We start from the raw sequence: 57,671 nt of genomic DNA, 5'->3' as shown, positions 1-57,671 counted from the left end.
CCACTCAATCACCCGTTCCCTTGACCAGGGTTGATGGACTGTCGCAGAGGTGGCAAACGCTTTCTCTGGAGTGTCAGAAAGAGCATGGTTGCGATGGGCTTCAAGTTCGGCTTCAATATCCTGGACAAAATCTGCCCACGATTCTGGAGAGGGGGAGGGGAGGGTTTCGAGCATGGAAGTGGAGGTGAGGGGTGAGGGATGAGGGGTGAGGGGTGAGGGGTTGTTAGTTGTTGGTTGTTAGTTGTTAGTTGTTAGTAAGGGGGCAGGAAGGGATTTGGGTTTTGATGGTCAGGAGTTAGGAGTTAATAGGCAGTATCACACTTTTCTTCTACACAAAAGCCGGTTCAGCTTCAAAAGGAGCATGGGCGATCCAGGAAAACTCACCTGCTCGGCAGATGCCACGGACTTTGATGATTTGGGAAACCGGCAGGGAGCCACCATTGCCGTCTTCAAGAATTGCCGCTTCATCCACCAGTTCTGCCAGGGTAAAGTCGGCGACCATTCCAGGTTTGAGGCTACCAAGCTCGGATTCTTTTTTAAGTGCTCTGGCAGGATTGATTGTGACTCGCTCAATGACCTGGTTGAGCGATAATCCCAGTTCCATAAACTTGCTCATTGTCAGTGCCAGACTGCCAACGGTGGCGATGTTGAACACATTCAGGTCGGTGGAAATGGTGTGAGGCAGAATTCCCTGTGCCAGACCCATTTGAGCCGTTTTGAAGGAGAAGTCGTGTCCGCTGTGTCCCACATCCAGCAGAACGCCACGGGCGATCGCCGCTTTTGCCGCTGGAATCAAGTTGCCTTCAGCATCATAAAGCCCATAGCGTGGTTGGTAAGCATGAGTAATAATGTCTCCCGGACGCAACATCTCTAACAAAACCTCGGTTGGTAGCACTTCATCGGCGGGAAAACGTCCCAGATGCACCATGAGCGGCAGGTCATATTTTTCAGCCAGCGGCAGGGCGGTATCCATCACGGGGGAACTGGTGGCTCCACTTTTCAGCGTGGGGCGAACTTTGAAGCCCACGATAATATCCCGATTTGCCTCAATGACCGCGATCGCCCGCTCCCTGTCCTGATTTTTGGGACTGGTGGCAAAGCCGAGCCGGTGGGCAATAAAGTCAGAGGTGGCAATGTAAAGCAGGGAAGGGTCAAGCAGCGCATAGACTCTGGTTTTAGAGGGCTTAACCACAGTTTCTCGAAAGGCACTGAAGGTCAACAACCCGGAGGTGCCCGCATCCACCACGGTGGTCACACCAGATTCGACTCCCACCCCATCGGCGGGCAGACAGAAATCTCCTACAGTATCAAAAACGTGGGAGTGGATATCAATCCAGCCTGGAGTAAGCAAATAGCCTTTCAAGTCAATGGTTTCCCCAGTGGAATCAGGGGAACTAAGCGTCTGACCCAGAGTGACAACCTTGCCATCCTCAACCAGGAGATCCCTGACTCCATCAACGTTTTGGGCAGGGTCAATAATGTGAGCGTTTCTGTAGAGTGTTTGCATAGCAACCCTTTTACCTGGCATTACTCAAAGTAGCTCGTCAGGGATGTCTTTGATGTGTAAGCTGTTACGGGGGTGAGGAGTTGGGAGTTGAGAGTTGAAAGTTAAATCGGATAACGGGTAATGGGTCGTCCTTTGTCATTCGTCCTTTAGCGCCTGTAAATATCAATGACCAATAACCAATGACCAATAACCAATGATCAATGACCAATGACCAAATCACCAATGACCCTCACTTCTATCTAAAAAGGTGAATGAATCGCAATGACAGCCGTTTTGCAGAATTTTATTGATGGGGAATGGTGTGCTTCTGAGGCTACCGAGTTTCTGGATGTGGTGAATCCGGCAACGGTGGAGGTGCTGGCAAAAGTGCCCCTATCAACGACCGCGGAGGTGGATCGGGCAGCTCAGGCAGCAGCCCAGGCGTTTGTGACCTGGCGGCGAATTCCAGCCAGCGATCGCATTCAATACCTGTTTAAGCTCAAAGCTTTGCTGGAGGAAAATCTGGATGAACTGGCACGCACCATTACCCAGGAGTGCGGCAAAACCCTGGCAGAGTCCAGGGGTGAACTGCGGCGGGCGATTGAAAATGTAGAGGTTGCCTGTGGTATTCCAATCCTGATGCAGGGTTATAACTCTGAGGACATCGCCAGGGGCATAGATGAATTTATGATCCGTCAACCGGTGGGGGTGGCGGCGGCAATCTGTCCCTTTAACTTTCCGGGGATGATTCCTTTCTGGTTTATGCCCTACGCGATCGCCTGTGGCAACACTTACATCATCAAGCCGTCGGAGAAGGTGCCGTTGACGATGCAGAAAATCATACATCTGCTAGAGCAGACGGGGCTACCGAAAGGGGTGGTCAATCTGGTTAATGGTGCCAGGGAAGCCGTCGATGCAATTCTGGAACATCCCCTCATCCGGGCAATTAGCTTTGTTGGGTCTACTCCCGTTGCCCGTTATATTTATAGTCAGGCGGCGGCGCATGGCAAACGTGCCCAGTGCCAGGGTGGGGCGAAAAACCCGGTCATTGTGTTACCCGATGCGGATATCGCCATGACAACCCGGATCATGGCAGACAGTGCCTTTGGTTGTGCTGGACAACGCTGCCTTGCCGCGTCGGTTGCCATCACCGTCGGGTCAGCCCGCACAACTTTTACGGAAGCGATCGCCGACACTGCCCAGTCTCGCCTGGTGGGCTATGGTCTGGAGGCAGGGGTGCAGATGGGTCCAGTGATTACAGCCCAGAGCCGCAGCCGGATTGAGGAGTTGATCCAGCAGGGCGCTGCCGAGGGGGCAACCGTGCTGGTGGATGGTCGTCAGCCCCAGATTGCTGGCTATGAACAGGGCTATTTTGTCCGTCCCACAATTTTGCAAAATGTGGACCCTACAGGCGAAATTGCCCGCACTGAAATCTTTGGTCCTGTGCTCAGCCTGATTCATTTAGAAACAATCGAGGAGGCGATCGCCCTGATTAATCGGGGGCAGTATGGCAATATGGCGTGTCTGTTCACCAGCAGCGGAGCCGCCGCCCGCCAGTTCCGCTACGAAGCTGAAGCTGGAAACATTGGAATTAACATCGGCGTTGCTGCCCCAATGGCATTCTTCCCCTTCAGTGGTTGGAAAGATAGCTTCTTCGGCGACCTGCATGGACAGGGACGGCAGGCAGTCGAGTTTTTCACCCAGACAAAGGTGGTGGTTGAGCGCTGGCAGGAATGGACAAGGAAATTTTAGAAACTCTCACCGCTCACCTCACCCCACTTCCCTGGATACAATAGGGCTTGTCCTCCCTCGCTCATCAGTCCCTTGGTTTCCCAATCCTCCCATTCTTCAAAGCCCCTGCTCGTCCTGGTTGACGGGCACTCCCTGGCGTTTCGCTCCTACTTTGCCTTTGCCAAAGGGCGCGATGGCGGGCTACGCACCAAAACCGGCATTCCCACCAGTGTTTCCTATGGCTTCTTAAAGGCGCTGCTGGAGACGATGGAAACCGAGAAGCCCCAGTATGTGGCGATCGCCTTTGACATGGGTGAAAAAACCTTCCGCCATGAAGCCGACGAAACCTATAAGGCAGACCGTCCCGAAGCCCCAGAAGACTTCATGCCCGATCTGGCAAACCTGCAAGAACTGCTGGCAGTGCTGAACCTGCAAATTCTGACGGCTCCTGGCTATGAGGCGGATGACATCATTGGCACCCTGGCACGGCGGGCAGCGGCAGGGGGATTGCGGGTCAAGATCTTAAGCGGCGATCGCGACCTGTTTCAACTCATCGACCCCGACGAGAATACTTCTGTCCTTTACATGAGCACCACCTACGGCAAGGGCACCCCACCCCCCAGGGAATTTGGTTCCACCCAGGTGAAGGAAAAGCTCGGCATTCTGCCCACCCAGGTGGTGGACTTCAAAGCCCTATGTGGGGACTCTTCCGACAACATTCCTGGTGTCAAAGGGATTGGCGAAAAAACAGCGGTTCAATTACTAACCGAATTTGGCAGTCTGGAGCAGATCTACGCTTCCCTGGATAAAGTCAAAGACGCGGTGAGAAAGAAACTGGAAGCCGGACGGGAAGATGCCCTGCGCTCCCAATACCTGGCACAGATCCATCTCGATGTGCCGCTGGATACGGATTTAGAGGCATTCAAGCTCCAGGGGTTTGACGATGAAACGTTGCTTCCCTGCTTAGAAAAGCTGGAGTTCAACTCCTTTCTGGGCAAAATCCGGCAACTGCATCGCCAGTTTGGCGATAGCCCAGAGGAAGGGTCCGCTGAACCCGATGGGGTGGAATCCGCCAGCGCGATCGCCCATTCTCGCTACGAAGACCCCGAACTCTGGTTTTTCAGCCCTGAAGACACCGAAGCGGCACAAAATGAAGTAGCCGTCGTCATTACTCCCCACATTATTGATACACCCGCCAAGCTGACCGAACTGGTCCAACGGCTCCAAACCTTTACCCAGACTGAAACCCCCGTAGCCTGGGACACCGAAACCACCTCCCTGGAACCCCGCGATGCTGAGCTGGTGGGTATCGGTTGCTGCTGGGGCGAGGAACTTTCAGACATGGCATACATTCCCCTGGGACATGCCAAAGGCACCAACCTGGACAAAACCACTGCCCTGGAAGCGTTGCGTCCCATCCTGGAAAGTGCTACCTATCCCAAAGCCCTGCAAAATGCCAAGTACGATCGCCTCGTGCTTCGCTGCCAGGGCATTCACCTTACCGGCGTTGTCTTCGATACGATGCTGGCAAGCTATGTGCTCAACCCGGAGCGCAAACATAACCTGAGCGACCTCAGCAGCACCTACCTGGGCATCACTGCCATGAGCTACAGCGACCTGGTGCCCAAAGGCAAAAGCATTACGGATATTGCCATTCCCGCTGTAGCCAACTACTGCGGTTTAGATGTTTACACCACCTTTCTGCTGGTACCCAAACTCCGCGCCCAGTTAGAAGAAGCCCCTGCCCTGCATCGGTTGCTGCTGGAGGTGGAACTACCCCTGGAACCCGTTCTGGCAGAAATGGAGTACTGCGGGGTACGGATTGACCAGGACTACCTGAAGCAGTTTTCTAAACAGCTAGAAACGGACTTGAAGGCGATCGAAGCACGCACCTATGAGGAAGCGGGTGGGACATTCAACCTGAGTTCACCCAAGCAATTAAGCGAACTTCTGTTTGAGAAACTGGGGTTGGATCAGCGGAAGTCGAGAAAAACAAAGTCTGGCGGCTACTCCACGGATGCCTCGGTCCTGGAACGGTTGGAAGGCGACCACCCCGTCATTCGGGACATCATTGAACACCGCACCCTGTCCAAGCTGAAATCCACCTATGTCGATTCCCTGCCTACCCTGGTGCGAGCGGATACGGGACGAGTTCACACCGATTTTAACCAGGCAATTGCCTCCACAGGTCGCCTGTCGTCCTCCGATCCCAACCTGCAAAATATTCCGATTCGGACGGAGTTCAGCCGTCAGATCCGCAAAGCCTTCATTTCAGAACCCGGTTGGGTCATGGTGGCAGCAGATTATTCCCAGATTGAGCTACGGATTCTGGCACACCTGAGCCAGGAACCAGTGCTGCTGGAAACCTACCAGAACAATGAGGATATTCACAAATTGACAGCGCGGCTCTTGCTGGAGAAGGACGAGATTTCTGCTGAAGAACGTCGTCTTGCCAAGATCATTAATTTTGGTGTGATTTACGGTATGGGTGCCCAGCGGTTTGCGCGGGAAGCTGGGGTGAAGCAAACCGAAGCGAAGACCTTCATTGAGCGATTTAATGAACGCTACTCCAGGGTGTTTGCCTACTTGCAACAGATGCAGCGGGAGGCGATCGCCAATGGTTATGTCGAAACCATCCTCGGTCGTCGTCGCTACTTCAACTTCAGCAGTGAATCTCTGCGCAAGCTGCGGGGTACCGACCCAGGGGCGATCGATCTGAGTCAAGTCAAAGTCCGCGACCAGTACGATGCTCAATCTCTACGGGCAGCCGCTAATGCGCCCATTCAGGGTTCCAGTGCCGACATCATCAAAGTTGCAATGGTCAAATTGCATGATCTGATCCAGAACCGTCAGGCACAGCTGTTATTGCAAGTCCATGATGAACTGGTATTTGAAATGCCCCCTGAGGAATGGGAGGCATTGCAAGCGGAAATTAAATCCACAATGGAATCCGCCGTGCAACTTTCAATTCCGCTGGTGGTTGATATCCGTACCGGAGAGAACTGGATGGAAGCAAAGTAGCCAATTCATGCAACGGTTTCAAACCTGCCAATTATGGCAGAACTCCCTCATCGGCAGCCCACGCGATCAACGCAGAAACTCGGCTTCTTGCTGCAAAGCCCTAAATTGCCTTCGTTAGGACGCATCAGAAACCGAGTTTCCATAAATATTGAACGGTGGTGCTGAATAGCAGTATGAATTGGAACGAAGTTTCAATTCATACTATTCTCAATTCATACTCAAAATCAGCAACGCCAATATTGGACTGATACCGGGTCTAGAGAGGAATAATGCTGGCAATCTTGCCACCCTGACGTTGAACTCTTTGCATGTGAGCATTCAATTCTTCATAGGGAATAACCACTGCCTTATTCACCCGACGCACCTTGGGATATCCCGGTCCGCTAATTCCAGCAACTTCAACCCGGAACAACCGACCAGAACCAAACGCTTTTGATCCACCGAAGGCACTGTAGGAAGCATCCCCCTTACCAGCCGCCAGGAAGGCAAACCCACCTGCACCACCAGAGGGAGGCACGATCGCCGAGGCAGAGTTACGCGCCAGATCCTTCACCAGGCGAGGAGCCGTGCCTGTAAATTGAGCCAGATCACTACTAGCGGAACCCCGATAAAGCTGTAACAACCGGGTAAAGCCAACCGATCGCTGTCCCACTCCCGTTGTCACCAGGTCTCGATAGTAGGGCACAATATTTTCACCAAAGCTTTCCTGATACTCCGCTGAATCGATATAGGAGTCGATATCTGCTTCGTATCCCTTGTCCTGGTACAGATTCATGTGCTCTGTGATTTCGGACTGGTCATAGGGTGCACGTCCCAACAGGTGCTTAAAGTTGAGTTCAATCGTCCGGCTCTGGAAACTATTGTGGAAAAACTTTTGCTTATAAAGGTCTGACTTTGCCAATTGGCGCACAAATTCCTGCACCGTAATCTGGCGATTGCGCAGGAGAGACTCTGGAATGACCAATCGCTCAGCATCGAGTAGATGGGGATTGCCCAATACCTGCTGATAAACGGCACGAATGACCGCTTCAATCTCTCCCTGGGTTGCATTGGGACGCAATTCTAAAGGGGCGGCATCACTAAACGCGGATGTACCGAGGCGAGATGCTGCTGTTGTAATAGCCACCTGCAATTCTCCTTCAATAATCAGTAATGGAAAGTCAATACAATTGCCTGGCAGTTGTCTGGAGATCCCCCTACCATCCCCTCTACCCTGCGGAAAGCCGCAAATACCTGTAGAAAGGGGAACTTCCAGAGAATCACCCCCTCCAAGCTGTGGTGTATAGCCATCTCCTATATCAACCTCAAGACCCTGCATTTGCCCCCCTAGCCCCCCAATTCTGGGGAACCGAACCACTCACAGTTCCCTGGAATTGGGGAATTTAGGGGTTCAGGGTCTGCCAGCTTGAACAAAGAAGACTTCTGTATGCACGGTAGCCTTCTAAGGAGGGGATAAGGGGGAAACAGATGCCGTTATTTCGCCATCCTCTTAGACAGCCGTAACACTGATGACCTTACTGCCAGCCCGGTTAAGCTGTTGCAACTTATTCGTCAGTTGGTCATAGGGTACCAGCAGTTCTGTCGTTGTCCGGCGAACAACCGTTGATCTGGCAGAAGCGGATTGCAATACACGCAGCCGATAAACATCTCCTCGAGTACCACCTATCGCACCGGACAGGGATGCTGAAGCTGGAGGATTGATGGGGGTTGCCACATTTCTCGCCACTTCCCAGGTGAGTTTGGGTTGTTTCTGTCCTTGGGAACGATCGCTATTGGCGTAGCCACGGTAAAGGTGCATCAAACGGCTAAACCCGATCGCCCGCTGTCCAGGATGATCGACTTGAAAATCCCGATGATAGGGAACAACGTTATCACCAAAACTCCGATCATATTCCGCTGAATCAAGATATGAAGAAATCTCAGCTTCATATCCCTCAGAGGTGTACAAATCCAAATGGTATGAAATTTCAGATTGATCGTAGGGTGCCCGCCCTAACAAATGCTTATAGTTCAACTCAATAAAGCGGACATGGAAGTTGGGATACAAAAACTTTTCCCGGTAAAGTTCTGACTGAGCGATCGCCCGAACAAAATCCCGTACCGAAATACTTCCCTGAAGTAAGAGTGATTCAGGCCCCACTAAACGCTCATGTTTCATCAGATACTCATTGCCTAGCACCTGACGATAGGCTGCCCGAATCACAGCCTTGACATCATCTTGAGTCCAATTAGGACGCAATTCAACGGGTTGCGATTCCTCGAAGGGTTTAATCCCCAATCTCCCTGCTTCTTTTAAACCAGCCATAACTATTTCCCCATTCAACTAAACGAAATAGACAACTTTTGCCAGTGGTTTTTAACGTTGCAGATCATGCAAATCGTTAGATTGCCGGGAAAAGTAACCAACAACTACCCATCCATCGATAGAGCTGCTTACCTTCCCCGGCAAGATATGCACTTAGCTCAGGGCATTGATGATGTAGTCGATGTAGGAGTTGGCTTCAAGGGCAGGGTCACCCGACAAACCGTGGTTAGCCTTGATGTACTTGAGGGCTTCAACATACCAGCTGGGAGACAGTTCAAAAGTGCTGTGCATTTCAGCCAGACCAGCCAGCAGATAGTCATCAGCAGGACCCGTGCCACCTGCAATCAGGCAGTACTGAATCATCCGCACATAGTAGCCAATATCACGGGCACACTTGCCTTTACCCCGCGCATCGGAAGCGTAGTTGTTGCCCTGCATTTGGGTGGTGTAGGGGAACTTTTGATAAACCGCATTGGCAGCGCCTTCGGTCAACTGGGACGCTTTATTGGCCAGAGATCTGGCGGCTTCCAGGTCAGCCGTTGCCAGACGAAGACGACCAAAGGCAACTTGAAGTTCGGTGTTGCTCAAGAAACGACCTTGGGAATCAGCAGTTGAGACTGCTTCAGTCAATTGCGTTTTCATTGGCGTAATATCTCCCTAGTGTTTTACAAAGTTTCGGTTGGAATGCGTAATTGTCGAGTTGAAAAATGCTTGAGCATTGCACGCCAGTCAGGATTAACCTACAGCGGCAGCCGCACGATCGAAGTAGCTAGCTAATTCAGCCATCAGGGCGCTGCAATCGCCGGGTTGAATATTGTTGCGATCGTTTGCAATTGCAATCGCAGCATCTTTCATCTTGGTAACGCTGGCTGCCATAGAGCCGGTGGGAACACCCAAAGCCAAATAGGTTTCACGCAGACCATTCAGGCAGCGATCGTCGAGAACACTGGAGTCTCCGATGAACACGGCATAGGTGATGTAGCGCAGGATGATTTCCATGTCGCGTACACAAGCAGAAACCCGACGGTTGGTGTAGGCATTACCACCGGGAGCAATCAGTTGTGGCTGTTCGGCAAATAACTCCCGAGCAGCATTCGCAACGATCGTAGACGCATTGCTGGTAATACGGTTCACAACGTCATAGCGCTTAGAACCATCTTTGACTACACCCATTAATGCATCGATTTGAGCACTGCTGACTAACTCACCCCGAGTGTCCGCCTGAGAAATGACTTTGGTAAAGGCATCTAGCATTTGATTCAATCTCCTAAATTCACTTAATCGAGTATTTATGGCAACTCAAATTTAAACCGGGAGACCCGGTTCAAATTTTCAACCACCAAAACAACTGAAACAGGTTGCAGACAAACTACAGCAGTTATTTGGGGCTACTCGCTACGATTAAAGCAGTTAATTTGTGGCAATTCTGTGCAATTAGAAGGGATTAATAAGAAAAGTAATTAAGAAATATTAAGAGAACCCTGGAATCCCTTATGAGAAGGGCTTGAGAGATTCCCACAAAATTATGAAGTGTAACTCGATCTTTACATTTGGTTACATTTGAAAGGTGTTTGTCCTTGCAAGAATTCTCCCAAAAGTCTCCAAACTTTGCGATAGTTCAAAGGTTGACGGGTTCTGGACGCTGTGATGCAATTCTGGTTCAAGGATCAAAGTCTGTAATATTTTATCAAGCGAATCCAGGTTGCAATCCCCCTGCCCTTGTATGATGATCGCAATAGCTTTTCTCAGGATACGCTTTTGTGAAGTTTAGCAAAGACGGGAGTTTATGTAAGCATGGCAATTCCTCTATTAACTTATTCTCCATCCTGTCCGAATCAGCGTGTTGCTCCGCTGGGCGCACCGGATGACGAATTGACCGTTTACTCAACAGATGATCTGTTTTCGCCATCCGATATAGACAACCTGATTAATGCTGCCTATCGCCAGATCTTCTTCCATGCGTTTAAGTGGGACCGTGAAATCGTTCTTGAATCTCAATTGCGCAATCGACAGATCACGGTGCGCGACTTTATCCGGGGGCTGCTGTTATCGAATACCTTCATTGACAGCTTCTATGATAAGAACAGTAATTATCGCTTTGTAGAGCACTGTGTCGAAAAGGTTCTGGGACGGCGAGTCTATAACCAACGAGAGAAAATTGCCTGGTCAGCGGTAGTGATGACGAAGGGCGTTAAGGGGTTTGTTGATGAGCTACTCAACAGTGATGAGTACCTTGAGAACTTTGGCGAGAACACCGTTCCCTATCACCGTCGTCGGATTCTACCCAGCCGCGCCACGGGTGAAATTCCTTTCAACATTACGTCTCCTCGTTACGATGCCTACCATCGTGCCCAATTAGGTTTCCCCCAGACTATCTGGCAAGAGGTTGTGCGCAGCTTCCGCTCTTACGAAAGCAAGCCCAAAACTGGAGATCCTACTTTATTCATCAATATGGCTAGGAGCATTAGTCCGGTAGCGGCTACCCCTGCCAGAGCTTCAGTGTATGACATTGACATTGACAAGAGCGTACCGTATCGCTCTCGTTAAGGAATGTGAAGTCAGTTTAGATTGAGTTTTGGATTGGAACAAAGGCATCCTCATAGGATGCCTTTGTTCGTAAACGCACCCAATAAATTTGATGCACCGTTTTGGATAGAGTACGGTCAGGGTATCCAGATTTCCGCCTGTGAGTACTAGTGAAAAATGACCGAACCCCTTCCCCTGACTCCTTCGTAACAGAACGTAATGAAACAGGTGGGTAGGCGGGTAACGGAACGTTTTAGACTTTTAAGAAGTTCTTTATCAATCCTATGTTTCCAACACATCGTCCTCGTCGTCTCCGCAGCCATCCCCAGCTTCGTCGGATGGTGCGCGAAACTGTTTTGACCACGAGCGATCTCATCTACCCTCTGTTTGCGGTTCCAGGGCAGGGGATTGCCAATGAAGTGCGATCGATGCCAGGAGTGTTTCAGCTTTCGGTGGACAAGATCGTTGAAGAAGCCAAGGAAGTCTACGACCTGGGTATTCCTGCCATTATCTTGTTTGGCATTCCCGCAGACAAGGACACCGATGCTACCGGGGCATGGCATGACTGTGGGATTGTTCAAAAGGCGGCAACAGCCGTCAAAGAGGCAGTTCCCGACCTGATCATTATTGCGGATACCTGTCTCTGTGAGTATACTTCCCACGGTCATTGTGGCTATTTGCAAGTGGGCGACCTGACGGGACGGGTGCTGAACGATCCCACCCTGGAGTTGCTGAAAAAAACTGCCGTTTCCCAGGTGAAGGCAGGAGCTGACATTATCGCGCCCTCCGGGATGATGGATGGCTTTGTGCAGGCAATTCGGGAAGGGCTGGATGAGGCTGGGTTTGAGGACACGCCAATTCTGTCCTATGCTGCCAAGTACGCCTCGGCATACTATGGTCCCTTCCGAGATGCAGCGGATTCGGCTCCCCAATTTGGCGATCGCCGCACTTACCAGATGGACCCGGGCAATAGCCGCGAAGCGCTCAAGGAAATTGAGTTAGACATTGCCGAAGGGGCAGACATGCTGATGGTCAAACCAGCTCTGGCTTATATGGATATCATCTGGCAGGTGAAGCAGGCGTGTGACCTACCTGTCGCTGCTTACAACGTTTCTGGCGAATACTCCATGGTCAAAGCGGCGGCTCTCAACGGTTGGGTTGATGAGGAGCGGATTGTGATGGAAACTCTAACTAGCTTTAAGCGGGCAGGAACCGATTTGATCCTGACTTATCATGCTAAGGATGCCGCCCGTTGGTTAGGTGCCTAGTGCAAGAAAGCAGAAGTAGGAAGGCAGAAGTAGGAAGGCAGAAGTAGGAAGGCAAAACCCTGATAATTCTGCCTTCGAGCTTCAATGAACTGAGGGATTATTTCCAACAAGATGTACTAGACTCAGAGCAGAGTTTGGAGTGCGAAGTCAGTCAGGATATCCAGATTTCCGCCCGTGAGTACCAGGTTTTATATCGGGATGCACTACGTAAAAAAGGGGGCGTTGCCCCCTTTTTTAGTTTTTCTATCAGTAATTTCTATTAGTAACTTTCGTCCTGCGCTTCTTCCTTGGTGTTGGTCTGGCGGAAGGGAGTTTCGCGGACAAACTTCATGTGAATTGAGCGGTTTTGTTCGCCATCGGCGGCAACTGCCATGATCGGAAAGTCGAGTAAGCCGTCCTGGAAGGACATCTGGAACCGGAAAGTGCCATCGGGATTGAGTTGAATCGGACGACCAGCGATCGTCACTGTGGCATCGGGTTCGGTAGCTCCGTAGATAATCAGTTCTGCGTCAGCAACCAACCAGAACTTGCGAGCGCGAATGGGGGGCATCGAAGCTGAGAAACCGACTCCGGACATGGTTAACCCCGACATCGTTAGTCCCGACATGGTTAACCCCGACATCGTTAGTCCAGAGAAGGTAGGAACGCCGGAAACACCGGGAGCGAATCCCATCCCCATGCCAGAAGGGAACAGCGAGGAACTGAGCGCCGCCCCAGAAGCCATTTGCATGGAGCCAAAGACCGAACCCGGAACGTGCTGCATAGAGCCAAAGAGAGAGCCTGCTACCCGCATCGCTTCGGCGGACTCTGCCATGCCAAAGATCTGGTCATAAATGGGATTGCCGGTTGCCAGCCGACGACCCGGAGGAATTAGCGTGGCGAAGGTTTTGCCGCGCAGGTCTTCATCCCAGCCAATGGTGGCGAAGTAGTCTTCGTACCAATCCGAGGGGAAGACGGGGGGAATGCGGCAGGGAGCCGATCGCGCCAGCATTAACCAACGCCCATCTACTGTCAGGTAACCAATCTCGGCAATGTAGTCGCGATCGCTGACCGGAATCGGCACATACCAGTCCCGCGCTATCTCATCACAGTCGTACTGCTGCAAGCTATGGGGAGCCTGATGGCTCAGGTCTACTTCAGTGACATCGTAAATTCGCAGTGCCAACTTTTGCCCACCCTGGCGACGCACCTCTTCCCGGTGTTCGTTGGGAACATCCCAATAGGCGTATGCCCACTGGGGGTCACGGGGCATCAGAATGATCCGGCTCTCCCCATAACCATCGGGAAGCCCAGGCAATCCTTGGTCTACGGATGCCAGGTCTTCACTGCTGAGGTCGGTCTGTCCGACATCAAACTTGGCAGCTTCCACATTCGATTGATCATCACTGGAAAGGGCTGCCATTGCTATAGCCCCGGCTCCGGCTGCCAGGGTTGCGCCTGCCAGTCCAGGATCAATTGGTGGCGGTGGCGGCGGGGGGACATCACCGGGGGAAGGCGCGACTGGGGATGCTTCGATCAGCAAGTCCTGATCAGAATAGGCAGGCGGAGAAACCCGAATCGAGTTTGATCGTGCTGCCGGTAGCCAGCCTCCATCCCGCGTCAAATAGCCCACCTCTGCAACATAATCCCGGTCAAATGCGGGAATCGGCAGGTTGCGATTCTCTAACCAATCCGCTACATCAAATTCTTCCGAACTAGGGGGGTTCTGGGTTGCCGGATCTAACCCGGTGACATCGTAGAGCCGTAAAACCAGGTTTTCTCCTCCCTGCGCCTGCATTTCTGCCTTATGCTGATCGGGTATTTCCCATTGGGCGTATGCCTGGTGATGGTCGCGGGGAGTGAGGGTAATGTGGCTGCGTCCAGGGGATTTGCCTGCCAATCCTGCGATCGCGGCGGCTCCGACACCAACTGCGGCGGCTCCCGCCAGTCCAGCGGGGATGTCGATTCCTGGAGTGGATGCCGTGGTTGCTGAGACAGGTGTTTCTGGGACAGCACCAATCACCGTATCGGCGGCAGGTGGGGGCGTGGCTCCCGGTACGACCGATGGCGGGGGTGGTAGTTCCTCAGGAGTGATTACATCGGGTGTTGCTGCTTCAGAAGCAGGATGTACCGGGGGAACCGGGGGTGGGGGAGCGATCGGGGGCGAGGGGGGAGTCGGCGTAACCTGGTTAGAGCCATCGGCGGTTTGGTGTCCTCGACTACGCCAACCCAGCCAGAGTAGGGGCAGTAGCGGCAGCAACAGCAGCCAGAGCCAGGGGGAAAGGACACCCTCCGTACTGCTGCCAAGGCTACCCCAATGGGTTCGTAGGGGTGTAAGGGCAGCGGGCTGGGCTGTTTCGACGGGAGGAACTGGGGCAGAAGGGGTTGTCCCATCAGGACTGGCTACCGCATCAGGACTGGCAGGAGCGGTTTGGGCGATCGCCCCCTCTACCCTGGCGGTTTCAATGGCAGACCGATTTTCAGCCGCAGTGGCATAGGCAAGAAACGCCTGCACCGCCACCGGAGGAGTATCCTTATAAACGTAGACTAGGGGCTGAGAGAAGGGATAGCGAGGATCGTTGGGTAGGGTCTGGTGCATTTGCAATACCCGCACTCCTGGCTGGTTAAACACCTGATCGGCAATGGCATAGCTAATGCCATCGGTGCCCAACTCTTTAAGAACCGCTTCCGTACTGTCTTCCTCTATTTTGATGGCACTGGCAACCACGGCAAAAGGAGCGGCTTTAAACACGGGATAGGCGCGAAAAGCCTGACGGGTATCGCTGGTTTCCGGTCGGTCAATCAAGCGAATGGCACCGGGATCGCCCCCAACCTCTGACCAATCCGTGATTTCACCTCGGAAAATCTGCGCAAACTGTTGATCTTGGATGTTGCCGTTAAAAGAATTATTGGGTGCGACAATCAAGGCAATCTTATGGCGGGCAACCTCAATTTGTTTTAACCCCTGGGCAATTTCCTCATCCGTCAGGGGGCGACCTATCGCCGCCAAATCCACCTTGCCATCCAGGACTGCCTGAATTGCCGTTGGAGTTCCGTTATAAGCAAACTCAACCGTGGTGCCGGGATACTGCGCCTCGTACTTTTCTTTCAGCACTCGGTTAATCCCCCTCATGCTGGTCGAGCCATCCACCCTCACCTTCTGATCCTTGGGCACAACTGGAGGCAGACTAAAGGAAGGTGCCGGAGACTGGGCTAAAGCTAGGTCGAGCGATGGAAAAAACGGTAGAGGGGTTGCAGCAGTGGAAGCCAGAGCCAGCAATATAGCGAAAGAGAACACGGAATAATCTTTTTTTGGCAACATCATATTAAAAAGCGGCGTAGCCAGTCCTGTTTGACGTTAATTTTTGCAAAAGACACCCGAATTGTATAGTCCTCTGTCCAGTAAAGGAAGCTCTTATGGACACCGCCTCCCTTGATCCAGCCAATAATCCGGCAAAAGATCCGCCAAATTCCCTGCAAGCGACTCTGAGCAAGATGGAGATGACGCTGAGCACGATCGCCGATGCGATTGTTTGGACAGATGCCCAGCAGCAAATTGAGTGGTACAACCCTGCCTTCGATCGCCTGATGGGGCATCCTCCCACCTCCTTGATTGGCTCCCCATTGAATCATCTGCTGCCGCTGGTCAAGTCCGGTCAACCCGTGCCTCCAGAGGACTATCCAGATGCAAAAGCGCGGCGGCGGGAGTACCAGACAACGGACTATCGGTTCCCTCAGGGCGATCGCTCCCGGCAATTGGAAATTATAGCCAACCCGATCAGTTCTGAGGGCGGACAATCGGTGGTGCTGGTTCTGCGGGATGTCACCCAGGCGAACCGCGTGGCAGCGGAACGGCAGCAGGTTGAGCAGGAACAGGAAAAGACCCTCTCCCTGCTGAAGGCAACCCTGGAATCAACGGTAGACGGCATTCTGGTCGTAACCCACGATCGCAACACCCCCGTCTATAACCAGAAATTTTTACAAATGTGGGGCTTGTCCGAGTCTCTGATGCAACCTGGAGTAGCGGACGAACGCCTGAGCGCGCTAAGTGAACAAACGAAAGATCCAGAGGGATTCACCGCCAGGATATGGGAACTGTTTCGCGATCGCCCAGAGGAAACGGTTCTGGATACGCTGGAATTCAAAGACGGGCGCATTTTTGAACGCTACTCCCAACCCCTACGCAACGGGGATCAGGTGATTGGTAGGGTCTGGAGCTTCCGTGACGTAGCAGAACGCAGGCGGAACGAGCAGGCACTGCAACAGCAGGCAACTGCCATCAAAGCCTCGATTGACGGCATTGCCATCCTGGATGCAAATGAAACCTATGTATATCTGAACGACTCCCACGCCCGCATCTATGGTTACGACAACGTTCAGGAATTGATTGGCAAAAACTGGAAAATTTTGTACAGCGAAGCCGAACAACAACGGTTGGAACACGAGGCATTTCCGGTGTTTCAACAGAATGGGCACTGGCAGGGAGAGGCGATCGGCATTCGTCGCGATGGCAGTGCCTTTCCCCAGGAAGTTTCCCTGTCTGCCACCCAGACCGGGGGGCTGGTCTGCATTGTGCGGGACATTAGCCATCGGAAACAGGCAGAAGCCGCCCTGCGGCAGGCAGAGGAGCGATATCGCAGCATTTTTGAAAATGCCGTTGTGGGGATTTACCAGATCACACCGGACGGGCAGTACCTGAGTGTCAATCCCACCCTGGCTCAGATGTACGGCTACGAATCGCCCGAAAGTATGATTGCCCATCTGACGGCTATTTCCCAGCCGGTTTATGTGAAGGGCGATCGCTGGCAGGAATTCAGGCAATGTCTCGCCACCCATGACACCGTTACCGATTTTGAGACAGAGGTTTACCGCCAAGATGGCAGCACCCTCTGGGTATCCGAAAACGCCCGCACGGTGCGAGATGCTAGAGGAGCCATTCTCTATTATGAAGGCACCAGCATCGACATCACGGAACGGAGGCAAGCTGAACAGGCACTACGGAACAGCGAAGAACGCCTGCGGCTGGCGCTCGAAGCCGGACAGATGGGCATCTGGGACTGGAATATCCTCACCGGAGCCGTCAAGTGGTCTGACAATCTGGAAGAAGTCCACGGTATGGAACCGGGCAGCTTTGGCGGTACCTTTGAGGAGTTTCTTCAGATTGTTCATCCCCAGGATCGGCAATGGGTGGGTCAGGCAATTACCCATGCTGTTGAACGGGGTACCGATTACGACATTGAATTCCGCATTCTCTGGGCAGACGGCAGCATTCACTGGATCGCTGGAAAAGGTCAAACCTTCCACGACGGCGCAGGCAGAGCCATTCGCATGATTGGCACCGGCATGGACATTACCGAACGCAAACAGGTCGAAGCCGAACGCCAACAGGCAGAAACCGCCCTGCGCCAGAGCGAAGAACGGTTACGATTAACCCTCGACTTTTCCCGGATTGGCATCTGGAGTTGGGACTTAGTGACGGGATCGCTGATCGCCAGCAAAGAATCCATGCGGCTGGTGGGGCTGGAACCAGGGGTAGAAGTCAGCTACCCCCTGTGGCGGAATCTGGTGCATCCAGAAGACATTGACCCGGTGGAGCAGGCACTCACCCATGCCCTGCAAACCCACACCGACTATGAGGCTGAATATCGCGTGATCTATCCCGATCGCAGCATTCGCTGGATCGTTGCCAGAGGGCGGTGTGTCTACGATGATGCCGGACAACCCCTGCGGATGCTGGGTGTCCTGATTGACATCACCGATCGCAAACTGGCAGAGGACGCGCTGCGGGAGAGCGAGGCAAAGCTGCGACTGACCCTGGAATTTGCTCGGATTGGCACCTGGGACTGGAACATTGCCGCTGCCCAAATGCTGCTCGATGAAAGCGCGATCCGATTACTGCAAATTGCTCCTGAGGAAACCGATGCCCCTGGTGATGCCTGGTTTAACCGGATTCACCCGGATGATGCCGATCCATTCCGACAGACGTTGCAGGCATCTCTGGCAAACCACGCCGATTTTGAAGCAGAATATCGCCTCCTGTTTCCCGATGGCAGCCTGCGCTGGTTGCTGGATCAGGGACGGGGTGTTTATGACGAAGCGGGTCAGCCGGTGCGGATGCTGGGTGTCCTGATTGACATTACCGATCGCAAACAGGCAGAAGAGGCACTGCGCCAATCAGAAGCCAGATTCCGGATTCTCTACGAAGCGACGGGTTTAGCCGTGTTGCTGCTGGATGAAACCGGCTTTTTTGACTGCAACCAGGCAGCGGCAGACCTGCTTGGCTACCCGCGCCAGGACATTGTGGGTAAGTATCCCAGCGAACTATCCCCCCCCTACCAGATGGATGGACAGGACTCTGCCAGCCTTGCCAGTCAGTTAATTGATCTCACCCTGGAGCAGGGTAGCAGCCGGTTTGAATGGATTCATCAGCGTCCCGATGGCACCGAGTTTCCGGTGGAGGTGTGGTTGACCACGGTGGTCGTCGGCGATCGCCATTTCATCCAGGCGATCATCCAAGATCTGACCGAGCGCAAGCAAGTGGAAGCGGCTCTGGCAGAGCAGGCAAGCCTGGAGGCATTCCGGGCTGACGTAGACAACGCCCTGGCACAAAGCGACACCCTGCCAGTCATGCTCCAGCGCTGCGCCGCTGCCGTCGTGGTTCATCTGAATGCCGCCTTCGCCCGCATCTGGACCTTGAACGCGGAAGAAAACATGATGGAGCTAAAAGCCAGTGCCGGAATGTACACCCGTCTGGATGGTACCTACAGTCGGATTCCAGTGGGTAGCCCCAAAATTGGCAGAATTGCCCAGGATCACCAGCCCATCATTACCAATGACATCCAGAACGACTCCCATACCTTCAACCAAGACTGGGTGAACCAGGAGGGGTTTGTCGCCTTTGCCAGCTATCCTTTGATGCTGGGCGATCAGTTCCAGGGAGTGATTGCGATGTTCTCCCGCAAACCCATTACAGATGCGATCGCAGAGGCTTTGGGGTTCGCCGCCAGCGAAATTGCCCTGGGGATTGGACGAAAACGGGCAGAAGCCGCCCTGCGGGAGAGCGAACTGAAGTTTCGCACGATTGTCGAAAATGCCAATGATATTATCTTTTCCCTCACCCCCGAAGGCATCATTTCGTATATCTCTCCCAATGTGTTCCATACCCACGGGTATGAACCAGCGGAAATGGAGGGCAAATCCTTTGCACCATACATTCACCCCGATGATTTACCTATCTGCCTGGAGGCAGTGAACCGGGCACTCACCAGCAGCGAAAACCAGTTTGGGCTTGAATATCGCACTCTCCATCAGCAGGGTGGCTGGCGCTGGCAGGTTGCCAATATGTCGGTTTCCCAGGATGTGGAAGGTCGTCCACTGATTGTGGGCATTGCCCGGGACATCACTGAACAAAAGCGGATTGAAGCCGAACGCCAACTGGCAGAAGAGGCACTGCGGGAAAGTGAGGCACAGTACCGGGATCTGGTGGAAACGGCAAACAGCATCATTATTCGCTGGGGCACCGATGGCACCATGCAATTCATTAACGATTATGGTCAGCATTTCTTTGGCTACCATGCCAGTGAAATTCTCCATCACAATGTGGTGGGCACCATCGTTCCTCAATTTGAAAGTTCTGGGCGCAATCTCCAGGCAATGGTGCGGGATATGCAACACCATCCCGAAAACTATGCCGTCAATGAAAACGAAAATATTCGTCAGAACGGTGAACGAGTCTGGGTGATGTGGGCAAACAAACCAATTCTGAACGAGGATGGCAATATCATTGAAATTCTTTCCGTCGGAACGGATGCCACTGAACGCAAACGAACGGAAGAGGCTTTACAACGCAGCGAATTAAAGTTCCGCACCATTGTTGAAAATGCCAATGACATTATTTATGTACATAATTCAGAGGGTAACTTCACCTATGTTTCACCGAATGTCACTTCGATTCTGGGATATGCCCTGAACGAAGTAGAACAGGGATCCTTTACAGCGATCGCCCACCCGGATGATTTAGACCGATGCCGTGACGTTTTGCAACGGGTCGTTGTCCAGGGGGAAAAGCAACAGAACCTTGAACTGCGGATTCGGCACCGGGATGGTAGCTGGCGCTGGTTTAGCTGTAATGAGTCTCCCATCAGCGATTCCGATGGGCAGGTCATGGTCATGGGCGTGGCGCGGGATATTACTGATCGCAAGCGCACCGAAGCCCAAATCCAGGAAAATCTGAACCTGCTGGATGGCGTGATCAATGGCACCAGCGACTTTATCTTTGTGAAAAACCTGGAGGGGCAATACATCCTGGTCAACCGTGCTTTTGTTGAAGCCTTTGGCAAACCTGCCCAGGAAATTGTGGGTGCAGATGACTATGCCATCTTTCCCCCAGAGACAGCTCGGCAGATTGAAGCCATAGATCGCACCGTCTTTGCCGAAGGAACGGTCAAAACCTTTGAAGAAGCCGTCCCAATTCGGGGTCAAGTACACACTTTTTTCACCACCAAAACCCTCTACCGCGATGGGCAGGGAAATGTGCGGGGGTTGATTGGCATTGCGCGGGATATCAGCGATCGCAAACGTGCTGAAGAAGCCCTCCGCCTGAGTGAATTGAAGTTCCGCAATATTTTCAACAACTCCCAGGTGGGAATCTTCCGTACCGGCATTGAAGATGGCTTAATTCTGGAAGCCAATCAAAAGTATGTAGAATTTACCGGATATCAGTTTCCTGAAGAACTGCTTAATCAACATTACAGCACTGAATTTTACATCAACCCAGAAGATCGCCAGCGAATGCTGAATGAACTCCAGGAGACGGGAGAAGTGAACAACTTTGAAATGCAGTTTCGCCGTCTGGATGGAACCATTCGCTGGGGTATGTACTCGGTACGGCTCAACCCCGATGAGCATTGCCTGGAAGGGGTGATCGCCGACATCAGCGATCGCAAACAGTTGGAAGCAGAACTGCGCCAGTCTCAGCAGTTCCTCGATAGCATTCTAAACAACATTCCCCTGGCACTGTTTACCAAAGACATCCAAAACGATTTCCGCTATGTTCTGATTAACCAGAACTCTGATCAGATTCTGGGCTTTCCCAGAGAAGGGGCGATCGGCAAAAATGATTACGACCTGTTGCCCAAAGAACTGGCAGATGCCTATCGGAAACAGGATCAAATGGCAGTTGACCTGGGCACCCTGCATGAAATTCCGGAGTACCCGATTCAGACCAGGGAGGGCACGATTCTGGCGCGATCGATGAAACTGCCCCTGTTTGACAGCCAGGGCAACCCTACCTACCTGCTCTGCATCTCCGAAGATATCACTGAACGCAAACGGCAGGAAGAAGCTCTGCGCCTGATTGTGGAAGGCACGGCAGCCAAAACGGGTGACGACTTCTTCCGCACCTGCGCCCGCTATCTGGCAGAGGTCCTTCAGGTTCACTGTGCCTTTGTCACCGAATGGTCGAATGAGCAACATACCCGCGTGCGTCTGCTGGCAATGTGGCTGGGGGGGGCATTTAGAGACAACTTTGAATTTGATCTGTGTGGCACTCCCTGTGAAAACGTGGTTAGAGGGAAGCAACTCTACTTCTACCCGGAAAATGTGCCCAGCCTTTTCCCCTACGATCCCTATATTCCAATGCTGCAAGCCGAGAGCTATTTGGGAATTCCCCTACGCGATTCCTCCGGTAAGATGCTGGGCTACCTGGCAGTGACGGATAACAAACCAATGAAGCCCGATCCGGGACGGGAACTCATTCTCAAGGTGTTTGCTGCCCGTGCCGGAGCAGAACTGGAGCGTAAACAGTCTGAAACTGCGCTCATGGTTGCCAAGGAAGCGGCGGAAGCGGCGAACCGGGCAAAGAGCACCTTCCTGGCAAACATGAGCCATGAACTGCGAACGCCGCTCAACTCCATCCTGGGCTTTACCCAATTGATGGTGCGAGATACGAGTCTGGCAACCCAACAGCGCAACTTTCTAGAAACGATCAACCGCAGTGGGGAACACCTGCTGACGCTGATCAACGATGTCCTGGAAATGTCCAAAATTGAAGCTGGACGAACGGTTCTGAACTCAGAGTCCTTCGACTTACACCTGTTGCTGCACACGGTCTATGAAATGTTTCAGGAGCGGGCAGACAATAAGTATCTGGCGCTTGAGTTTGATCAGTCTGCTGATTTACCCCAGTATGTAGTTGCAGATGAAGGGAAACTGCGGCAGATTTTAATTAACCTGTTGAGCAATGCAATCAAATTCACCCAGGCTGGTAGGGTATCCCTGGCGGCATCTGTCCTCAGCCGTCACGGAAACGTTGATGACGTTCAGCGGCAGCCAACCGATAACCAGTGGATCCTCTACTTTGAAGTGGAAGACACCGGCATTGGGATTGCTCCTGACGAACTCGAAACCCTGTTTCAACCATTTGTTCAGACATCGAGTGGCAACCAGAATAGGGAAGGCACAGGATTGGGGCTGGCAATCAGCCGCCAGTTTGTTCAACTAATGGGTGGCAGTATTAGTGTTACCAGCACCCTGGGACAGGGATCGGTTTTTAGTTTTGATGTGCCAGTGCGGTTAGTCGATTCAACGGCTGTGCCTGCCCCCGTCGCTTACAAGCAGGTGATTGGGCTTGCCCCCGATCAACCGATTTATCGGATTCTGGTGGTAGACGATCGCCCCGAAAACCGCGATCTGGTCACCCAACTATTACTGAAAGTGGGTTTTGAAGTCCGCACTGCCAATAACGGGCAGGAGGCGATCGCCCAATGGCAAACCTGGCATCCTCACCTGATCTGGATGGATATGCGAATGCCGGTTATGGATGGCTACGAAGCCACCAGACGAATTCGGGATGTGAAGTCCCGCGTTCTACTGTGTGTCAAAAACTCTACAAAGATTATTGCCCTGACCGCCAGTGCCTTTGACGAACAGCAATCCACCATCCTTGCCGCTGGTTGCGACGATCTGGTGATCAAGCCCTTCCGGGAGGCGGTAATTTTTGAAAAGATGGCAACCCATTTGGGAGTGCAGTATGTGTATGCAGCGGAACCCTCGGTAGAGGGAGGTAATGAGCCATCAGCAGAGCCTCCAACCGCCATCCCCGTGTTTAGCCTCAGTCCAGAGTCCTTCGACTCGATGCCGCCTGAATGGGTCAAGCAACTGCACCAGGCAGCCCTGGCTGTGGATAGCGATCAGATCCGGCAATTGGTGGAGCAAATCCCAGCGGGCGATCGCGCCCTGGCAGAAGCACTCACCCATCTGGTGCAGCAATACAACTTCGATGAAATTCTGGAACTGACTCAAGGCACGAACTAGCGGGTTTTAGCCCTCCAAGATCTCAAAGATTTCGGGGGCTGGGCAGAGATTGGACTGCGCCTCAAATCGAACGAGACTGGTCTTCCTCAGCTACTCGATCAGGGTGGTGCTGAATAGCAGTATGAATTGGAACGAAGTTTCACTTCATACAACTCCCAATTCATACCCAAAATCAGCAACGCCCTCGAGCAGTTAAAATGAGGGAAATATTGGCTGGTATCGTTTCACGGATTTTTCCCATGACCATCGCCAACTCCCCATCCCATCTCACCCTGCCGAATCACAAGCAGTTGCCGGAGTCCGATGGTACTTTTGTGAAAAACTTTCAAGAGCATCCCCAAAGCTTGCTACTTACCAGTTCCATCATTCCGGTTTTGGATGCGTTACATCCTGATGGACAGTATGCGATCGGACAAGATTGTGGTATTTACTGGCGACTGACTGAGCCACTGGATCGTGGCGCTGAAGCCCCTGACTGGTTCTATGTCCCCAATGTCCCCCCCCTACTTGATGGGGAACGACGTAGATCCTATGTCCTGTGGAAAGAGATTATCGCACCCTTAATTGTGATCGAGTTTGTGCCAGGAGATGGTACTGAGGAGCGCGATGTGACTTCTCCCTTTGCCGAGGGCGAATCCAAAGCTGGGAAGTTCTGGGTGTATGAGCAGGCAATTCGAGTGCCGTTCTATGCGATCTATGAAGTCGAGAAGGCTTCGGTAGAGGTCTATGAACTGGTGGGCAACGGTTACCAGCGATCCGTTCCAAATCAGCGAGGGCATTATCCGGTGCCACCCTTAAACGTTGAACTGGGAATTTGGAGCGGAAAACATTTCAATCAGACCTTGCCCTGGTTACGCTGGTGGGATAGCGAGGGCAATCTTCTCCTGACCGGGGACGAACGGGCAGAGCAGGAAAAGCAACGGGCGGAACGTTTGGCTGCCAAGCTACGAGAGTTAGGGGTTGATCCAGAGAGCCTTACTTGATGCTGAGCGAGATTGTGAGTAACGCGGCGGCTGCAAGCGCAGCCACTGTCCGAAGGTGGTTCCAGAAGGTCCAGTTGGTCAGATACATAGTCCACAGGCTGGCAGCATCCGGACTATCGGGTTGGGCGATCGCCAGTGCATCATTCAACGGTACATTGCACAGGATAGTGACCAGAACGGTTCCAGTCAGATAGAGGAAACTACCAGCCAGTACATAGATAGCGCCCGGTTGATGCCACTTCAGCAATGCCGCAACCGCCAAAAATAGGCAAACTAGAGCCGTGCCAAAGATCGCAATCATAAACCAGGGATTGATCGCGGTGATATTGATCGACTGCATCGTGGCAATGCCTTCTGATGTTGGTCGGCGGGCAAGGGCGTTCATCACAAAAGTCGAAAAGGCAAAGAAGACTCCAGCGACCAGCCCACAACCCAGCGCTGAGAACAGTTTCAATGAAAAAAATAAGGGATCAACCGTTACCATAGGTTCATTTCCTCCTGGTCTGCTAACGAACACTCCCCACGCCATTTGGTTTCTTGATTCATTCGAGTTATTTCCTTTAATAACCTGTTGACAACTCAATCGAGCAAACGTAGAAACAATCTGCCCTATGCAGCCACTAGCTCAATGATTTTGGCGCGGGCATTGGCGATCGAAATACAGGCTCGATAAGTGCTGCCTAAACGAATATCCAAATGTGCCCATCCAAATTTTGAAACCCATGTCCGCACCTAAAACCATAACTGGTTGATGCCGATAAAAATGGCTGTAAGTCATGAGATCAGAAGCTGTTCGAGACGGTTGAGAGTCTCACGCAGTCCCGCTTCCATGCCGGATTGGAGATGTCCATCCCGCTGCTCCCTTGACTGGTGTTGGATGTGGATGTGCAGCGTTGTTTTCCCGCCTTCCTCGGTCAGCGTGAAGGTATTCAGGTGATCGCTGTTGGGAATGGGTTCGTAGCGTTCGGTGGAAACTAATCGTTCCGGTGGTACAATTTCGCGGTACTCGCCTGAGAACCCATGTTCAATGCCGTTGCTGGAGTCATGCAAGACATAGCGCCAGTTGCCACCCACGCGCAGGTCAATTTCGCACACGGTCATTGTCATGCTGGTACAACCCCCAAACCAGCGCTTAACGTGCTCTGGCTGAGTCCATGCCTCAAACACGAGTTTCCGTGGAGCATTAAACACACGGGTTACGAGGATTTCTCGATCCGATGGCAAGGTTAATGCAAAACCATTGTGCTGCTGTTCGGCTTGCTTCGCTAAAAATTCGTCAAGGCAATCAAAGCTAGAATTCCATCCGGCGACGACTCCCATCTCTTCATGCTTGCGGCGATCGCTCGCAGATGCATGGGTAATTTGGAGGGTGAGTTTTGTCTTACCGTCCAGATCCTCAAACACGACTGTCATTACCATTCCCTGGGGCAAATCTGTATTGATCACCTGCTCAAAGCCTTCGTCAAATTCATCAGTCGTGACGATGCGTTCAGGGGGGACGATTTCACGAAACACCCCTTTACCGGGGTATTCGGTACCATCAGGACCAACCATGACATAGCGCGATTGACCACCCGGACGCAGATCAAATTCAGTGACACGGGTTGTAAAGCCTTTGGGTCCCCACCACTGGGCAATGTGTTGTGGCTCTGTCCATGCTTTAAACACAAGTTCGCGGGGTGCATTGAAAACGCGGGTAATGACGATCTCGCGTTCGCTTTGCGTGTCAGTGGCGCTATTTTGGCTTACCATTTTGTTTCTCCTTAGAATGGAACGTTACAGGCTATGGTTCACGACCCTGTTTCTTTTCCTCTGCTTGTAATTCTTGGAGGTAATCGTCCAGGCGATCGAAGCTTTCCTCCCAAAATTGGCGATATTGCTCAATCCAACCTGCCGCATCCTTTAGTGGTTCTGCCTCTAACCGACAGGGTCGCCACTGAGCCTCTCGACCCCGTGCAATCAATCCAGCACGTTCTAACACCTTAAGATGCTTTGAAATGGCAGGCAGGCTCATTTCAAATGGTTGGGCTAATTCAGTCACCGATGCTTCACCCCGAGCAAGATGAGCCAGGATAGCCCGCCGAGTCGGATCAGCAAGGGCAGCAAAGGTGACGCTCAGTTGATCAGTGGACATTTAGGTTTGGACGGCTTTATTTAACCAACTGGCTAATTAACTAATAGGTTAAATGTACTATCCCAGAATGTCAAGCGCTGATAGATTCTATTTCCTAAACTTTTGGGTTGCGATCGCGCGCTTACGAACTGGTGGCAGAGATAACACAGCGCAGTGAATGCAGCGAGATGGTATGAAATGCAGGGCGGTGCTTACGGACAAAAGGGGAGTGCCAACCTTTGTAAGAACCAGCGCCAATCGTGAAGTCACCAATCAACAGTATGGGTTACGCTCGTAGCCTGCGTCATGGCTGTGCTAATGCTAATCAATTTCTACCCTTTAGTAGGTGGTATTTGTACTGGGCTGAGTATAAAGTTATATACACCTATTGCATCTTGCCATCTACCAAATGTTCAATTTATGTTCTGCCATGAAGATCAGAGCATTGGGAACAAGGGCAGGGTGAGGCAGTGAATGGTATAGCAACCTATTTGTTGTAAAACATCTATGGAAAGTCGAAGGGATCGTCGCTGTAATCCTTGGGCTAATGAACTGGATGATTTGATTCGTGGGGCTTCGGGCGGATTCCTGTTCGGCATCCCCCTGATCTATACGATGGAGGTCTGGTGGATTGGGGCTTCTGTGAAGCCACCGCGAATGTTGCTGGCGTTGCTACTGACTTTTGTGATCGTATTTATGTTGAATCGCACCGCAGGCTTTCGCAAAACAGAGGATACTTCCGTAATCAATGCATTGATGGACTCTGTAGAGGCGATCGCCCTGGGAATGGTTTGCACCAGTTTAGTGCTGGTGTTGCTCCGAGAAATTACATTTAATACGCCCTTGCATGAGACGGTAGGCAAAATTCTTTATGAAGGAATTCCGTTTACCCTGGGAGTTGCCTTAGCTAATCAGGTTTTGAGTGGTGATCGGCAGGGAAATGACGAGAAGAGCGATCATCCTTCCCGAACGAAGGACAAAAACGGAAAACTGAATGCTACCCTGTCTGATGTTGGCGGCACTATCATCGGTGCTATCATCATTGCTTTCAATATTGCCCCTACGGATGAAGTGCCCATGCTGGCATCGGCGGTTTCAGGTTTGCGTCTACTGGCAGTCATGGCGGCATCTTTATTGATTTCCTATGCGATCGTATTTGCAGCAGGGTTTGCCAATCAGCAAAAACGCCACCAGCAGCAAGGTATTTTTCAACATCCAATGAGTGAAACGGTCATCTCATATCTGATCTCCCTTATCAGCGCAGCGGTGATGCTGGTTTTCTTTGACAAACTGAATTGGGATGACCCCTGGCAACTGTGGTTAAACTACACGCTGATTCTGGGCTTGCCAGCAACGATTGGCGGGGCGGCGGGACGGTTGGCAGTATGAATCAGAGGCAGAAGGAGGATCATTGGCTACAAAAGACGAAGCGACCGCCCCGTAATTCGGCGGAATGGGTCACTTTTAGTGTTTCCTTTTTCATTTTGGTGGCGATCGCTGGGTTAGTGGTTTACTCCTGGATCACCAAACGGCAGGAACCTCCTATTCTGACCCTTGATCGCACTGAGTCCATTAGAGAAATTGATGGTAAATTTTATGTTCCCTTTGAAATATCGAATAAAGGGGGAGAAACGGCTGAGTCTGTCCAGGTTGTTGCAGAATTACAGATCAACGGACAGGTGGATGAATCGGGTGAATTTGTGATTGATTTTCTTTCTCAAGACGAGAAAGAAGAAGGCGCATTTATCTTTGACAAAGATCCGCGCAAGGGCAACCTGATTTTGCGAGTTTCCAGTTATAAACTTCCTTAGGCAGAGGAATTCAATGTCATACCGACTTTGAGCGTATTGCCAAGCACATGAAACGTGATTGGATAAAAAATGTCAACTATAGGATGGATGAGCTTTAGCCCAGCCTCAGCGAAGCCATGCACTAGGTTATTAGCGTAATCATGCGACGGTGAGTTACGTGCCTTAACCCACCCTACAGTAAGTCTTACGTTTAATTAGCCTACCTTCTTAACTCTCCAGCCATCAAAAAGTATTCCTGGAAACTTTTTGTTCTTTGGGAATAGATTTAGAACCCTTACTTCCAAGGAAGGAGGAATCGAATTGAAGCGTTCGTTACATTCTAAGAGATGTGGAAAGCGAGTTTAGATCTATGAATAACATTCAAGAAAACATGAAACCTGAAAACATGCAGAGAAATTTGGAAGAAAGCTTGCCCAAAAATCCTGATCAAGTTCGGGATAAGTTCCAGGCTGCCCATGAAAGAGAAGAAGGAACTATTGAGAAAGGGAAAGAAGCATTCCAGGAGAATATAGCTAGCAAACTTCCGATTCCCACTCCTAAATCTGGAATTACGGTTGGTCAAGCTAGTGCCCATGAAGTCAAGTCCCGCCTGGAATGGGGTGAACCCGGTCTAACTATTCTAGATATCCGCGATCGCGACGCTTTCAATCAGAGCCATATTCAAGGTGCGATGAATATGCCAACGGATACGCTGCGTGACATGGCTGAATTCAGCCTGGAAGCCAAGCGGGATGTTTACGTTTACGGCACTAGCGATGATGAAGCCGCTTCTGCGCTTAATCTCCTGCGTGAGGCTGGACTGGAACGGGTGGCTGTCATCCAGGGTGGAATGAAGTCCTGGCAAGCGATTGGGGGCCTGGTTGAAGGTCCGGCTACCGATAACAATCCGGGTCCTGCTGCTTACAATGTAGTCTCTCGTCTGAAGGAGTTTGCGGAAGAGAGAGCCAGAGAGCGGCAAATGAAATAACCATCAGCACTGATTTGGATCGATCGTGGGTTTAACCCACAGCGGTTCAGCCAAGGTTGCCATCATTTCATCATTCCTCGCCCTCTGCTACTCTTCTACGGAAGCGGCAGGGGGCGAGAATTGGCGGATATAGCAATTTCTAAACCAATAGTTATGGCAACACCGTCAGCAGCGATCGTGGAAGGTTCGCTTAATCACATCTAACTGTTGTTCACGGGTTAGTTTAATGAAGTTGACGGCATAACCAGAAACACGAATCGTAAGCTGAGGATATAGTTCAGGATGCTCCATGGCATCGAGTAATGTATCACGATTCAAGACATTCACATTGATATGGTGCCCGCCATCGTGGAAGTAACCATCTAACAGACCCACGAGATTGGTCAAGCGATCGCCTTCTACCTTGCCGAGTGCGGTTGGCACAATCGAAAATGTATTTGAGATACCGTCCTGCGCGTAGGCGTAGGGAAGTTTGGCGACTGAAGCCAGTGAGGCGATCGCGCCCTTGCTATCCCGCCCATGCATAGGATTTGCGCCGGGTGCAAACGGTTCACCTGCCTTCCGTCCATCTGGTGTGCTGCCAGTCTTTTTACCATAAACCACATTGGAAGTAATCGTCAGAACAGACTGGGTTGGCACAGAATTGCGGTAGGTCTTGTGTTGCTTCAGTTTATTCATGAAGCCTTTCACCAGATCGACGGCAATTTGATCGACCCGATCGTCATTGTTACCATACTTTGGAAAGTCTCCTTCAATTTGATAGTCAATCGCTAATCCATGTTCATCTCGCACAACCTTGACTTTGGCGTATTGGATGGCTGATAGCGAATCTGCTACCACGGACAATCCAGCAATACCACACGCCATGGTGCGGAATACATCGCGATCGTGCAATGCCATTTCTAACCGCTCATAGCAGTATTTGTCATGCATGTAGTGGATGACATTGAGGGTATTGATGTATGCCTTTGCCAGCCAGTCCATCATCCGATCAAACTTTTGCATTACCTCGTCATAGTTCAGATAGTCAGCGGTAATGGGAGCATAAGCGGGTCCAATCTGTTCACCCGATTTCTCATCCTTACCGCCATTGATGGCATAAAGCAGCGTTTTTGCTAGATTCACCCGTGCCCCAAAGAACTGCATTTGTTTACCAATCCGCATGGCAGACACACAGCAGGCGATCGCATAGTCATCCCCCCAATAGGGGCGCATCAAATCATCATTCTCGTACTGAATCGAACTGGTTTCTACGGAAACTTTGGCGCAGTAACGTTTGAACGCGATCGGCAATCGTTCTGACCACAGGACAGTCAGGTTGGGTTCCGGGGCAGGACCTAAGGTGTAAAGGGTGTTGAGGATACGGAAGCTGGTCTTGCTAACCAGTGGTCTACCATCTTCACCGATCCCACCAATACACTCCGTTACCCAGGTAGGATCACCAGAGAACAAATCATTGTAGTCCGGTGTTCGTAGGAAGCGCACCATACGCAGCTTCATCACAAAATGATCGATCAATTCCTGAAGCTCTGATTCGGAAATAGTACCGTTCTGCAAATCACGCTCAAAATAAATATCTAGAAAGGTCGATACCCGTCCTAGAGACATCGCTGCGCCATTCTGCTCTTTCACCGCTGCCAGATAAGCCAGGTAAAGCCACTGCACAGCTTCTCTGGCATTGGCAGCGGGGCGGCTAACATCCAAGCCGTAGCTTGCTGCCATTTCTTTTAGCTCAAACAAGGCTTTAATCTGTTCATTGATTTCTTCGCGCAGTTGAATGGTATCCGCATCAATCGTGTCAACTTCCAGTGATGTCAGTTGGTCTTTTTTGGCATCAATCAGGCGATCGCAGCCATACAGTGGTACACGGCGATAGTCACCAATGATGCGTCCTCGCCCATAGGCATCGGGTAGCCCGGTAATAATCCCGGAATGGCGAGCCAAGCGAATTTCTTTGGTATAGCCATCAAATACGCCATCGTTATGGGTTTTGCGATATCGGGTAAAGACTTCCTCGGTCGTCGGGGCGAGTTTATAGCCATAAGCCTGCAAGGATGCTTTGACTACACGAATGCCGCCCAAAGGCATGATCGCTCGTTTCAGGGGTTGATCGGTCTGCAACCCTACAATTTGTTCCAGATCCCGGTCAATGTAGCCAGGACTGTGGGAAGTAATCGTGGAAGCGATCGCCGTATCGACATCGAGAATTCCTTTGTCTCGCTCCTGTGCCATTAAATCTTTGACTTGACTCCAGAGGCGTTGCGTCCGAGCGGTTCCACCTGCTACAAACGATTCATTCCCCTCATAGGGTGTGTAATTGGATTGGATGAAGCCACGCACATCCACTTCATTCATCCAATTGCCAGAGTGAAATCCTTGCCATTGCGCAAACATATTGTTGTTGCCTCCTGCTTGAATAGGCAGTCAAGGTTTAGTGATGAGTCACAAGGGTCAAGTTGCCTGTTTCTCGTCTCCATCCGGTTATAGAACAAAAGTTTGGGGAACTTGTGAGGACTCTAAGGTTTTGCAGGTGGCTTTAAAGTTTCTGTGGCTTACCTATTGAGCCTGGGGTGAATGGATCAACGTTCACGGCGTTAAAGCACTTGCATGTAGAGATGATGAAGCTTATGAGCTAAAGAAGCGAAGCCTCTTTTTTTACGGCAAAGTTGGGAATTCTTAAAAAAGGTGGGACTGGAATTCAATCACACGCCAGTCTGTATGGGCAGGTTTAACCATGCTAAGTAGGTGGGTTGAATTAAACGTAGGATGAGTTAGCGTAGCGTAACCCATATTGCTCAAAAGTTTGTTGTTTGATCAAGAGGCTGCCGTATCTTACAAATAATTGCGCCTGTCTACTTACCAGCAACTGTTCGGTAATGCTGATATAGCGTTTTTGAATCCAGTGAGGTACATGGATAGTTATAGAACCCTTGAGTCAAACAGATGAGATGTACCTCACCCAGAAAGGAAACGCTATGGAGGGTAGAGTCAATTCATCCCCGCTACTCCTCAAACTGATTGAAGTTCTGCTACTTAAAAACTGCATGGTTAGACTCTAACAGGGTTCTACGAATAATTTAAGCTTGGAAGCCGTCAATCTCATCCTTTTATGGACACTTCTCAAATTATTGTGTTGGTAAGTGGTTCTGCTACAGATAGAGTCACCTATCGTAACTGGCTTCAGGATGCCTTCCCCACCTACACATTCCTGGAAGTGGACTGTGGCAAAGCAGCCCTGGAGATTTGCCAGCAGGGAATGCCGACGGTGATTTTGCTAGACGATCTCCTCCCCGACCTGGATGGGTTGAATTTTTTAGCCCAACTGAAGCAGCAAACTGTCTGGCAGCCAATGCCTGTGGTGGTTCTGGGCGAGGATGAGGTCGCGGTGGCTGTTCAGACGATGAAGCGTGGGGCACAGAACTACTTGGTCAAGCCCAAACTGACTTCCGCCATCCTCTGCCGCGCTGTAGAGGAAGTAGCCGGGAACCCAGAGTTCGCGCCAACCCAACCACCGCCCCATAAAGCTCAATCCATTCTCCTGGAGCAACCAACCCAAGTAGCTCTGAAGCAGGAAGATTTCTTTGCATCCGCAATTCTAGATGTGGTAGAGGCGCTGGTTGTGGTCATGGATTGCGAGGGACGAATTGTCTGTTTTAATCGGGTATGCGAACAGGTCAGCGGCTATTCCTCGACAGAAGTGATGGGTCAGCTATTTTGGGATTTCCTGTTGCTCCCTGAAGAGATTGAGGCAATTAAAGGTGTATTTTATTCTCTGTGTTCTGGGCAGTTCCCAAACAAGCATCAGAATCATTGGGTAACCAAGCATGGAACCCGGCATCTGATTGCCTGGTCAAATACAGTTTGGGTCAATGGAGCGGGGACGGTTGAGTATGTGATTGGCACTGGAGTGGATTTAACCGATCGCCAGCGTGCCGAAGCAGAACGTCAACAGGCGGAAGCCTTGCTCAAGCGTAGTGAGGCAACCAATCGTGCCCTTATCCAGGCAATTCCAGACTTGCTCATCCGTATGAGCCGGGATGGGGAGTACCTTGGGATGACCAGTTGCAGAACGATTAAGGGTGCCTATCCGGTAGACGCTGTGCAAGACAGTGCTACCTTTGCAGCCGTGTTTCCCGACTTAAGTCAACAAAAACGGCGCTATCTCCAGCGGGCACTGGAAACGGGAGAACTACAAATTTATGAACAGGAAATTCAGCTTGGAGATTCGACGCAATTTGAAGAAGTGCGAATTGTTCCCAGTGGGATGGATGAAGTTTTAGTTATTGTGCGAGATATCACCCAAGAGCAAGCCACATTGCGCGAACTGAGACAGGTAGAAGCATCGCTGAGACAGAGCGAAGCAACCAACCGCGCTATTTTTGCAGTCATCCCTGATGTTTTGGTACGGATGAGCCGGGATGGGCGCTGTTTAGATTTTGTGACCGGGACCGAAAATCAGACGTTCTACCCACAGGGTGCCCTTCCGGGGTTAAACATTGCGGCATATTTGCCCGCTCCTCTGGCGAAACAGCGGCTGCACTACATTCAATTGGCGATGGAAACGGGAGAGTTGCAAATTTATGAGCAGGAAATTCAAGTTTCAGACACCGTTCAAGTTGAGGAAGTACGCATTGTGCCGAGCGGAGCCGACGAAGTTCTGGTGATTGTGCGCGATATCAGTGAACGCAAACGAGCAGAAATTGCGCTCCAGACGAGTGAAGCTCGTTTCCATGCATTCATGAACAACAGCCCAACCGCTGCCTGGATTACGGATGCCAATGGGCAGATGCTTTACGTCAGCCAAACCTACTGCCAGATATTTAATCTGAGAACTGAGAACCTGATTGGGAAAACAGTATTTGAACTTTTTCCGGCTGAAATTGCCCAGCAGTTTCTAGATAATATCTGCTGGGTGGCAGAGACTGGGCAGGTCAAAGAAATTGTGGAGAGTGCGCCCAAACAAGATGGCACGATCGGTCAATTTCTGGTTTATAAGTTTCCGTTGCCGGAACCGACTGGGCAAAAATTAGTCGGGGGTGTGTCGATCGAAATTACTGAGCGATTGCAAGCAGAACAGGCATTGCGACAACTGAATCAGGAACTGGAAGATCGAGTTGAACAGCGAACCGCAGCCTTAAAGGCAAGCGAAGCCGTTTTACAGGCAGTGTTTAACCAGGCGGGGGTTGGCATTAACCTCACCAGTCCGGATGGGCAATATCTCAGGGTAAATCAAACCTACTGCAATATCTTGGGCTACACTCCAGAAGAACTGCTGCAAAAGGACTTCAAGCAGATCACCTATCCAGAGGATCAGGAAATAGGTTTGCAACAGTGCCAACGATTGTTTGCAGGAGAAATTGATGGGTGCTCCCTGGAGAAACGCTACATTCGCAAAGATGGCAGTCTGGTTTGGGTCAACGTTGCTGTGACAGCCGTGTACAAGACTCCCGGTGAAGTCGATTATGCGATTTGTATCGTCGAAGATATCGACTACCGGAAACAGGCAGAGGCACAATTACGTCACAGTGAAGCTCGTTACCGTGCCATTGTTGAGGACCAGACTGAACTGATTGCCCGGTTCGCACCAGATACGACCATTCTGTTTGCGAATGAAGCATATTGCCGTTACCTGGGGGTGAAGCGCGAAGAAATCATTGGGACGAGCTATGCCCCCACAATTTTTGAGGCAGACCGGGAACTGTTTGTCCGACAGGTGCAGACCATGAGCTTTGAAAATCCAACGGTGATGATCGAGAATCGGCTCATTATCAATGGTGAAATACGCTGGACCCAGTGGATCAACCGCATGTTGTTCGATGATCAGGGCAATTTTATTGAATATCAGGCAGTGGGACGAGATATCACCGATCGCAAACGAGCAGAAGAGAAATTACGGCAACAACTCGAACAGGAAGTTTTGGTTGCAACGATTACCCAGCGAATTCGAGAATCACTGAATTTATCGACCATTTTGAATACCACGGTTGCTGAAATTCAACACTTCTTACAGGCAAGTCGGGTATTGGTTTATCGTTTATTGGCAGATGGTTCAGGACAAACCGTGGCTGAAAGTCGAAAGCCGGAGTGGCAATCCATGCTGGAACTGCGCTTTTCTAGCGAAGCATTTCCGCCAGAAGGTTACCAGCGCTATGTGCAGGGGCACGTTTATGTGTTATCCGATCGCAACCAGGAGTCAGTCATCCCCTGTATGACTCAATTCATGCAGACCTTCGATATCCAGGCAAAGTTAGTTGCGCCGATTATTCACCAGGAGGTTCTTTGGGGCTTGTTAATTGTGCATGAGTGTGGGGCACCGCGACAGTGGCAAGCCTGGGAAGTGCGGTTACTTCAACAACTGGCGAACCAGCTTGCGATCGCAACGAAACAATCTGAATTGTACCAGCAGCTTCAAGCCGAACTGCGTGAACGCGAACAAACCCAGGAATTGTTAGAGCAAGCAAATAATGGCCTGCGCATCTCTAATCTGGAGTTAGCCCGTGCCACCCGTCACAAAGACGAATTTCTGGCAAACATGAGCCATGAACTGCGAACCCCCTTAAATGCGATCCTGGGTATGTCAGAGGCTTTGCTAGAGAAAATCTGTGGTCCCCTGACGGAGCAACAACAAAAGGCGATTACCACGATTGAGAAAAGCGGCATTCATTTGCTGGAGTTAATTAATGACATTCTGGATCTGGCAAAAATTGAAGCCGGAAAACTGGAGTTGAATATCACCTCGGTTGCGATCTCACCCCTATGTGACTCCAGCCTTTCGTTTGTGAAACCAATGGCAAACAAAAAAGGAATTCAATTGAGGTCTCAAATTCCACCTGAGCTAGGTTGTATTAAAGCCGACGATCGCCGCTTACAACAGGTTCTCATCAACCTCCTGAGCAACGCAGTCAAGTTCACTCCTACGGGTGGTTCTGTCAACTTAGAAGTCTGGATTGAACAGAACGCCAATCCCCAAAGAATTGAAGATCCAAAGGTGCGCGGACACCAGGCTACGGAGACAACCTTAACCAATCTCTCCCTATCGCCTCTTCCCACCCTCTATCTTGCTGTGAGTGACACCGGCATCGGCATTGCTGAGAAATATTTTGACCAGATTTTCCAACCATTTCGGCAGATTGATAGCTCCCTCAGTCGCCAGTATCCTGGAACAGGGTTGGGATTAGCATTAGTGTGGCGTATTGTAACTATGCATCAAGGTACCATCTCTATAGAGAGTAAAATAGGGGAAGGATCCCGTTTTACGATTTGCTTGCCCAATTATCAGGGACTGCCCAGGGCAGAGGACTAATGGTTGAGAATCCGGTTCACAGGATCAAAATCGTGGATTGAATAAAATGCCGGTTTCAGCCCTCACCCCCGTCCCTTCTCCCCAGGGAGAGGGGTGCCGGAGGCGGGGTGAGGGAAATTGCAAATTTCATCTTATTTAATTCCCATTCCTCAGGAGCGCTAATTGTGGAGAATCCAGCATCTATCTTAGTTATTGATGATGAACCCAATAACTATGATGTCATTGAGATGCTGCTTATGAATGATGGGCATAGGCTGAGTTATGCCCCTAGTGGCTTCGAAGCATTGAGTTATCTGGAACAGACCCAACCGGATTTAATTTTGCTGGATGTGATGATGCCCGGTTTGAATGGGATTGAGGTTTGCCATCAGATCCGCGATAATCCACGCTGGCAACATATTCCCATTATCTTTGTGACCGCACTGAACACGAAAGAAGATCTGGTTAGTTGCCTGGAAGCAGGGGGAGATGATTTCATCAGCAAGCCTGTCAATCGCCTGGAGTTGCAAGCCAGGATTCGTTCTATGCTGCGAGTAAAACGGCAATACGATGCTTTGGAAGCCACCCTGCAATTGCGAGAGGATATGTCTAACATGGTCGTGCATGATCTGCGAAATCCCCTCAGTAGTATCCTGCTGGGTTGTAAACTGTTACAGCTTGCAGAATTGCAGGAAAACCAACAGAACAAAATTGAGCGAATTACTGTTGCTGGACAACAGCTTCAGTCAATGATTGACAGTCTGTTGATGATGGCAAAATTGGAATCAGGCAAGCTGGTGCTAAATCGAACAGAGGTAGATTTGTGCGCCTTGGGCATGTCGGTGCTCAGCGATTTTGAAGCGATCGCCGCCCAGAATGAAGTCACCCTAACGAGTGATTTGCCAGCACCGGGAGGCAGCGTTTGGGTGGATGTCCCAATTTTCCGGCGGGTGTTAGACAATTTGCTTTCCAATGCGATCAAGTTTTCGCCTGTAGGGAGTGAAGTTAAACTTGAAATCTCCTATGTCCCCAATGGACAAGCCAGAATTCGAGTTTTTGACCAGGGACCAGGGTTGAGTGCCAAGTTACGCCAGGGCATCTTTGAGAAATATGAAATTGTCCAACTGATCCAGGGAACTGCCCAGACAGGCTTAGGGTTGGCATTTGTTAAGCTGGCGCTCTCAGCTCATAATGGCAACATTTTGGTTGAAAATAACACACCCACAGGCTCAATTTTTATCGTCGAAGTTTGAGGGTAGGAGCCAGACAAAATTGGTGCTGCATGGGTTAGGCTGCGCTAGCCCATGTCATAGTCCGTCACCTTTTTTACTGTCAGCAAAATACGCACTTAAATGCTGTACTCGTAGCATTTCTAACAAAACAAAATTTATTATCCTCAGATGACGAATTTTGATTCAATCATTTATAAATGAGTGGGTGAAATCTTATGAGAATTGTACGGTGATCGCGGGAGCTTGTGCCAGGTTGTTGGGGTAATCATGGTTTTATTTTGATGATCCGTGGCATTTGTTAAAAACTATTTTTCTTATGGGTCATCACCATTGACGTTAATCTGAATACAGTCATAATGGTTTAGGCAGGATTAGACAGAGTGGGTTCTGACCAACCATCCTTTACTTTGCCTGGTTAACAAAATTTCTGTGGTTGGCAGTTCAAATCCTATCTAATGTAAGCAAAGTTTGCGGGGGAGCTTTGCTTACATTTTAGTCATCCGCAAAGTTAGATTTTGTCTCTGTAGCAGGGCTGGTTTTCGGTGTAGCAAAAGTTTCAATCGTTGAGAAAAAATTGAATTGGTTAGCTTTCCCACTCACACTTCCCCATCACACCTTCTGCTACTCACCATAAGCCTGAAACAGCATAAATTTTCAACAAGGTGCAGGTTTATGGTTTTTAGGCTCGTCAGCATTCTTCCATCGCTGGGAGTTTGACTGCGTAACTTCACAGCCTCTCAGTTAGGGCTACTCAGAAATGGGCACAATATTTATAAGCAAAAAGCGATCTACAAGCGTTTGTTTGACAGAAAAAATAAGGAATTTTAAAGTTCTGGAGATTCAAATTTTACTGATGGGAGGGGTACTCGTGACTTTAATTCTTTAGGCGTAGAAAATTGACTAGTGTTGATGGTCTAGCGGCAGCCATCAGCGTTAGGACCACTTAGCAAAGGCAAAATCCTGTCATACCGGCTTTGCTTCCCTCACACCTGACACCTAACACCTGCTAAACATGAGCGCCTTACTGCAAGCCCTGTTGAGTCCTTCTGGCTTCATCCCCCACGGGCACTGTTACCTTTGGCAGCGTGACCTGGTGAGCCTTCATCTCGTTTCCGATACTCTGATTGCGATCGCCTATTATTCAATTCCTGTCACGCTGCTCTACTTTGTCCACAAACGGCAGGATGTTCCATTTAATCGGCTGTTTCTGTTATTCAGTGCTTTTATTGTGACCTGTGGCACCACCCATCTGATGGAGGTGTGGACGCTGTGGCATTCCACCTATTGGTTATCCGGGGTAATTAAAGCTATCACGGCTGCAATTTCCGTGTATACCGCTTTTGTGTTGGTATCGATCCTGCCCCAAGCACTGGCATTGCCAACCCCAACCCAGTTGGAAGCGGTCAATCGAGAACTGCAACAGGAGATTAATCAGCATCAACAGACAGAAGCCGTTTTGCAACGGATGCACAGTGAACTGGAACTGAGGGTAGCAGAGCGCACAGCCCAACTCGTGGCGGCTAACCAGGACTTGAACGCTGAAATTATTGAACGTCAAAAAGCAGAGACGGCACTGAGGGAAAGTGAAGAACGCCTGCGTCTGGCGCTAGCCGCCGCTAATCAGGGAATTTACGATGTTAATCTCCAGACGGGTGAAGTCATTGTCAACTCTTCCTATGCGGCGATGCTGGGGCACAATCCGGCAGAATTTCAGGAGTCTGCTAGTAACTGGGTACAGCGGATCCATCCCGCAGACCGGGATAGGGCAGTGAAACTTTACCAGGACTATATTGCTGGAGAGATTCCAGACTACCAGTCAGAATTTCGTCTGAAAACCAGCCGTGGGGATTGGATGTGGATTTTGTCTCTGGGCAAAATGGTTGCCTGGGATAAGGATGGTCAGCCGTTGCGGATGTTGGGCACCCATACCGACATTAACGACAGAAAGCAGGCAGAAGCTGAGCGGTTGCGGGCTGAGAAACTGCGGCTTGAGTTAAACCTGCTGGAAAACATTCTGGAAGTAACCTTAGCGGGTTACTGGGATTGGGATATTCCAGGCAATCAGGAGTATTTAAGCCCAACGTTCAAGCGTATGTTTGGTTATGAAGATGATGAGGTGCCCAATACGCCCAAAATCTGGCAACGGTTGATTTTTGCAGAAGATTTGCCGGCGATGCTGGCACGGTTTGAGCAACACATAGACAGTCGTGGACAAATTCCCTATTACAACGAGGTGCGATACCACCACAAGGATGGTTCAACAGTCTGGGTGATCTGTTCCGGGCGGGTGATCGAGTGGGATCGGGAAGGGAAACCCCTGCGGATGATTGGATGCCACATCGATATCACCCAACGTAAGCTGGCAGAAACTCGGTTAGAGGCATCCGAAGCAGAGTTACGTGCCCTCTTTGCGGCAATGACTGACACTGTGATCGTTCGCGATCGCGAAGGACGCTGCCTTAAAATTGCTCCCAATAGTTCCAGTCTTGATCGGGAAGTGCCCGAAATGATTGGCAGAACGCTGCACGAAGTGCTGCCCCCACCAGAAGCAGATTTGCTCCTGGCTAAAATTCATGAGTGTCTGGCGCACCAAATTACCACGTCAGCAGAGTATTGTCTGCCGATTCAGGAAAGGACTGTCTACTTCTTAGCCAGTATTTCCCCGCTTTCGGAAGATGCGGTAATCATCGTTGCCCGCGATATCAGCGATCGTAAACAAATCGAGGAAAACCTGCGTATCCTTTCTGAGCGCTTAACTCTGGCGCTCGAATCGGGTGCCATTGGCATCTGGGAATGGGACTTTGACAATCAAGCCTATTGGGATAACCGGATGTATGAACTCTATGGCATCCCTCCATCCCAACCTGTTCCAGACTTTCAAGCATGGCTCAATTTCGTGCATCCAGATGATCGAGTGATGGTTGAAACGGCTCATCTTACCGCATTACAAAATAGCAACAATATTAATTTAGAGTTCCGCATTATCTGCCTGGATGGCAGTATTCGTTTCTTGAAATCCTATGCCCTGATCCAGGGCAATCAGCAGGGCGAGCCGAGCCGAATCGTGGGTATCAGCTATGACATCACCGATCGCAAACAAACGGAACAGGAACTCATCCACAGTCGAGATTTGCGGGAAGCGATTTTCAATGAGTTAGCTGATGCCCTGTTTCTGGTTGATCCTCAAACGCTACTGATCCTGGACTGTAACCGGAGAGCCGTAGAACTCTTTGGTGCGACTGGTTCTGCCCAATTAATTGGCAGGCAAGGGCATACCCTCCAACGCTATACCTTTTCTGAACAGGAGTTGGCCGATATCGTCTCAGAAATGCAGTCAAAAGGCTTTTGGAGTCGGGAACTGGAGTACGTTACCCTCCAGGGGGAAATCTTCTGGGGCAATATTGCAGCCAAGCCCATTGTGGTCGCTAGTCGGGCGATGAATTTAGTCAGAGTCACGGATATTAGCGATCGCAAACGAGCTGAGAATGCTCTGCGAGACAGCGAACGTCGGTTTGCCACCCTGGCGGCGGCGGTTCCGGTGGCTATCTACCGCTTTAATGCAATAGGTGAGTGTATTTATGTCAACGCCCGTTGGAGTGAGATTACGGGTAGACCTCCAGAAGCAGGACTGGGTACGGAATGGTTAAACACGGTTTATCCAGAGGATCGTGAACGAATTTATACCACAGCATTGGAATGGTCTCAGACCTGTAAAGTCGGTGATCTGTATCGGAACGAAGCCAGAATTTTACGGCCCGATGGTAGCCTCATCTGGTACTTCTGCCAGATGCTGCCTGAAACCGATAGCGAGGGCAACCCAATTGGTTCCGTTGGCATTCTGGCAGACATTACAGACCGCAAACAGGCAGAAGAAGCGTTAGCAAACTATGCCCGTGAAGTCGAAGATCTCTACAACAATGCTCCCTGTGGTTACCATTCCCTGGACACCGAAGGACGATACGTAAATATCAACGAGACAGAACTGCGATGGTTGGGGTATACCCGTGAAGAAATGATCGGCAAACCCTTCACAAACTTTATCACCGAAGCCTCTCGCTCAGTGTTTGAGCAAAACTACCCTCAATTTAAACAACAGGGTTGGGTCAAAGATCTGGAATTTGATTTCATTTGTAAAGATGGCACGCTGTTCCAGGTAGTGCTCAATGCCACAGCCGTGAAAAGTGCAGATCAGCGCTATCTTTATAGTCGGTCTACTCTATTTGATATTCGCGATCGCAAACAGGCTGAGGCGCAACTCCGCCTGAGTAGTGAGCGTCTCAGTCTTGCCAACGCTGAACTTGCCAGAGCCGCCCGCCTCAAGGATGAGTTTCTGGCAGGCATGAGTCATGAACTGCGTACTCCCTTAAATGCGGTTCTGGGGCTTTCAGAGGCACTTCTGGAGGAGGTCTATGGTGACCTCACCCCGGAACAGAAAGACTCGATCCAGATGATCGAAAAAAGTGGTCATCATTTGCTGTCGTTAATCAACGACATTCTCGACCTTTCAAAGATTGAGTCGGGCAAGATGGAACTGGAACTCAGTACGATTCAAGTGCAGCATCTGTGCGAGTCCAGCCTTGCCTTTGTTCAGCAGCAGGCAACCCACAAACAAATCCAACTCAGTTGCCAGATAGATGAAGGTTTAGCTGACCTGGAAGCCGATGAACGCCGATTGCGTCAGGTGCTGGTGAATCTGTTGAGCAATGCCGTCAAATTCACCCCAGAGCAGGGCAGTGTTCAACTTCAGGTCACTGCCAATCCATTGCAAGAGACGATTGAGTTCAGCATTATCGATACGGGCATTGGGATTGCTCCTGAGCAGATGGATCGGCTTTTCCAGCCCTTTGTGCAGTTGGATAGTAGCCTTTCTCGGCGTTACGAGGGTACTGGATTAGGACTGGCATTGGTGCGCCGGATTATGGATCTGCATGGTGGCAGTGTGTCTCTCGAAAGTGAAGCTGGTAAAGGGAGCCGTTTTACCATTGCCCTCCCTTGGGTGCCTCCCACCGATTCAGTTGAGCCGGGTTCACCTGATGGCCTGCCGGAACTTCCCCAGGCAGAGATTGGTCGGGTATTGATTGTCGAAGATTCTGAAACCGCTGCCAGTCAATTGGTGCGTTATCTCACCAGCCTGGGGGCGCAGGCAGTTGTCCATACCCAGGGTGAAGGGGCTGCAACACTGGCAATTGAGCTACAGCCCGATGTCATTATTTTGGATATTCTGCTCCCGGATCAGTCTGGTTGGGATGTGCTGATAGCCTTAAAAGCCAACCCGTCAACCCGGCAGATTCCTGTGATTGTGGTATCCGTGGTGGATTCGCGATCGCGGGCATTGAAACTGGGAGCCGCCGAACATTTGCTGAAGCCCATTACCCGCCAGCAATTTCAACACGCCCTCAACCAGGTGCTTTCAACCACTCCGCCGGTGCCGAAAACTGCCCTGGTGCTCACCCCTAGCCAATCCTCGGTTTCACCGTTAATTCTGCTGGCAGAAGATAACGAAGCCAACATCACCACGACCACCCTTTATCTCCATGCCCATGGGTTGCAGGTCATGGTAGCCCGCAATGGCATGGAAGCCCTTCAGATGGCGCAGCAATACCAACCTGCCCTAATTCTGATGGATATTCAAATGCCAGAGATGGATGGTTTAGAAGCAACCCGCCAGATTCGGGCAGACCCCAAACTGAGTCAGATTCCTATCATTGCGCTTACGGCTCTGGCAATGCCCGGTGATCGCGATCGCTGCCTGGTTGCTGGAGCCAATGAATACATGACCAAACCCGTTAGCCTGAAACAGCTACTTCACCTGATTTTAACCTATGTCCCAACCTTACAAGCCGGAGAGTGAGACTCCTGCTATTCCTGCGGTTCCCTCCCTCCTGGTGGTTGATGATGAACCAACTGGTTTTGCAGTCATCAAAGGTTTACTCCATCGCCAGGGCTATAACCTGACCTATGCCGAGAGTGGTAGAGAAGCTCTAAAACAGCTAGAAGTGATTGCTCCGGATGTGATTTTGCTCGATGTGATGATGCCCGGCATGAATGGAATTGAAGTTTGTCGTGTGATCAAAACAACCCCTGGCTGGCAGTCCATTCCCATCATTATGGTGACTGCCCTAACGGCTAAGGAAGATCTGGCTCGATCGCTGGAAGCGGGAGCCGATGATTTCATTACCAAGCCTGTGAATGGACCAGAACTCCGTGCCAGAGTCAATTCCATGCTGCGAATTAAACAGCAATATGATGCGCTGAAAGCCACCTTACAGTTGCGGGAAGATATGTCCAATATGGTGGTGCATGACTTGAGAAATCCAACGGCTATCATTCTGTTAAATGCTGAACTGCTTTTGATGGATCACTTTCAAGGCAAAGAATTGGAACGAGTTCAAATGATTGAAAGCTCCGCCAGGACATTGAATTCTCTGATTAACGACCTCCTGCTGATGGCAAAAATGGAAGCAGGCAAGCTGTTACTCAATCTCACCGATGTAGATTTAAATGCGTTAGCAACTGTCGTGCTAGAGAATTTTCAAGCGATCGCTCCCTCCAAACAATTACAGCTAGAATACCAGGCTCCCAAAACGGAGCGGCGGATTTCCGCTGATGTCAACTTGTTGAACCGATTGATTGACAACTTACTTTCTAATGCAGTCAAGTTCTCTCCATCGGGAAGCAAAATCACTTTACGGATTGACTATCCATTTGCATCTCCTTCAGATAACCTATTGCCTGTCCAGGCAAGAATTCAGGTTACTGATATGGGACCCGGTATTAAACAAGAACTGCGGCAGCAGATCTTTAAAAAGTATGAGATTGGCGAATCTATCACCGGAGCTAACCAAATTGGTTTAGGTTTGACATTTTGCAAAATAGTGGCTGAAGCTCATGGCGGGCGTATCTTCGTTGAAGAGAACGTACCGCAAGGTTCAATCTTTACAGTAGAGATTTAGGCTGGGCAACAAAAACTTCAATCTCATCCGTTTTAGAGATACCAGTCATTACGGTTTCGGCTACCAGGGTATGGGGACGCTTCAATCTGATCTGTGCCGTTGGTTGCTGAAATGCCACTCTAGTAAGGGATCCGCGCTACGATTTCCAGGACATAAAACCCGGATAGGAGCGATCGCGGTAAATCGCGTTATCACAAACACAAGCATGCCGACCAGAACTTGAATCATCAATCTTGAACCCATTGATGAATGGGTTCAAGATTGATGATTGACTAACCAATCTTTTTTGTAGTCATTGTGGTTAATCCAATTTGGTATAAGCAGTTCAGTCCTCCTGGCAATTGCGAGAGAATAGAGCTTAAACCAACCAGGAATCCGGAGGCATACCGTGGCTCGCAAGCAATCAAAGGGAACCTGCACCTACTGTGGCAAAGAGCTTTCCAAAGCAGGCATGACCAAACACCTGACCACCTGCCCCCAGCGTCAGGAAGCGATCGCCACGGCTGAAAACAAAAAAGGTAGCAGCGAAGTACTCTATCACCTGCGTGTCCAGGATGCCTATAGCAGCGTTTTCTGGCTCGATCTGGAAATGCGGGGCACCAAAACCTTGCAAGACCTCGATAACTACCTGCGGGCAATCTGGCTGGAGTGCTGTGGACACATGAGCCAATTTTCCCTGGGAGGCGGATTTGCACGGGAAGTCGGAATGCGCCGGAAAATCAGCGATGTGTTTCAACCAGGGAGCGGACTTACCCACATCTACGATTTTGGTACCTCTTCAGAAACCATCGTTAAATGTGTCGAGGTGCGGGAAGGGAAACCTCTGACTAATAAGGCGATCGCCCTGATGGCGCGAAACAACATGCCAGAGTATACCTGTATCGAGTGTGGCAAACCGGCAACTCACCTGTGCATGGAATGCATATATGAAGACCAGACAGAAGGAACTTTGTGCGACCAGCACACGGAAAACCACCCCCATGACAATTACGGAGAACCCCTGCCCCTGGTCAACTCTCCTCGCATGGGAATGTGTGGCTACGATGGTCCCGCAGAACCACCTTACTAGTAGACTGGGGCGTAAGTTTGGCAACGCTTGTAAAGGTGTTACACCGATCCAAACGGACTTGTGGGCACATCAAAGTTCAGGAGGGGCTTGGCAGTGCCAAGCCCGTACCAGGATCTGCCGTGGATTCAATTCAAATTGGTATTAAATGTTAGGTAAGTAGGTGGGACTAATTAAATATAAGACCTGTGTAGGTTGGGTTGAGGCACGTAGCTTGCTTCCCGCAGGGTAACCCAACACCCGCATGGGTTACGCTATCGCTCTAGCGTAGCCATGCCGAAGGCTATACCCATCCTACAGTTGATTCCACCTACCTACTTATCAGGAATAGTAGGTAGATTTACCCCAAACCCCCAAGGAGAGGTAGAACCCCTTCAGCCCTTACAAAACTTTCGTTTTGCTGTAGTAGTGGAATCAAGACAGAAGTAGGAAAGCAAAAGGTAAACCTGCCACCTGCCATACCAGTAATTTCCCTACTCCTTAACACTGGCTTCACAAACAGGCAATCCCTGCTAATTTTGCGTTCAAGTTCAAATGTCAGCTTTAAGGGGAAAAAATTTCTGTGCTGTACTTAAGAGAATGTGAGCATTTTTGGGCTGAATAATCTAAGTGTCTCCCCTGCCCAGAAAAATTCTGCTGAGGGTTCAGCCCCGGCAGGATAGGCTACCAACCAGCTTGGTAAGTCGTTCAATTGCTTGAAATTCCTAAGTAAAACACAGTTTAAACATGGGTTCTACAGCAAAAATTGGGGTGGTTGTCATCGGGCGGAATGAAGGCGATCGCCTGATCCGCAGTCTGGATTCCGTGGTAGACGGCTCCCGTGTCGTCGTGTATGTTGACTCCGGTTCCACCGATGGCAGTTGTGAAGCCGCCCGCGATCGCGGCGTTGAAATCGTCAACCTGGATATGTCCGTCCCCTTTACTGCCGCCCGTGCCCGTAACGCCGGTTTCGAGCGTCTACAAAAAATTTACCCCGATATTGAGTACGTTCAGTTCATCGATGGGGACTGTGAAGTGGTTGCCGGATGGATCGAAACCGCCGCCGCCGTCCTCGATACTCGCCCAGAGGTGGTTGCCGTCTGTGGCTGGCGACGAGAACGTCACCCAGAACAGAGCGTCTTCAATCGCATCTGTGATGTGGAATGGCGCATGTCCCCAGCAGGGGAAGACCGCTCCTTTGGGGGAGATGTCCTGGTTCGTGCCCAACCCCTCGCTGCCGTAGGTGGCTATGACCCGATTGTGATTGCGGGTGAAGATGACGAGTTAAGTGTGCGCCTGCTTCAGAAAGGAGGCAAAATTTTCCGACTCGACCGGGTCAGCACCCTGCATGATGCCGATATGCATCGGCTTTCTCAGTGGTGGAACCGGGCTAAACGCTGTGGCTACGCCTATTCCCTGGTTTCCTCAATGCATGGAGCGAGTTCCGAACGCAAATTTGTTAAAGAGGTGCGTCGTACCTGGATTTGGGGCTTCGTTGTGCCCTTCACCGCCCTGGTGCTATCTCCCCTGACCAGTGGACTTTCCCTTCTCCTCCTGGCTCGCTATCCCCTAACTGCCCTCAAGACCATCTACAGCACCCACCGCCAGGGCATTTCCTGGGACGACAGCATCCCCTGGGGGTTATCTTGTAGTGCCTCGGTATTCCCAGAGGTCGTTGGAGCAATTAAGTTTCAGTTCAACCGCCTGCGGAATCACCAGCACGAAATCATTGAGTACAAGAGTGCCCAGGTTTCTGTCGCAAACGCCATTCAACCAACGAGGAGATAAGGTCAATGACATTGGACAACGGAAACAAGCAGCCCGTTCGCGTCGCCCTCCTGGGCACTGGCTACATCGCCGACTTTCACCACGCTGCTCTGCGCCTGCTACCCAACGTCAGCGTTGAAGCGGTGTGTGACTTGAACCGCACCCTGGCACAGCAGTTTGCCGGGGCAAAAGGGATTCCCAAGATCTACTCTGATCTGGGAGAAATGCTGGCAAAGGAAAATCTAGATGTGGTGCATGTGTTGACCCCACCTCACATTCACTTCCAGACTAGTGCTCAAATTCTGGCAGCCGGGGTCGATGCGTTGATTGAAAAGCCCCTCTGCCATCAGGTGAGCCAGTGTCAGGAACTACGCCAGCAGGCGGCGGCAGCCGGTCGAGTGATCGGAGTCAGCCACAATTTTCTCTATTTCCCCGCCTACGAACAGTTAGTTGCCGATGTCCGTAGTGGTCGTCTGGGGCAGATTGATCAGGTAGACATTATCTGGAACAAGGAACTGGGTCAGTTACGGGGTGGTCCCTTTGGAGCCTGGATGCTGCAAACCCCCAAAAACATCTTGTTTGAGGTCTGCCCCCATTCCTTTGCCCATGTCGTTCATCTCCTGGGAGAACCAGATTCCATCAGCGTGGATGTAAACGACCGGATTGAGTTACCCCGTGGGCTGGAGTTTTATCGCCGCTGGGAAATTCGTGGCTGGAAGGGAAACACCAGTATTCGCATCCGCTTTTCTTTTGTTGATGGTTACCCAGAACACTATATCCATGTGCGGGGAACCAATGCCGCCGCCCGGGTCGATTTTGAAAATAATACCTACACGGTTCAGGAACATACTCCCTACCTGCTGGATATAGACCGCTTTGCAACTGTCGTCACCACTGCGCGAGATGCCGCGCTGCAAGCCACTGGCACCCTGGCAAATGCCGTTCTGGCAAAGGCAAAACTGTCCAAAAAAGCGGGTCCCTTTGCCTATAGTATTGCCCGTACCATTGAAAGCTTCTACCAAGATCGCGGCAGCAAACTAGATGAGCGAGTCGATCCGGAGATTGGGGAACGGGCGATCGCCCTGGCAGAACAGATTGCCCGGGAAACCAATATCCCCATGCCTGAAAAGTCAATTTCAACTCTGCCCAACTTTGCCACCCCGCCAGCACAGAAGTCCACTGTGTTAGTCATCGGTGGGACTGGATTCATTGGTCAGGCATTGGTTCATCGTCTGCGCCAGGAAGGTTACGGGGTAAGGGTTCTCAGCCGTAGTCCGAGTAGCGTCCCTACCGAGTTACAGCAACTCCAGATTGAGCTGGCGAAGGGAGACTTTGCGGATGAGTCCGCGATGGACGCTGCCCTGGAGGGAATTGAGTATGTCTTTCACCTGGCAAGGGGGAGTGGCAAAACCTGGGATAACTACCTGCAAACTGATGTGGAACCAACCCGAAAAGTCGCTGAACTTTGTCTCAAGCATGGAGTGAAGCGGTTGTTCTACACTTCCTCGATCGCCATTTACTACGCAGGCAAAAACGCTGGCACTATTACCGAGGAAACCAAACCGAGCAAAGGTATGATGCGGGTCGCCCCCTACTCCCGCTCTAAGATTGAGAACGAACGGATTCTGCTGGAACTCCATCAGCAGAAAGGGCTACCCGTTGTGATTCTCCGCCCTGGTGTCGTTCTGGGTGCCGGTGGAAACCCCTACCACTGGGGGATTGCCGCCTGGCCCTACAACTCGGTCTGTAACCTATGGGGTAATGGAGAAAATCCCTTACCGTTGGTGCTGGTCGAGGATGTGGCAGATGCACTGGTGCGGGCAATCCATACCCCCAACATTGAAGGGGAATCATTCAATCTCGCCAGTCCTCCCTGCATCAGCGCCAACGAGTACCTGGATGAGTTTGAGCATCAGGCTGGGATTAAAATTAAGCGCGTCCCCATGCCCGCCTGGCGGATGTATACCTCATCCCTGGCGAAGTGGAGTTTAAAACGGATCGGACAGGATCCCTATGCCGCCTTCCCCAGCTTTGAGGACTGCGATGGGCGCAGTCTAGCAGCGGTGTTTGACTGCTCTAAGGCAGAAAAGCAACTGGGCTGGTCTCCAGTCAAAGACCGGGAAACGCTCCTACGGGAGGGCATTCAGGTTCCAGTGGAGCAGTTTTTTAAATAAACGAGCTTCAGATCCCCGGAATGTTCAAGATTCTGGGGATTTTAGTGAGTTTTTAGAGTAGCAAAGTCGTAGGGTGGGCAAGGCTAAATATCTATCCGAAACGCCCTTGCGTAGGGGGTGGCATTACCCACCTACCTGGATTGATGCTGCTCTGCGATTCAATCGCCATGTCAAACCGCATGGAAATATGATTGGGCGGCTTCGTGATTCCTCATTCCTCTCATACAGCGATTTCTGGCACTGTTGAAAAGCGGGATGAACTAAGACGACGTTTCAGTTCATCCAGTACCTTTTTCATCCCCAGATTCAGCAACGCCCCGATTTCTAGATGAGTAAACCACAATGACGTGTGGATGGGTAAATGGGTGTGGCTGATGCAAGGGGAAACGGTTGTAAGCCCTAAGTAAACGCTGATCGGATGAAGTTCCAGATCTTCATCCCCAATTGTTGAATCCATATAAGCCAGCGATCGCTAGATGAAGGGAGGAGCGATCGCCCCTCTTTTTCGACTGCGGCTGGAGCAATGTTTAGCACCTCGTAGAGCGAGTATTCTCCACTTTTACCGGGAAGCTGCACCTGAAAATAGGGGTTGACAGTCACCAGGTCTTTGACTTCCTGGTATGCTTTTTCTGAGATCAGAAAAGACGTGCCTAAAGGTTTGTTCGCTGCCTCTACCCGACTGGCAAGGTTTACCGCATCCCCGATCGCCGTCCATACGGGAGCTTTCGGGTCACCAATCGTACCGATTACTGTAGTACCGTAGTTAATCCCAATCCCCATTCGCAATCGTCGATGGTAAAGCGCTTCCAGGGAAGGATTGAGACGTTCAAGCGCATCCAGCATATCGAGTCCGGCACGCACAGCTCGTTCCACGGCTTGTTTGGGGTCGTCTACGCCAAACAGCGCCATCAGTCCATCCCCCATATACACATTCACAAAACCACCGTGCCGCTGAATTTCCTGCCCCATAAGCTGAAAGTAGCGATCGAGGACATAGATTACGTCATAGGGCAGCAGTGCTTCCGAGAAGGGGGTAAACCCACGAATGTCGGCAAATAGGATTGCAATTTTCTGCTCCTGTCCCTTAAAACTGGGCGCAACTTTGCCCGATGCCTCATCATGGAACATCCCCATATCGTGGGCATCCAGGGACAACCGTCGCAAGGTAATTGTGCCCTCCCCCAAAATTTCGGTCTGACAGGCAAGGCGCACTTCTGGGTTCAGGTGCAGCCGCTGTGCCAGTTCTTGCTCGGCGGGGGTGCGCGGGGCGCAGTAATCCAATCCTTCGGTAATCAGAACTCGGCAGGTTGAACAGCGGGCATTACCACCACAAACATGGGTATGGGGAATTCCCGCTTCTAAGGCAGCATCCAGCAAAGTGAAAATATCCTGCCCTGGTTGCACCAGTCGCTCGTCAGGCAGATAGTAAATGTGTGGCATACAGGTTCAAATCCGGGTTCCTGTTGTGAATTTACTCTAACTCATGCCCAAAACCCGGAGAGTGGTGTCTACAAATTGTGAATACCCTTTAAAGGAAGGTTCCCAGAGAAAGCTGCATTCGCTAAACCCCGTCCAACTTGGAAACCTGGAGTGTGCCAGGTTAGCCCTCACCCTAAATCCCTCGCCCGCGAATGGAGAGGGACTTTGAATGGTTCTTCCGGCTCCTGTCGCCCCCTGGAGAGGGCTGGGGGTGAGGGCTATGAGCACGAACCAGTTTTGGTGTACTTTGCAGACACTTGGAGGACTTCTCAGGAGGCAGCAGTGGCAAATCAAAACACATCCCAGTCGCTCAAACGGCAACTTGGGATCTGGGGGGCGATCGCCCTTGGATTAGGCTCCATTGTGGGAGCGGGAGTCTTTGTCAGTATAGGGATTGCTGCCGGAGTGGCGGGTCCGGCAATGATTATGTCGCTGGCGATCGCAGCCTTTGTGGCAACCTGCAATGGGTTAAATAGTGCCCAACTGGCTGCCAGCCATCCCGTTAGTGGAGGGGCATATGAGTACGGATACAAATATCTGAATCCCTGGATGGGGTTTACGGCGGGTTGGATGTTTTTAATTGCCAAATCTGCCTCGGCTGCAACCGCCGCTTTAGGATTCGCGGGTTATTTACTAAATCTACTAGGCGTGTCTGATCGGGGTGCGTTAGTCCCGACGGCTTTAGGGGCAGTGATTGCACTAACGGTGGTTGTGTTAACGGGCATCCGACGCTCGAATCAAATCAACATTGCGATCGTCTCCATTACCCTGCTATCCCTGACCTTCTTTATCGTGGCTGGTTTACCGTCCACACTGACCACCGGGCTGGAAAATTTCACCCCCTTTTTCCAGCCTGGAGAAGCTGGCAACTCGATCGCAGCTATTCTTCAAGCAACCGCGCTCATGTTTGTGGCTTACACAGGCTACGGAAGAATTGCCACCCTCGGTGAAGAAGTGCAGGAGCCACAAAAAACAATTCCCAGAGCCGTCATCACCACCCTGGTTCTAACCATGCTGCTCTATATCGGAGTGGCAGTTGTGGGCATTGGGTCTGTCGGATCTGCCCAGTTGGGAAATGTAACCAGTCAGCAGGTGGCTCCTCTAGAAATTGCAGCTCGCACTTTCAATATCCCAGGTAGTTCACTGATTCTGGCAATTGGCGCGGTGACAGCAACCCTGGGGGTCTTGCTAAATCTGATTCTGGGGTTATCCCGTGTCCTGCTTGCCATGGGGCGACGACGGGATATGCCAGGTGCAGTCGCCCGCCTGAACGCCTCGGAAACGACTCCCTATGTAGCCGTCATTGTGATGGGAATTGCGATCGCCAGTCTGGTTCTGATTGGGGATGTGAGAGTCACCTGGTCATTCAGTGCCTTCACGGTCCTGGTGTATTATGCCTTAACCGATCTGGCTGCCCTTCAGATTCCCGATCGCGATCGGCTCTACCCCAAATGGATTGCCTGGGTCGGGCTGGCAGCTTGTTTGTTTCTAGCCTTCTGGGTCGATCAGCGCGTTTGGTTAGTTGGGTTAGGCTTAATTGCCGCAGGTTTGCTGTGGCGGTTCATCCTGCGTAAATTTTCTGCCCACTTTGTTGAAGATTAATAGTTTACAGTAATTATGTACTGATTGTGGGCATGGATGCGATGTCGGGTAAGTTAGTTGATTATGAAGCGGCGATCGCTACTTTAAAGCAAGCTGATGCTACTCTGGCAGTCTTAATCGATCAGGTTGGAGCCTGCCAACTTAACCAGCACCAGCAGACGGGAGATTTGCTGCACTCGCTTTCTGAATCCATCATTTTTCAGCAGCTTTCAGGCAAAGCCGCCGCCACCATTCACCGTCGGTTTCTCCAGCTTTACCCAGACAAACCCTTCCCGACTGCCCAGGACATTCTGCAAACTCCCGATGAGTTACTGAGAGGAGCAGGGGTTTCACGCTCCAAGGCTGCATACCTGAAGGATCTGGCACAGAAAGTGCTGGATGGCTTGCCAACCCTGGAAGATCTAGAAGGGATGGAAGATGCAGCCATCATCCAGACGTTAACCTCAGTTAAAGGAATTGGACGCTGGACGGTGCAAATGCTGTTAATTTTCCGCTTGCACCGTTGGGATGTTCTTCCCATAGAGGATCTGGGAATTCGTTCAGGCATTCGCAAAGTTTATGGCTTACCAGAACTTCCCGACAAGAAAACCGTAGAACGTCTTGGCGAGTCTTGGAAGCCTTACCGAACCATCGCCGCCTGGTATCTGTGGCGTAGCCTGGAGAAGGGCGTGGGCTGAGGGTTTTTTAGAGTTGTTAGTTGTTATTTTTTAGAGAAGGGAGAGAAGGGAGACAGGGAGAGAAATCAGCGGATCACCCATCCGCCTTTTTGAGATAACTTGCCAGGGCATGGAGACCCAGACGATAGCTATCAATGCCAAATCCGCTAATTTGACCGATCGCTACCGGGGCGATATAAGAGTGATGACGGAATTCTTCGCGGCGATAAATATTACTGAGGTGGACTTCAACCGTAGGTAGGCTGACAGCGGCGATCGCATCTCGAAGTGCGACACTGGTATGGGTGTAAGCCCCTGCATTGATTAAAAGTCCTTGGTGCTTCCCAAAAGCAGCATGAATTTGGTCAACCAGAACCCCTTCATGGTTTGACTGTAAGGAGAAGACTGATACCTGAAGCTGTTCCGCCTCTACCTCTAGAAGACGAACTATATCATCCAGCGTCGAGGAACCGTAGATCCCTGGCTCTCGCTTACCCAGAAGATTCAGGTTTGGTCCGTGAAGTACCAATATGCTGAACAAGCAGCAAAACCTAATTAACGAACTACTTATTATCGGCGTTGATGGTCATTCACCGGCACCGGGATCGGCTCAGCTTCGGGCTGCACATCCGGACCCAAAAGCGATTCAATCAATCTTCGGGTCCATTCCTTGAGTTTCTCAAGCACCTTATCAAGGTAGTCCATTGAATCAATAGCTCCTTCGCTACGGCTTGGCTAGTTCTAACGCCCCTTATGACATTAGATTTTTAGCCTAGCCTGGTTACCTATAAAAATTGTACCCAATTTATCAATTCAGCAACAGTTGGCAAACAGGAGATTAAGAATTCGCTCAAAACCAGCAGGGCAATGGGTGACAGGGATCAGGTGTGTGAAATCAGCCCCAGAATTACTGATTAGCATTTATGAACGTTTATTCTAAAATTGAGCACCGAACTTATACTTACCCTGCTTAACTTATTTTCCCATCGCTAACAATTGACGACGTAAATGGTCCAGGGCTGTGCATGCGCTCAGATGGCGAATCCAGTCCCGTCCCCGCGTGGCTCCAAAGCCGTATTCAAAGCTTTGCACCTGATCGGGTCCTGCCAGCCCAATGTAAACTAAGCCAACGGGTTTCACTGGAGTACCGCCATCGGGTCCGGCAATTCCGGTAATGCTGAGTCCCCAGGTGGTGCCCAGGCGATCGCGCACGCTCGCTGCCATTTGTTCGGCAATCAGGGCACTAACAGCTCCCTGAGTTGCCAGGTCTGCTGGATTAACACCCAGCAACCCGACTTTAACGGAGTTGTCGTAGGAAATCACGCCGCCCCAAAAATAGGAAGAGCTACCGGGAACTGCCGTAATCAGGCTACCCAGCTCCCCACCTGTACAGGATTCGGCAACTGCAAGAGTGGTTCCGGTGGTTTTCAGCAAATCCCCCACCACCGATGCCAGAGTGTCTTCATCAACACCGTAGCAGTGCAATCCGCCAAGCTGTCGAAGCTGTTGCTCAATGGGTGCAATTAACGCCTGGGCAGAAGATTCGGAACTGGCGAGGGCAGAGATCCGTAGTTTGACCTCCCCGTGATTGGCATAGGGGGCAACGGTGGGATTTTGTAAGTCAAAAAAGGGATTGACCTTTTCTGCCAATGTTGATTCGGCAATCCCCCAAAATCGGAGAGTCCGACTGTAGATGATCGTTTGTCCCCAGCCCTGGCTGCTCAGGTAGGGAACGGCAACCTCATGCCACATACACCGCATTTCCACAGGCACGCCGGGGAAGGTCAGTAGGGTGAGGTTAGGGCGAGGATGCCAGATGATACCGGGAGCGCTGCCAGTGGAATTGGTCAGAATCGCTGCCCCTTCCGGCAAAAGTGCCTGCTTTCGGTTATTGGGGGTCATCGTTCGTCCCCGCTGGGCAAACTTTTGCAGAATGTCTTCCACAACTTCTGCATGTTCGACCAGGGGAACACTAAAAAAGTCTGCCAGAGTCTCATGGGTCAGGTCATCGGGAGTGGGACCCAACCCCCCTGTAAAGATGAGTAGCTGGGCGCGATCGCAGGCAACCGCAACCGCCTGTTTGATCCGCTCTGGATTATCACCTACAACCGTCTGATAATAATGAGCAATCCCCAGGCGTGCTAACTCCTGGGCTAAAAACTGGGCATTGGTGTTTAAAATATCGCCCAGCAACAGTTCGGTCCCAACACAGATGACTTCCGCAGAGCCATTCATGGTTATACCTGCGGCTGACGGCGACGAGCAGCCTTCCAAACCTGCCAGCTAATGAAGCCTAACAAAATGGTGGCGGCGATCGCGTATCCCCAACCACTTGGCATGTTAGAAATTGCCATTGCCAGACTGCCAACCCAAAGGGTAAGGGCGTAGATAAACAATACGATCAATCGTTGGGGCAGTCCCGCCTGTAAAAGACGATGATGGAGGTGGCGTTTATCCGCTGCAAAGGGAGACTTGCCTCGCCGCAACCGATCCACAATCACAGAAGAAATATCTAGAATTGGCACTGCAAGAATCAGATAAGGAAGCAGAACCGCGACCGTAGTGACCCCTTTAACCAGACCAATGACACCAATGCCAGCCAGCGTAAAGCCCATGAAATAGGCTCCCCCATCTCCCATAAAGATTTGAGCCGGATTAAAGTTGTAGCGCAAGAATCCCAATGCTCCACCTGCCAGTGCAGCGGCAATCAGGGCGGCGGCTGGCTGATTCATAAACAGGCAGACAATCATCATAACGACAGCGGCAATCCCAGAAACCCCCGCAGCCAAGCCATCTAGCCCATCAATCATATTGATCGCATTTGCCATGCCGACTAGCCAGACCACTGTAATCAAAAGGCTGATCCAGTCCTGTAGCTGGACTAAACCCATAAACGGGATGGTCAAAAAATGGATTTGAACCCCTGCCTGCCATGCCATCCCTGCCACAAGCAACTGCATGACCAGACGACTGAGGGCAGGTAGGGTAAATAGATCATCTGCCAGCCCAATTAAGAAGAAGGCAAGCCCACCAATGGTCACTCCCCAAACCTCATATTCTTTGGAGGGTGGAAGGTCACCAAAACCATCCATCCACCAAATCAACAGCAGAGCGACGAGGGTGCCGGCAAAAATAGAGACTCCCCCTAAACGAACCATTGGTCGTTTATGGATCTTTCGTCCGCCGGGATGGTCTACTAATCCAGCCTTTAGCCCGATTTTTTTAACAATCGGAGTGGTGTAGATCACCACCACAAGCGAAATTAGAAAGGCGGTTAGGTGATACAGATGGTGAGGCATCTGGCTTTTATGGGGTCAAGGACAACAACAGGCAGAGTGTACTATATCTCAGGCGAAGATCGACTAAGTTTTGTTAATCGAAATCAATTTTGCCGCCTTTTGAGTAATTTGGCTAACAAAAATCTAAAAAATGAGTAAATTCTACTCCGATGGCTTGATTTATAACCGATCTAATGATTTTATCTACCCACTCTTTCTAAACTTATCTACATAATCCAGACGGTTTTGCAGGAATATTGAGAGTTGAATTATGAGATTTTCGTGAACTGGAGGCTAAGTAAATGGGTAAATGTACTGAGCTGCCAACTCCTAAACTGTAGCGTTTTTAGGGTTGAGAACACAGCAGGTGTGAGGTTTTAGGTGTCAGGTGTACGGTTAAATTGCTTGTAGCGTTTCTGCGTCCAGTGGGGTACTGGCAATGGCTTAAGCCTCTTGTTACAACACATAGGGTGTACTTCATTTGTTTGAGAATTGCTTATTCAGTAAGGGGTTTTGGCATTAGTTTGTACCCCACTCGTTTGAAAATCCCAATAAATTTGGGCGTTGCTGAATAGAAATATGATTTACTGCGGGACGGGCACATCACCAAATTTGAGGTAGTGTAGTAGCAAGCGAATCGAGTGCTTCAGCATTTCTACGGACTTGGAATAGCACAAGGTCTTGCGATGCAACCGGGCAA

Annotated in this window: 36 protein-coding genes and 1 pseudogene (1 of these 37 running past the window's edge); 18 read left to right on the top strand and 19 right to left on the bottom strand. The window is 50.9% G+C overall.

The annotated features are described in order from the left end of the window. Both AC1S52_RS14350 and AC1S52_RS14345 read right to left on the bottom strand, forming a co-directional pair. Nucleotides 1–174: the start of a ferritin-like domain-containing protein gene (locus AC1S52_RS14350; protein WP_482029703.1), read on the bottom strand. The gene continues 516 nt to the left of window position 1, outside the view; the window shows 174 of its 690 coding nt (coding positions 1–174); its start codon is at nucleotides 172–174; its stop codon lies off the left edge, out of view. Between the two features lie 154 nt (nucleotides 175–328). Next, nucleotides 329–1,507, bottom strand: coding sequence for an amidohydrolase/deacetylase family metallohydrolase (locus tag AC1S52_RS14345; RefSeq protein ID WP_482029702.1), 1,179 nt, complete (start codon nucleotides 1,505–1,507; stop codon nucleotides 329–331). Between the two features lie 261 nt (nucleotides 1,508–1,768). Between AC1S52_RS14345 and AC1S52_RS14340 the strand changes: the two genes are divergently transcribed. Together AC1S52_RS14340 and polA are read left to right on the top strand one after the other, a co-directional pair. Further along, nucleotides 1,769–3,238, top strand: a complete 1,470-nt coding sequence (locus AC1S52_RS14340) for a CoA-acylating methylmalonate-semialdehyde dehydrogenase (RefSeq protein WP_482029701.1) — start codon at nucleotides 1,769–1,771, stop codon at nucleotides 3,236–3,238. Nucleotides 3,239–3,310: 72 nt separating this feature from the next. After that, nucleotides 3,311–6,238 carry a DNA polymerase I gene (gene polA / locus AC1S52_RS14335; RefSeq protein WP_482029700.1) on the top strand — a complete coding sequence of 976 codons (2,928 nt, stop codon included), beginning with the start codon at nucleotides 3,311–3,313 and terminating at the stop codon, nucleotides 6,236–6,238. A 256-nt stretch (nucleotides 6,239–6,494) separates the two neighbouring features. On the opposite strand, the gene AC1S52_RS14330 is transcribed toward polA, so the two are convergent. The 4 genes from AC1S52_RS14330 to AC1S52_RS14315 form a co-directional block, all read right to left on the bottom strand. Next, the gene (locus tag AC1S52_RS14330) at nucleotides 6,495–7,556 is read right to left on the bottom strand and encodes a phycobilisome rod-core linker polypeptide (RefSeq protein WP_482029699.1); all 1,062 of its coding nucleotides are present in this window, start codon (nucleotides 7,554–7,556) and stop codon (nucleotides 6,495–6,497) included. A 171-nt stretch (nucleotides 7,557–7,727) separates the two neighbouring features. After that, nucleotides 7,728–8,543 carry a phycobilisome rod-core linker polypeptide gene (locus AC1S52_RS14325; protein WP_482029698.1) on the bottom strand — a complete coding sequence of 272 codons (816 nt, stop codon included), beginning with the start codon at nucleotides 8,541–8,543 and terminating at the stop codon, nucleotides 7,728–7,730. 153 nt (nucleotides 8,544–8,696) lie between these two features. Continuing rightward, the gene (gene cpcA / locus AC1S52_RS14320; protein ID WP_482029697.1) at nucleotides 8,697–9,185 is read right to left on the bottom strand and encodes a phycocyanin subunit alpha; all 489 of its coding nucleotides are present in this window, start codon (nucleotides 9,183–9,185) and stop codon (nucleotides 8,697–8,699) included. A 93-nt stretch (nucleotides 9,186–9,278) separates the two neighbouring features. After that, the gene (locus tag AC1S52_RS14315; protein WP_482029696.1) at nucleotides 9,279–9,797 is read right to left on the bottom strand and encodes a phycocyanin subunit beta; all 519 of its coding nucleotides are present in this window, start codon (nucleotides 9,795–9,797) and stop codon (nucleotides 9,279–9,281) included. A gap of 540 nt (nucleotides 9,798–10,337) precedes the next feature. On the opposite strand from AC1S52_RS14315, the gene AC1S52_RS14310 reads away from it, so the two are divergent. Together AC1S52_RS14310 and hemB are read left to right on the top strand one after the other, a co-directional pair. Continuing rightward, the gene (locus AC1S52_RS14310) at nucleotides 10,338–11,090 is read left to right on the top strand and encodes a phycobilisome rod-core linker polypeptide (protein WP_482029695.1); all 753 of its coding nucleotides are present in this window, start codon (nucleotides 10,338–10,340) and stop codon (nucleotides 11,088–11,090) included. A 263-nt stretch (nucleotides 11,091–11,353) separates the two neighbouring features. Continuing rightward, nucleotides 11,354–12,337, top strand: a complete 984-nt coding sequence (gene hemB, locus AC1S52_RS14305; RefSeq protein WP_482029694.1) for a porphobilinogen synthase — start codon at nucleotides 11,354–11,356, stop codon at nucleotides 12,335–12,337. A 259-nt stretch (nucleotides 12,338–12,596) separates the two neighbouring features. On the opposite strand, the gene AC1S52_RS14300 is transcribed toward hemB, so the two are convergent. Beyond that, on the bottom strand, nucleotides 12,597–15,641 hold the full coding sequence (locus AC1S52_RS14300) for a DUF4912 domain-containing protein (RefSeq protein WP_482029693.1): 3,045 nt from the start codon (nucleotides 15,639–15,641) through the stop codon (nucleotides 12,597–12,599). Nucleotides 15,642–15,733: 92 nt separating this feature from the next. Here AC1S52_RS14300 and AC1S52_RS14295 point away from each other — a divergent pair, with 92 nt between their 5' ends. After that, a complete protein-coding gene (locus AC1S52_RS14295) occupies nucleotides 15,734–23,629 on the top strand; it encodes a PAS domain S-box protein (protein ID WP_482029692.1) in 7,896 nt (2,631 codons plus the stop codon). A 239-nt stretch (nucleotides 23,630–23,868) separates the two neighbouring features. Continuing rightward, nucleotides 23,869–24,612, top strand: a complete 744-nt coding sequence (locus tag AC1S52_RS14290) for a Uma2 family endonuclease (protein ID WP_482029691.1) — start codon at nucleotides 23,869–23,871, stop codon at nucleotides 24,610–24,612. Here AC1S52_RS14290 and AC1S52_RS14285 read toward each other — a convergent pair. The 4 genes from AC1S52_RS14285 to AC1S52_RS14270 all read right to left on the bottom strand — a co-directional run bounded on the left by AC1S52_RS14285 (nucleotide 24,605) and on the right by AC1S52_RS14270 (nucleotide 26,746). Continuing rightward, nucleotides 24,605–25,096 carry an anthrone oxygenase family protein gene (locus AC1S52_RS14285; RefSeq protein WP_482029690.1) on the bottom strand — a complete coding sequence of 164 codons (492 nt, stop codon included), beginning with the start codon at nucleotides 25,094–25,096 and terminating at the stop codon, nucleotides 24,605–24,607. The genes AC1S52_RS14290 and AC1S52_RS14285 overlap by 8 nt on opposite strands. Nucleotides 25,097–25,221: 125 nt before the next feature. Continuing rightward, nucleotides 25,222–25,344, bottom strand: coding sequence for a hypothetical protein (locus AC1S52_RS14280; protein WP_482029689.1), 123 nt, complete (start codon nucleotides 25,342–25,344; stop codon nucleotides 25,222–25,224). Between the two features lie 42 nt (nucleotides 25,345–25,386). After that, complete coding sequence (locus AC1S52_RS14275) at nucleotides 25,387–26,364, bottom strand: SRPBCC family protein (RefSeq protein WP_482029688.1); 978 nt, start codon at nucleotides 26,362–26,364, stop codon at nucleotides 25,387–25,389. Between the two features lie 31 nt (nucleotides 26,365–26,395). Further along, complete coding sequence (locus tag AC1S52_RS14270) at nucleotides 26,396–26,746, bottom strand: ArsR/SmtB family transcription factor (RefSeq protein ID WP_482029687.1); 351 nt, start codon at nucleotides 26,744–26,746, stop codon at nucleotides 26,396–26,398. Nucleotides 26,747–27,232: 486 nt separating this feature from the next. Between AC1S52_RS14270 and AC1S52_RS14265 the strand changes: the two genes are divergently transcribed. The 3 genes from AC1S52_RS14265 to AC1S52_RS14255 all read left to right on the top strand — a co-directional run bounded on the left by AC1S52_RS14265 (nucleotide 27,233) and on the right by AC1S52_RS14255 (nucleotide 29,503). After that, complete coding sequence (locus AC1S52_RS14265; protein WP_482029686.1) at nucleotides 27,233–28,114, top strand: TIGR02587 family membrane protein; 882 nt, start codon at nucleotides 27,233–27,235, stop codon at nucleotides 28,112–28,114. Continuing rightward, nucleotides 28,111–28,536 (top strand): TIGR02588 family protein, encoded by a 426-nt coding sequence (locus AC1S52_RS14260; RefSeq protein WP_482029685.1) that lies wholly within the window; start codon nucleotides 28,111–28,113, stop codon nucleotides 28,534–28,536. Before AC1S52_RS14265 ends, AC1S52_RS14260 begins: the two co-directional genes overlap by 4 nt. Nucleotides 28,537–28,885: 349 nt before the next feature. Then, nucleotides 28,886–29,503 carry a rhodanese-like domain-containing protein gene (locus tag AC1S52_RS14255; protein ID WP_482029684.1) on the top strand — a complete coding sequence of 206 codons (618 nt, stop codon included), beginning with the start codon at nucleotides 28,886–28,888 and terminating at the stop codon, nucleotides 29,501–29,503. Between the two features lie 165 nt (nucleotides 29,504–29,668). Here the strand turns inward: AC1S52_RS14255 and pflB are convergent, their stop codons facing one another. Beyond that, on the bottom strand, nucleotides 29,669–31,897 hold the full coding sequence (gene pflB / locus AC1S52_RS14250) for a formate C-acetyltransferase (RefSeq protein WP_482029683.1): 2,229 nt from the start codon (nucleotides 31,895–31,897) through the stop codon (nucleotides 29,669–29,671). 715 nt (nucleotides 31,898–32,612) lie between these two features. Between pflB and AC1S52_RS14245 the strand changes: the two genes are divergently transcribed. The 4 genes from AC1S52_RS14245 (at nucleotide 32,613) to AC1S52_RS14230 (ending at nucleotide 44,970) form a co-directional block, all read left to right on the top strand. Next, a complete protein-coding gene (locus AC1S52_RS14245) occupies nucleotides 32,613–36,806 on the top strand; it encodes a PAS domain S-box protein (RefSeq protein ID WP_482029682.1) in 4,194 nt (1,397 codons plus the stop codon). Nucleotides 36,807–36,970: 164 nt separating this feature from the next. After that, nucleotides 36,971–38,038 (top strand): hybrid sensor histidine kinase/response regulator, encoded by a 1,068-nt coding sequence (locus tag AC1S52_RS14240; RefSeq protein WP_482029681.1) that lies wholly within the window; start codon nucleotides 36,971–36,973, stop codon nucleotides 38,036–38,038. Between the two features lie 991 nt (nucleotides 38,039–39,029). Then, the gene (locus tag AC1S52_RS14235; protein ID WP_482029680.1) at nucleotides 39,030–43,868 is read left to right on the top strand and encodes a PAS domain S-box protein; all 4,839 of its coding nucleotides are present in this window, start codon (nucleotides 39,030–39,032) and stop codon (nucleotides 43,866–43,868) included. Continuing rightward, nucleotides 43,840–44,970 carry a hybrid sensor histidine kinase/response regulator gene (locus tag AC1S52_RS14230; RefSeq protein ID WP_482029679.1) on the top strand — a complete coding sequence of 377 codons (1,131 nt, stop codon included), beginning with the start codon at nucleotides 43,840–43,842 and terminating at the stop codon, nucleotides 44,968–44,970. Before AC1S52_RS14235 ends, AC1S52_RS14230 begins: the two co-directional genes overlap by 29 nt. On the opposite strand, the gene AC1S52_RS14225 is transcribed toward AC1S52_RS14230, so the two are convergent. Beyond that, nucleotides 44,954–45,088, bottom strand: a complete 135-nt coding sequence (locus AC1S52_RS14225) for a hypothetical protein (RefSeq protein ID WP_482029678.1) — start codon at nucleotides 45,086–45,088, stop codon at nucleotides 44,954–44,956. The two genes, AC1S52_RS14230 and AC1S52_RS14225, sit on opposite strands and share 17 nt — an antisense overlap. Before the next feature lie 270 nt (nucleotides 45,089–45,358). Between AC1S52_RS14225 and AC1S52_RS14220 the strand changes: the two genes are divergently transcribed. The 3 genes from AC1S52_RS14220 (at nucleotide 45,359) to AC1S52_RS14210 (ending at nucleotide 49,956) form a co-directional block, all read left to right on the top strand. Next, on the top strand, nucleotides 45,359–46,039 hold the full coding sequence (locus AC1S52_RS14220; RefSeq protein ID WP_482029677.1) for a hypothetical protein: 681 nt from the start codon (nucleotides 45,359–45,361) through the stop codon (nucleotides 46,037–46,039). A gap of 723 nt (nucleotides 46,040–46,762) precedes the next feature. Then, a complete protein-coding gene (locus tag AC1S52_RS14215) occupies nucleotides 46,763–47,803 on the top strand; it encodes a glycosyltransferase family 2 protein (protein ID WP_482029676.1) in 1,041 nt (346 codons plus the stop codon). A 5-nt stretch (nucleotides 47,804–47,808) separates the two neighbouring features. Beyond that, nucleotides 47,809–49,956, top strand: a complete 2,148-nt coding sequence (locus tag AC1S52_RS14210) for an NAD-dependent epimerase/dehydratase family protein (RefSeq protein WP_482029675.1) — start codon at nucleotides 47,809–47,811, stop codon at nucleotides 49,954–49,956. Between the two features lie 399 nt (nucleotides 49,957–50,355). Here AC1S52_RS14210 and AC1S52_RS14205 read toward each other — a convergent pair whose 3' ends face one another. Then, nucleotides 50,356–51,396, bottom strand: a complete 1,041-nt coding sequence (locus AC1S52_RS14205; RefSeq protein WP_482029674.1) for an adenylate/guanylate cyclase domain-containing protein — start codon at nucleotides 51,394–51,396, stop codon at nucleotides 50,356–50,358. Nucleotides 51,397–51,717: 321 nt separating this feature from the next. Here AC1S52_RS14205 and AC1S52_RS14200 point away from each other — a divergent pair, with 321 nt between their 5' ends. Further along, nucleotides 51,718–53,037 carry an APC family permease gene (locus tag AC1S52_RS14200; protein ID WP_482029673.1) on the top strand — a complete coding sequence of 440 codons (1,320 nt, stop codon included), beginning with the start codon at nucleotides 51,718–51,720 and terminating at the stop codon, nucleotides 53,035–53,037. A 32-nt stretch (nucleotides 53,038–53,069) separates the two neighbouring features. Continuing rightward, entirely contained in the window at nucleotides 53,070–53,714 is a 645-nt protein-coding gene (locus AC1S52_RS14195; RefSeq protein WP_482029672.1) for a DNA-3-methyladenine glycosylase family protein, read from the top strand. 73 nt (nucleotides 53,715–53,787) lie between these two features. Here the strand turns inward: AC1S52_RS14195 and aroQ are convergent, their stop codons facing one another. The 5 genes and pseudogenes from aroQ to AC1S52_RS14170 all read right to left on the bottom strand — a co-directional run. Next, the gene (gene aroQ / locus AC1S52_RS14190; protein WP_482029671.1) at nucleotides 53,788–54,234 is read right to left on the bottom strand and encodes a type II 3-dehydroquinate dehydratase; all 447 of its coding nucleotides are present in this window, start codon (nucleotides 54,232–54,234) and stop codon (nucleotides 53,788–53,790) included. A 29-nt stretch (nucleotides 54,235–54,263) separates the two neighbouring features. Next, complete coding sequence (locus AC1S52_RS14185) at nucleotides 54,264–54,398, bottom strand: hypothetical protein (protein ID WP_482029670.1); 135 nt, start codon at nucleotides 54,396–54,398, stop codon at nucleotides 54,264–54,266. Nucleotides 54,399–54,668: 270 nt separating this feature from the next. Then, a complete protein-coding gene (locus tag AC1S52_RS14180; RefSeq protein WP_482029669.1) occupies nucleotides 54,669–55,928 on the bottom strand; it encodes a competence/damage-inducible protein A in 1,260 nt (419 codons plus the stop codon). A 2-nt stretch (nucleotides 55,929–55,930) separates the two neighbouring features. Then, nucleotides 55,931–56,992, bottom strand: coding sequence for a glycosyltransferase family 4 protein (locus AC1S52_RS14175; RefSeq protein ID WP_482029668.1), 1,062 nt, complete (start codon nucleotides 56,990–56,992; stop codon nucleotides 55,931–55,933). Between the two features lie 563 nt (nucleotides 56,993–57,555). After that, nucleotides 57,556–57,671 (bottom strand): annotated as a pseudogene (locus AC1S52_RS14170) (IS1 family transposase); the annotation flags it as partial.

This window comes from Kovacikia sp. CALU 1929, assembly GCF_056784235.1.
The sequence above is the reverse complement of the archived record's forward strand: the minus strand, read 5'-3'. Positions and strand labels throughout refer to the sequence as shown.

Bases quoted from the DNA above. Each gene is read 5' to 3' on its own strand.
- AC1S52_RS14345 (WP_482029702.1), bottom strand. From the start codon at position 1,507: ATGCAAACACTCTACAGAAACGCTCACATTATTGACCCTGCCCAAAAC.
- AC1S52_RS14340 (WP_482029701.1), top strand. From the start codon at position 1,769: ATGACAGCCGTTTTGCAGAATTTTATTGATGGGGAATGGTGTGCTTCT.
- AC1S52_RS14330 (WP_482029699.1), bottom strand. From the start codon at position 7,556: ATGCAGGGTCTTGAGGTTGATATAGGAGATGGCTATACACCACAGCTT.
- AC1S52_RS14325 (WP_482029698.1), bottom strand. From the start codon at position 8,543: ATGGCTGGTTTAAAAGAAGCAGGGAGATTGGGGATTAAACCCTTCGAG.
- cpcA (WP_482029697.1), bottom strand. From the start codon at position 9,185: ATGAAAACGCAATTGACTGAAGCAGTCTCAACTGCTGATTCCCAAGGT.
- AC1S52_RS14315 (WP_482029696.1), bottom strand. From the start codon at position 9,797: ATGCTAGATGCCTTTACCAAAGTCATTTCTCAGGCGGACACTCGGGGT.
- AC1S52_RS14310 (WP_482029695.1), top strand. From the start codon at position 10,338: ATGGCAATTCCTCTATTAACTTATTCTCCATCCTGTCCGAATCAGCGT.
- hemB (WP_482029694.1), top strand. From the start codon at position 11,354: ATGTTTCCAACACATCGTCCTCGTCGTCTCCGCAGCCATCCCCAGCTT.
- AC1S52_RS14300 (WP_482029693.1), bottom strand. From the start codon at position 15,641: ATGATGTTGCCAAAAAAAGATTATTCCGTGTTCTCTTTCGCTATATTG.
- AC1S52_RS14295 (WP_482029692.1), top strand. From the start codon at position 15,734: ATGGACACCGCCTCCCTTGATCCAGCCAATAATCCGGCAAAAGATCCG.
- AC1S52_RS14290 (WP_482029691.1), top strand. From the start codon at position 23,869: ATGACCATCGCCAACTCCCCATCCCATCTCACCCTGCCGAATCACAAG.
- AC1S52_RS14285 (WP_482029690.1), bottom strand. From the start codon at position 25,096: ATGGTAACGGTTGATCCCTTATTTTTTTCATTGAAACTGTTCTCAGCG.
- AC1S52_RS14275 (WP_482029688.1), bottom strand. From the start codon at position 26,364: ATGGTAAGCCAAAATAGCGCCACTGACACGCAAAGCGAACGCGAGATC.
- AC1S52_RS14270 (WP_482029687.1), bottom strand. From the start codon at position 26,746: ATGTCCACTGATCAACTGAGCGTCACCTTTGCTGCCCTTGCTGATCCG.
- AC1S52_RS14265 (WP_482029686.1), top strand. From the start codon at position 27,233: ATGGAAAGTCGAAGGGATCGTCGCTGTAATCCTTGGGCTAATGAACTG.
- AC1S52_RS14260 (WP_482029685.1), top strand. From the start codon at position 28,111: ATGAATCAGAGGCAGAAGGAGGATCATTGGCTACAAAAGACGAAGCGA.
- AC1S52_RS14255 (WP_482029684.1), top strand. From the start codon at position 28,886: ATGAATAACATTCAAGAAAACATGAAACCTGAAAACATGCAGAGAAAT.
- pflB (WP_482029683.1), bottom strand. From the start codon at position 31,897: ATGTTTGCGCAATGGCAAGGATTTCACTCTGGCAATTGGATGAATGAA.
- AC1S52_RS14245 (WP_482029682.1), top strand. From the start codon at position 32,613: ATGGACACTTCTCAAATTATTGTGTTGGTAAGTGGTTCTGCTACAGAT.
- AC1S52_RS14235 (WP_482029680.1), top strand. From the start codon at position 39,030: ATGAGCGCCTTACTGCAAGCCCTGTTGAGTCCTTCTGGCTTCATCCCC.
- AC1S52_RS14230 (WP_482029679.1), top strand. From the start codon at position 43,840: ATGTCCCAACCTTACAAGCCGGAGAGTGAGACTCCTGCTATTCCTGCG.
- AC1S52_RS14215 (WP_482029676.1), top strand. From the start codon at position 46,763: ATGGGTTCTACAGCAAAAATTGGGGTGGTTGTCATCGGGCGGAATGAA.
- AC1S52_RS14210 (WP_482029675.1), top strand. From the start codon at position 47,809: ATGACATTGGACAACGGAAACAAGCAGCCCGTTCGCGTCGCCCTCCTG.
- AC1S52_RS14205 (WP_482029674.1), bottom strand. From the start codon at position 51,396: ATGCCACACATTTACTATCTGCCTGACGAGCGACTGGTGCAACCAGGG.
- AC1S52_RS14195 (WP_482029672.1), top strand. From the start codon at position 53,070: ATGGATGCGATGTCGGGTAAGTTAGTTGATTATGAAGCGGCGATCGCT.
- AC1S52_RS14185 (WP_482029670.1), bottom strand. From the start codon at position 54,398: ATGGACTACCTTGATAAGGTGCTTGAGAAACTCAAGGAATGGACCCGA.
- AC1S52_RS14180 (WP_482029669.1), bottom strand. From the start codon at position 55,928: ATGAATGGCTCTGCGGAAGTCATCTGTGTTGGGACCGAACTGTTGCTG.
- AC1S52_RS14175 (WP_482029668.1), bottom strand. From the start codon at position 56,992: ATGCCTCACCATCTGTATCACCTAACCGCCTTTCTAATTTCGCTTGTG.